The sequence below is a fragment of the Vibrio ulleungensis genome (assembly GCF_016900875.1).
GTDB classification, from domain to species: Bacteria; Pseudomonadota; Gammaproteobacteria; order Enterobacterales; family Vibrionaceae; genus Vibrio; species Vibrio ulleungensis.
Genome location: NZ_JAFEUM010000005.1, coordinates 226,245 through 283,915 on the forward strand (window position 1 = coordinate 226,245; position 57,671 = coordinate 283,915).

43 protein-coding genes and 1 pseudogene (2 of these 44 cut by a window edge) are annotated in these 57,671 nt (G+C 47.1%); 30 read left to right on the plus strand and 14 right to left on the minus strand.

What is annotated here, in order from left to right; all coding sequences use genetic code 11:
• The 24 genes and pseudogenes from rsmH to JQC93_RS13920 form a co-directional block, all read left to right on the plus strand.
• Positions 1-530: the 3' portion of a 16S rRNA (cytosine(1402)-N(4))-methyltransferase RsmH gene (gene rsmH / locus JQC93_RS13805; protein WP_205159005.1), read on the plus strand. It extends 421 nt beyond the left edge of the window; only the last 530 of its 951 coding nucleotides appear in the window; its start codon lies off the left edge, out of view; it ends in the stop codon at positions 528-530.
• Positions 531-554: 24 nt separating this feature from the next.
• Positions 555-875 (plus strand): cell division protein FtsL, encoded by a 321-nt coding sequence (gene ftsL, locus JQC93_RS13810; protein WP_205159006.1) that lies wholly within the window; start codon positions 555-557, stop codon positions 873-875.
• Positions 875-2,728 (plus strand): penicillin-binding transpeptidase domain-containing protein, encoded by a 1,854-nt coding sequence (locus JQC93_RS13815; RefSeq protein ID WP_205159007.1) that lies wholly within the window; start codon positions 875-877, stop codon positions 2,726-2,728. The genes ftsL and JQC93_RS13815 overlap by 1 nt, the downstream gene beginning before the upstream one ends.
• A gap of 23 nt (positions 2,729-2,751) precedes the next feature.
• On the plus strand, positions 2,752-4,272 hold the full coding sequence (gene murE / locus JQC93_RS13820) for a UDP-N-acetylmuramoyl-L-alanyl-D-glutamate--2,6-diaminopimelate ligase (RefSeq protein WP_205159008.1): 1,521 nt from the start codon (positions 2,752-2,754) through the stop codon (positions 4,270-4,272).
• Positions 4,269-5,624, plus strand: a complete 1,356-nt coding sequence (locus tag JQC93_RS13825; RefSeq protein WP_205159009.1) for a UDP-N-acetylmuramoyl-tripeptide--D-alanyl-D-alanine ligase — start codon at positions 4,269-4,271, stop codon at positions 5,622-5,624. Before murE ends, JQC93_RS13825 begins: the two co-directional genes overlap by 4 nt.
• Positions 5,621-6,703 carry a phospho-N-acetylmuramoyl-pentapeptide-transferase gene (gene mraY, locus JQC93_RS13830; RefSeq protein WP_205159010.1) on the plus strand — a complete coding sequence of 361 codons (1,083 nt, stop codon included), beginning with the start codon at positions 5,621-5,623 and terminating at the stop codon, positions 6,701-6,703. The genes JQC93_RS13825 and mraY overlap by 4 nt, the downstream gene beginning before the upstream one ends.
• 1 nt (position 6,704) lies before the next feature.
• A complete protein-coding gene (murD, locus tag JQC93_RS13835) occupies positions 6,705-8,060 on the plus strand; it encodes a UDP-N-acetylmuramoyl-L-alanine--D-glutamate ligase (RefSeq protein ID WP_205159011.1) in 1,356 nt (451 codons plus the stop codon).
• A gap of 74 nt (positions 8,061-8,134) precedes the next feature.
• Complete coding sequence (ftsW, locus tag JQC93_RS13840) at positions 8,135-9,358, plus strand: cell division protein FtsW (protein ID WP_328836361.1); 1,224 nt, start codon at positions 8,135-8,137, stop codon at positions 9,356-9,358.
• A complete protein-coding gene (murG, locus tag JQC93_RS13845; protein WP_205159012.1) occupies positions 9,351-10,424 on the plus strand; it encodes an undecaprenyldiphospho-muramoylpentapeptide beta-N-acetylglucosaminyltransferase in 1,074 nt (357 codons plus the stop codon). The genes ftsW and murG overlap by 8 nt, the downstream gene beginning before the upstream one ends.
• 8 nt (positions 10,425-10,432) lie before the next feature.
• A complete protein-coding gene (murC, locus tag JQC93_RS13850) occupies positions 10,433-11,911 on the plus strand; it encodes a UDP-N-acetylmuramate--L-alanine ligase (protein ID WP_205159013.1) in 1,479 nt (492 codons plus the stop codon).
• Positions 11,912-12,064: 153 nt separating this feature from the next.
• Complete coding sequence (locus JQC93_RS13855; protein WP_408068611.1) at positions 12,065-12,841, plus strand: cell division protein FtsQ/DivIB; 777 nt, start codon at positions 12,065-12,067, stop codon at positions 12,839-12,841.
• Positions 12,834-14,096 carry a cell division protein FtsA gene (gene ftsA / locus JQC93_RS13860; RefSeq protein ID WP_084889169.1) on the plus strand — a complete coding sequence of 421 codons (1,263 nt, stop codon included), beginning with the start codon at positions 12,834-12,836 and terminating at the stop codon, positions 14,094-14,096. Before JQC93_RS13855 ends, ftsA begins: the two co-directional genes overlap by 8 nt.
• Positions 14,097-14,125: 29 nt before the next feature.
• A pseudogene (gene ftsZ / locus JQC93_RS13865) lies at positions 14,126-15,131 on the plus strand (cell division protein FtsZ); the annotation flags it as partial.
• 324 nt (positions 15,132-15,455) lie between these two features.
• Entirely contained in the window at positions 15,456-16,373 is a 918-nt protein-coding gene (gene lpxC / locus JQC93_RS13870; RefSeq protein WP_205159015.1) for a UDP-3-O-acyl-N-acetylglucosamine deacetylase, read from the plus strand.
• Between the two features lie 295 nt (positions 16,374-16,668).
• Positions 16,669-19,404 (plus strand): preprotein translocase subunit SecA, encoded by a 2,736-nt coding sequence (gene secA, locus JQC93_RS13875; protein WP_205159016.1) that lies wholly within the window; start codon positions 16,669-16,671, stop codon positions 19,402-19,404.
• A 104-nt stretch (positions 19,405-19,508) separates the two neighbouring features.
• Positions 19,509-19,910, plus strand: coding sequence for an 8-oxo-dGTP diphosphatase MutT (mutT, locus tag JQC93_RS13880; protein WP_205159017.1), 402 nt, complete (start codon positions 19,509-19,511; stop codon positions 19,908-19,910).
• 163 nt (positions 19,911-20,073) lie between these two features.
• Entirely contained in the window at positions 20,074-20,883 is an 810-nt protein-coding gene (gene dapB, locus JQC93_RS13885; protein ID WP_205159018.1) for a 4-hydroxy-tetrahydrodipicolinate reductase, read from the plus strand.
• Positions 20,884-21,371: 488 nt separating this feature from the next.
• Positions 21,372-22,511 (plus strand): glutamine-hydrolyzing carbamoyl-phosphate synthase small subunit, encoded by a 1,140-nt coding sequence (gene carA / locus JQC93_RS13890; RefSeq protein ID WP_205159019.1) that lies wholly within the window; start codon positions 21,372-21,374, stop codon positions 22,509-22,511.
• Positions 22,512-22,527: 16 nt separating this feature from the next.
• On the plus strand, positions 22,528-25,758 hold the full coding sequence (gene carB, locus JQC93_RS13895; RefSeq protein WP_205159020.1) for a carbamoyl-phosphate synthase large subunit: 3,231 nt from the start codon (positions 22,528-22,530) through the stop codon (positions 25,756-25,758).
• 454 nt (positions 25,759-26,212) lie between these two features.
• Positions 26,213-28,768 carry a nitrite reductase large subunit NirB gene (gene nirB / locus JQC93_RS13900; RefSeq protein ID WP_205159021.1) on the plus strand — a complete coding sequence of 852 codons (2,556 nt, stop codon included), beginning with the start codon at positions 26,213-26,215 and terminating at the stop codon, positions 28,766-28,768.
• Positions 28,769-28,783: 15 nt separating this feature from the next.
• Positions 28,784-29,104 (plus strand): nitrite reductase small subunit NirD, encoded by a 321-nt coding sequence (gene nirD / locus JQC93_RS13905; RefSeq protein ID WP_205159022.1) that lies wholly within the window; start codon positions 28,784-28,786, stop codon positions 29,102-29,104.
• Between the two features lie 121 nt (positions 29,105-29,225).
• Complete coding sequence (locus JQC93_RS13910; protein ID WP_205159023.1) at positions 29,226-30,074, plus strand: formate/nitrite transporter family protein; 849 nt, start codon at positions 29,226-29,228, stop codon at positions 30,072-30,074.
• A gap of 114 nt (positions 30,075-30,188) precedes the next feature.
• Complete coding sequence (gene cobA, locus JQC93_RS13915; RefSeq protein ID WP_205159024.1) at positions 30,189-30,944, plus strand: uroporphyrinogen-III C-methyltransferase; 756 nt, start codon at positions 30,189-30,191, stop codon at positions 30,942-30,944.
• Between the two features lie 31 nt (positions 30,945-30,975).
• Positions 30,976-31,530: an NUDIX domain-containing protein gene (locus JQC93_RS13920; protein ID WP_205159025.1), complete on the plus strand. Its 555-nt coding sequence runs from the start codon at positions 30,976-30,978 to the stop codon at positions 31,528-31,530.
• Between the two features lie 93 nt (positions 31,531-31,623).
• Here JQC93_RS13920 and JQC93_RS13925 read toward each other — a convergent pair whose 3' ends face one another.
• Both JQC93_RS13925 and JQC93_RS13930 read right to left on the minus strand, forming a co-directional pair.
• Entirely contained in the window at positions 31,624-32,277 is a 654-nt protein-coding gene (locus tag JQC93_RS13925) for a type 1 glutamine amidotransferase (RefSeq protein ID WP_205159026.1), read from the minus strand.
• A complete protein-coding gene (locus tag JQC93_RS13930; protein WP_205159027.1) occupies positions 32,277-32,591 on the minus strand; it encodes a cupin domain-containing protein in 315 nt (104 codons plus the stop codon). Before JQC93_RS13930 ends, JQC93_RS13925 begins: the two co-directional genes overlap by 1 nt.
• Positions 32,592-32,970: 379 nt before the next feature.
• On the opposite strand from JQC93_RS13930, the gene JQC93_RS13935 reads away from it, so the two are divergent.
• Complete coding sequence (locus tag JQC93_RS13935; protein WP_205159028.1) at positions 32,971-33,171, plus strand: hypothetical protein; 201 nt, start codon at positions 32,971-32,973, stop codon at positions 33,169-33,171.
• A gap of 146 nt (positions 33,172-33,317) precedes the next feature.
• Here the strand turns inward: JQC93_RS13935 and JQC93_RS13940 are convergent, their stop codons facing one another.
• From JQC93_RS13940 to JQC93_RS13950, 3 genes are all read right to left on the minus strand, one after another.
• Positions 33,318-33,725 (minus strand): hypothetical protein, encoded by a 408-nt coding sequence (locus tag JQC93_RS13940; RefSeq protein WP_205159029.1) that lies wholly within the window; start codon positions 33,723-33,725, stop codon positions 33,318-33,320.
• A gap of 164 nt (positions 33,726-33,889) precedes the next feature.
• A complete protein-coding gene (locus tag JQC93_RS13945; protein WP_205159030.1) occupies positions 33,890-34,453 on the minus strand; it encodes a flavodoxin family protein in 564 nt (187 codons plus the stop codon).
• 3 nt (positions 34,454-34,456) lie between these two features.
• A complete protein-coding gene (locus JQC93_RS13950; protein ID WP_205159031.1) occupies positions 34,457-34,873 on the minus strand; it encodes a VOC family protein in 417 nt (138 codons plus the stop codon).
• A 240-nt stretch (positions 34,874-35,113) separates the two neighbouring features.
• Between JQC93_RS13950 and JQC93_RS13955 the strand changes: the two genes are divergently transcribed.
• Both JQC93_RS13955 and JQC93_RS13960 read left to right on the plus strand, forming a co-directional pair.
• On the plus strand, positions 35,114-35,974 hold the full coding sequence (locus tag JQC93_RS13955; protein ID WP_205159032.1) for a hypothetical protein: 861 nt from the start codon (positions 35,114-35,116) through the stop codon (positions 35,972-35,974).
• Positions 35,975-35,985: 11 nt separating this feature from the next.
• Positions 35,986-36,888, plus strand: a complete 903-nt coding sequence (locus JQC93_RS13960) for a DUF5692 family protein (protein WP_205159033.1) — start codon at positions 35,986-35,988, stop codon at positions 36,886-36,888.
• Between the two features lie 37 nt (positions 36,889-36,925).
• Here the strand turns inward: JQC93_RS13960 and JQC93_RS13965 are convergent, their stop codons facing one another.
• From JQC93_RS13965 to gltB (JQC93_RS14005), 9 genes are all read right to left on the minus strand, one after another.
• The gene (locus JQC93_RS13965) at positions 36,926-37,546 is read right to left on the minus strand and encodes a trimeric intracellular cation channel family protein (protein WP_205159034.1); all 621 of its coding nucleotides are present in this window, start codon (positions 37,544-37,546) and stop codon (positions 36,926-36,928) included.
• Between the two features lie 47 nt (positions 37,547-37,593).
• Positions 37,594-38,565: a cobalamin biosynthesis family protein gene (locus JQC93_RS13970; RefSeq protein WP_205159035.1), complete on the minus strand. Its 972-nt coding sequence runs from the start codon at positions 38,563-38,565 to the stop codon at positions 37,594-37,596.
• Positions 38,566-38,568: 3 nt separating this feature from the next.
• The gene (gene mtnN, locus JQC93_RS13975) at positions 38,569-39,258 is read right to left on the minus strand and encodes a 5'-methylthioadenosine/S-adenosylhomocysteine nucleosidase (protein WP_205159036.1); all 690 of its coding nucleotides are present in this window, start codon (positions 39,256-39,258) and stop codon (positions 38,569-38,571) included.
• A 223-nt stretch (positions 39,259-39,481) separates the two neighbouring features.
• Positions 39,482-39,907, minus strand: a complete 426-nt coding sequence (locus tag JQC93_RS13980; RefSeq protein ID WP_236009566.1) for a DUF1499 domain-containing protein — start codon at positions 39,905-39,907, stop codon at positions 39,482-39,484.
• A 68-nt stretch (positions 39,908-39,975) separates the two neighbouring features.
• Complete coding sequence (gene arsB, locus JQC93_RS13985) at positions 39,976-41,010, minus strand: ACR3 family arsenite efflux transporter (protein WP_205159037.1); 1,035 nt, start codon at positions 41,008-41,010, stop codon at positions 39,976-39,978.
• A gap of 182 nt (positions 41,011-41,192) precedes the next feature.
• On the minus strand, positions 41,193-42,605 hold the full coding sequence (locus tag JQC93_RS13990) for an FAD-dependent oxidoreductase (protein WP_205159038.1): 1,413 nt from the start codon (positions 42,603-42,605) through the stop codon (positions 41,193-41,195).
• A gap of 18 nt (positions 42,606-42,623) precedes the next feature.
• Complete coding sequence (gene gltB, locus JQC93_RS13995) at positions 42,624-47,087, minus strand: glutamate synthase large subunit (protein WP_205159039.1); 4,464 nt, start codon at positions 47,085-47,087, stop codon at positions 42,624-42,626.
• Between the two features lie 311 nt (positions 47,088-47,398).
• The gene (locus JQC93_RS14000) at positions 47,399-48,871 is read right to left on the minus strand and encodes a glutamate synthase subunit beta (protein ID WP_205159040.1); all 1,473 of its coding nucleotides are present in this window, start codon (positions 48,869-48,871) and stop codon (positions 47,399-47,401) included.
• Positions 48,871-53,421, minus strand: a complete 4,551-nt coding sequence (gltB, locus tag JQC93_RS14005) for a glutamate synthase large subunit (protein WP_408068609.1) — start codon at positions 53,419-53,421, stop codon at positions 48,871-48,873. Before gltB (JQC93_RS14005) ends, JQC93_RS14000 begins: the two co-directional genes overlap by 1 nt.
• 539 nt (positions 53,422-53,960) lie before the next feature.
• Between gltB (JQC93_RS14005) and JQC93_RS14010 the strand changes: the two genes are divergently transcribed.
• From JQC93_RS14010 to JQC93_RS14020, 3 genes are all read left to right on the plus strand, one after another.
• On the plus strand, positions 53,961-54,905 hold the full coding sequence (locus tag JQC93_RS14010; protein ID WP_205159041.1) for a TIGR01212 family radical SAM protein: 945 nt from the start codon (positions 53,961-53,963) through the stop codon (positions 54,903-54,905).
• A 166-nt stretch (positions 54,906-55,071) separates the two neighbouring features.
• Positions 55,072-57,405, plus strand: a complete 2,334-nt coding sequence (gene arcB, locus JQC93_RS14015) for an aerobic respiration two-component sensor histidine kinase ArcB (RefSeq protein WP_205159042.1) — start codon at positions 55,072-55,074, stop codon at positions 57,403-57,405.
• Between the two features lie 35 nt (positions 57,406-57,440).
• On the plus strand, positions 57,441-57,671 hold the 5' portion of the coding sequence (locus JQC93_RS14020; RefSeq protein WP_205159043.1) for a hypothetical protein. 246 nt of this gene lie beyond the right edge of the window; only the first 231 of its 477 coding nucleotides appear in the window; the start codon lies at positions 57,441-57,443; its stop codon lies beyond the right edge, outside the window.

The window sequence follows — 57,671 nt, forward strand, 5'->3', positions numbered from 1 at the left end:
AACAAGCGGATTTAGATGATATTACTTGGGTCATTCGTGAGTTTGGTGAAGACAAGCATGCTCGCCGAATTGCCAAAGCCATTGTTGCTCATCGCGACGATGAAGAACTGCCACCACTAGAGCGCACGTCGCAATTGGCCAAATTGATTGAGCAAGCTGCTCCTAAAAGCTTTAAAGAGAAAAAGCACCCAGCGACTCGTGCGTTTCAAGCTTTTCGTATCTACATAAACAGCGAACTCGAAGAAATCGACGTGGCGTTAAAAGGCGCACTGTCTGTATTGGCCCCTGAAGGCAGACTTTCGGTGATCAGTTTTCACTCTTTAGAAGATCGTATGGTTAAACGCTTTATGCGAAAAGAAAGCCGCGGTCCTCAAGTGCCACACGGCATTCCAATGACTGAAACTCAAATTGCTGCGCTAGGTAGCGCTGCGCTCGATACCATTGGTAAAGCGACTAAACCATCCGCAGAAGAAGTTGATGCAAACCCGCGCTCTCGTAGCTCGGTACTTCGCATCGCTCAGAAGCGATAATATCCATTAGCAAAAGAACTCAGTATGTCTCAGCAAGGAACGCCTAACTTACTGTCTATAATCTTCCGCGACCTAATCAGTGTGGGTCGTTGGAATCTATTGGCCCTAATACTAATCCTTGTTTCCGCTATGAGCGTTGTGTGGATAACGCACCACACTCGTCAAGCCATCACGCAAAAAGATATGGCACTTGAGCAACGTTTAAAGTTGGATGAGCAATGGCGTAACCTGATCTTGGAAGAAAGTGCGTTAGCAGAACACAGCCGAGTGACAAAACTGGCGGTTTCAGAGCTTGAAATGAAGCGACCTGACTCAAATAAGGAAGTAATAGTTAGATTCCCATGATGACACCAGTGACCCGTCGACGTAACGCCCCTCGCAGACCAAGCAAAGGTGCAAACGGACCCTCTAAAAAAGCACCCGCGAAAAGCGATACGAGCAAAGTTGTCACCAACAAAAAAGCTCGTGCGACTGGCGCGTCTGCCAACAAGAGAAATAAAGCCAAACCGGAAGCCGAACAAAGTGTTAGTTCACAACCTGTATTGATTCGCTGGCGATACCTGTTTGTATTGTTTGCTATGGGACTGGTCTTAGCAACACTTATTGCCCGAGTCGCTTACATCCAAGTGATTGAACCGGATCGATTGATTAAAGAAGGCAACATGCGTTCGGTGCGGGTAAAAACACTTCCTACAGCACGAGGCATTATTTCGGACAGAAATGGTGAGCAGTTGGCGGTTAGCGTACCGGTACAGGCTGTGTGGGCAAACCCGTCTGACGTGTTTAAGTTTGGTGGTCTCAATGAGTTAGATCGTTGGTATGCGTTAGCTGACGTATTAGGACTAGAGCGTCAAAGTATGCTCAAACGAATCGAAGAACAAAGTACCCGCAAGTTCATTTATCTACAGCGTCAAGTTAGTCCAGCGATGGCTAACTATGTCAAAGAACTCAAGCTAAAAGGCATTGGCCTTGCGAATGAGTCTCGTCGCTATTATCCAACAGGTGAAGTGAGTGCTCATGTCATTGGTGTCACCGGTATCGATGGCCATGGTTTGGAAGGCGTAGAACGCAGTTACGATAACTGGCTTTCAGGACAGGCAGGGTCAAAAACCATACGTAAAGACCGTTATGGCCGTGTTGTTGAAAACATCTCACTAACAGAGAGCGAGTTGGGTAAGCCTTTAGAGCTGACGATAGATCAACGCTTACAAGCTATCTCATATCGAGCAATTAAGCAGGCGGTTGCGGACCATCGTGCTACGTCAGGTTCGGTCGTGCTTCTTGATGTTAAAACCGGTGAAGTGTTGGCAATGGTGAACGCACCTTCCTATAACCCCAACAATAAACAGCAGCTGCAAAGTTTTAGAATGAGAAATCGCAACATTACCGATGCGATGGAACCTGGCTCGACTGTGAAGCCATTTGTCGTGCTAGCAGCTTTGGAAAACGGTGTTGCTGACGAAGATACCATTATCGATACAGGTAATGGTTTGATGCAAATTGGCGGAAGCCGAGTACGAGACTCCTCAAAGATTGGTAAAGCAAACTTACAAACCATATTGCAGAAGTCGAGTAACATTGGTGTTGCTAAATTAGCGTTAGACATGCCGCTAGAAGCACTACTAGGGCAGTACAGTTCCATAGGGTTTGGCAGCACGTCAGGACTCAACTTAATTGGTGAGACGACGGGGTTGTTTCCAAATCGCCGGCGCTGGTCGAACTTTGAAATCGCAACACTCTCCTTTGGCTATGGTCTGTCGGTAACGCCGCTTCAACTTGCTCATGCCTATGCGACCTTGGGCAGTTATGGGGAATTCTTCCCACTGACCATCATTAAAGATCAAAACAACATAGAACCTAAACAAGTTGCTGACCGTGACAATGCCAAACTGGTGCTAGAAATGCTGGAATCGGTGACGCAAAAAGGTGGTACTGCAACTCGCGCCGCTGTACCGGGTTATCGAATTGCAGCAAAAACAGGCACTTCGAGAAAGGCCCATGCGGGTGGCTACAGCGACGAATATGTTGCGATTACAGCAGGTGTTGCACCTATTAGTAACCCAAGGCTTGCGTTGGTGGTTGTGGTTAATGAGCCCCAAGGTGACCTATATTACGGTGGCTCCGTAGCTGCCCCAGTTTTTGCCGAAGTTATGCAAGGGGCATTGCAGATCTTAAACATCGCCCCTGACGGCAAGTAAGACACACACTACAGTATTTAACTATGACAAAAAATGCATTCACAACCAGTAACCCAAATGAGCACGAATCGATGAGATTGGCAGATTTGTTAGAGCCGTGGGCACTGAACTTGACTGACGATATCAGTCAACTCTCGTTACGTCACCTTACTCTCGACAGTCGAGACGTTGGGGCGCAAAGTGGATTCATTGCCGTGCCTGGTCACACTGTTGATGGTCGACACTTTATTGATAAAGCCATTCTCAATGGGGCTAAAGTAGTGCTTTCTCAGTGTGATCCTGAGCGACATGGAACGGTGAGCCGCAAAGATGGCGCTGTCATCATTGAAATCTGTGATTTGCAAGATAGAGTCTCTGAACTCGCGCTGCGTTTCTACCCAGTAAATAACACCCAAGTGATAGCTGTGACTGGCACAAATGGTAAAACCACCATCACGCAACTGATCGCTCAATGGTTAGAGCTGATTGGTCATCGCGCAGCCGTTATGGGAACAACCGGAAATGGGTTTCTTGACGCCTTGACAGAGGCAAAAAACACCACCGGTAGCCCAATAGAAATCGCACAGACTCTCCATTCACTCGAATTAGCCGGCGCTGAGTACACCGCGTTAGAAACCTCTTCCCATGGCTTAGTCCAACACCGGGTAAAAGCTGTGCCTTTTAAATTGGGGATGTTTACCAACCTAAGTCGTGATCACCTCGATTATCACCACACCATGGCGGAATACGAAGCCGCCAAGCGTTCGTTGTTTACCGAGCACCATTGTGAGCATGCGGTGATTAACGTCGATGATCCGGTTGGGGCAAGATGGGTTGATGAGTTAGACAATGCTTATGCAGTATCAGTGCAGCCTTTGCCTAAGAATACTCGCGGTTTATGGGCAACTCAGATCGAATTTACCGAACAGGGTATACAAATAACCATCGATGGGACTTGGGGCGAAGGGCAACTGACAGTGCCACTCATTGGTGAGTTTAATGCTTCCAATTTGCTGCTGGCTCTTACAGGGCTTTTAGCCCTAGGTTTCGATAAGCAGCGTTTGCTTTCTACCAGCAGCAATATCAAGCCAGTTATTGGTCGAATGGAGCTGTTTTCAGCGCCCAATAGGCCAAAAGTCGTGGTGGATTATGCACACACACCAGACGCACTGGAAAAAGCGTTGCAAGCGCTTCGCGTACATTGCTCTGGAAAGCTATGGGTCGTCGTCGGTTGCGGAGGCGATCGTGACAAAGGCAAACGTCCAATGATGGCTGCCAGTGCCGAACGACTCGCGGATCGAGTGATTTTTAGCGACGACAATCCGCGCAGTGAAGATCCAGCAACCATTGTTGCGGATATGCTGGAAGGGACAGAGCATCCACAACAAATACTGACCATCCATGATCGCGGCCAAGCGTTAGAAAGTGCGCTCGCCAATGCCAGCACTAACGACATTATTTTGTTGGCGGGGAAAGGTCACGAGGACTATCAAATTTATGCGGATCGGACGGTTGAAGCCTCTGATAGATATAACGCAGCAACACAGTTAGGAGTATCACTATGATCCCAATCTCTCTGGCTCAGTTGGCAAGTGTTACTCGAGGCCATTTAGTTGGTGATGACAAGGTAATATCTGCAGTATCAACCGATACGCGCAATATAGAGCCAGGTGCGCTGTTTGTTGCTATTAACGGTGTTCGGTTCGATGCGCACGAGTTTGTTGAGCAAGCCATGTCTAATGGCGCCTCTGCCTTGTTGGTTGAGAAATCCTTAGATATTGATGCGCCACAAGTCGTTGTGGCAGACACCACTAAGGCACTCGGTGATTTAGGGGCTTGGGTACTTGAGCAATCGGATGTTGAAACTATCGCTATTACCGGAAGTTGCGGAAAAACCACAGTGAAAGAAATGCTGGCGTCTATTTTACAGCTAAAAGGTAAAACGTTGGCGACAAAGGGCAACTTTAACAATGAATTTGGTGTCCCATTAACGCTATTACGCCTAGATAAAAGTGTCGATTACGCCGTCATTGAGCTGGGGGCTAACCATGTTGGCGAAATCGCTTATACCAGTGGTTTAGTGAAACCCGCAGCAGCGATGGTCAATAATGTCGCAGCCGCTCACTTGGAAGGGTTTGGCTCTATCGATGGTGTTAAGCAGGCAAAAGGTGAGATTTACCAAGGACTTGTTGCTGGTGGTTTCGCTTTAGTCAATATGGACAGTCAGGGCGGTCAACATTGGCAAGACGCTCTTAGCGATAAGCGAGTGCAGCAATTTTCTCAACAGAACTCTCTGGCAGAATACTACGCGTCACATATAGAAATGGACGATCAAGGGTACTCGCATTTTCATCTGCACACTCCATACGGCACATTGCCAGTCTCACTTAATGTCATTGGCGAACACAATGTGTCTAATGCCGTGGCCGCTGCCGCTTTGGCGCTTAACGTAGGCGTAGATTTGGCACAGGTGAAGCAAGGACTAGAGCAACTGTCAAAAGTGAAAGGTCGTGTTGCGGTCGAATCACTGACTGATTCGATTCGATTGATTGATGATAGTTACAATGCCAGCGTTCCTGCGGTGAAAGCCGCTATCGACTTGCTGGCTCGTTATCAGGGCCAACGTTGGCTGATATTGGGTTTTATGGCCGAACTTGGCGATGAAAGTCTTGCACTTCACCGACAAGTCGGAGAACATGCGTCTACTTTTGGGTTTGAGCACGTGCTCACCTTTGGTGACGATACTAAAGTGGTCAGCGAGTTGACTGGAGGGCACCATTTTAGTGACCATCAAGCCCTAATAGCGCACATTAAAGCGCATTTAACACCTGCAGAGACCAACACTTTGCTGATTAAAGGAGCACTCAGTTCCCAGATGGGAACCGTGGTATCTGCATTGAAGGAGATGTACCCATGATTCTTTGGCTTGCCGACTTGTTACAGCCATATTTTTCGTTCTTCCGCCTGTTCGAATATCTTTCTTTTCGCGCCATCGTTAGTGCGTTGACTGCGCTTGCGCTCTCTTTATGGATGGGGCCGCGTCTTATCGCTCGACTGCAAATGTTGCAGATTGGCCAAGTTGTTCGCAATGATGGCCCTGAGTCTCACTTTAGCAAACGCGGTACACCTACCATGGGGGGGGTGATGATCCTTGCGGCTATTTCGTTCACCGTCTTTATGTGGGCCGATCTCAGCAACCCTTATGTTTGGGCTGTTATGGCGGTTTTACTGGGTTATGGTGTGGTTGGGTTTGTCGACGATTATCGAAAAGTCGTTCGTAAGAACAGCGATGGCCTTATTGCGCGCTGGAAGTACTTCTGGCAGTCGGCGATAGCTCTAGTGGTTGCATTTGCGTTGTATGCTCATGGTAAAGACACCGCAGCAACTCAGCTAGTAGTGCCATTCTTTAAAGACATCATGCCTCAGTTAGGCATTTTGTATATTGTGCTTACTTACTTTGTGATTGTCGGAACCAGTAATGCCGTTAACTTAACCGATGGCCTTGATGGGTTAGCTATTATGCCAACTATTCTGGTTGCAGCTGGCTTTGCCGCGATCGCATGGGCAACCGGTAACGTAAACTTCGCTAGCTATTTGCACATCCCTTATATTCCTTACACCAGCGAACTGGTGATTGTATGTACCGCCATGGTTGGTGCTGGTTTAGGCTTTTTATGGTTTAACACTTACCCAGCACAAGTGTTTATGGGCGATGTTGGCTCATTGGCGCTAGGCGGTGCACTGGGAACCATTGCCGTATTGGTTCGTCAAGAGTTTGTATTGGTGATCATGGGTGGCGTGTTTGTTATGGAAACTTTGTCGGTAATACTTCAAGTGGGCTCCTACAAATTACGCGGTCAGCGAATATTTCGCATGGCGCCGATTCATCATCACTACGAATTAAAAGGTTGGCCAGAGCCGCGTGTTATCGTGCGTTTTTGGATCATTTCTATCGTATTAGTTTTGGTGGGATTGGCCACACTTAAGGTGCGTTAATATGCCATCAAACTCGCCTGGTTTTTCTACGGAACTGCAAGACTATGATCACATTGTAGTGGTTGGGTTGGGCATCACCGGATTATCGGTGGTGGAGCATCTTTGTACCTATGCCAAGCATGCCGACGTTAAGGTTATTGATACCCGTGAAATAGCGCCAGGTAGTGAACATCTTGACGACGATATAGAACTCTTCTGCGGTGGTTGGAACACCACCTGGTTGCAGCAAGCCGATCTTGTGATTTGCAGTCCAGGAATCGCTGTGGCGACCCCTGAAATCGCGACTGTTATAGAGCTAGGTACACCCGTTATCGGTGATATTGAGCTTTTTGCATGGCAGGTAACTAAACCTGTCATCGCTATAACAGGGTCTAATGGTAAAAGCACCGTAACAGATTTGACGGGAGAGCTTGCCAAAGCTGCCGGCATTAACGTTGGGGTGGGCGGCAATATTGGCACGCCAGCGTTGTCATTATTGCAGCAAAATTGTGATCTCTACGTTTTAGAGTTGTCGAGCTTTCAACTTGAAACCACCTATCACCTTGCGCCAAAAGTCGCGACCTTTTTGAACTTGTCTGAAGATCATATGGATCGCTATGAGGGTATGGAAGATTACCGACAAGCGAAGTTGCGAATATTCGAGCATGCCGAGCAAGCGCTGGTCAATGGTGACGAACCTGAGACTGCGCCAGTCCCTTCACACTCCTTAAAGCTGCATCGTTTTTCGCCTATACACACTTTGGGTGATACTGATTACGATATTAAAGTGGTTGATGGCGAAGCCCGTTTTAGGTTGCAACGAAAAACCAGTTTTCTTACGCGACAACTTTCGATTGTTGGCCGACATAATCAATCGAATGCGCTGGTGGCGCTGGCTCTTTTGGATCTGGCGGGTATCGATACGACTCAGTGCGAAGGTGCATTGCAGTCCTATACTGGATTAAGCCATCGTTGCCAAGTCGTCGAGCACCAAAAAGGGGTGCGCTGGGTGAATGATTCAAAAGCAACAAATGTTGCGAGTACACAAGCGGCATTGTCTGGCTTAGAGGTTGAAGGTAGGTTGTATCTCCTTGTGGGTGGGGACGGTAAAGGGGCTGATTTCACACCACTTAAAGAGCACCTAGCGCAACTAGCGGTGACACTCTGTTGCTTTGGTCGAGATGGGGATGCATTCATGGAACTGTCTAATGACTGTGTGCGTTTTCAGACGATGGAACAGGCTATTGAGACAATTTCAACCAAATTGACATCAGGCGATATGGTGATGCTCTCTCCCGCCTGTGCGAGTTTTGATCAATACCCCAATTTTATGCGTCGTGGTGATGCCTTTATCGCCTTGGCCAAACAATACGCTTAAGCTAAAGCATTAAGTAGCCGCTTAAAGACTAGGTTACTCATTGACTCGATTTACCTGCAAGGGATGCATACGTGATTTCAAAATTGTCACAACTTGGCGCTTCACTGAATCAACCAAAACAGCCGTTGCCTGAGACGCTGTATGATCGTCAGCTGATCTGGATTGCATTGGCGTTGATGGCGTTTGGCTTGATCATGGTAACTTCTGCATCCATCCCTGTCAGTTCTCGGCTGACTGATCAACCGTTTCACTTCATGATACGTCATGGCATTTTTTTGGTGTTTTCCGTTGTTATATTGGCGACAGTGATCCAAGTGCCTACCCAAGTATGGTTTAAGTACAGTGCCCATTTGCTTGGAATCACGTTTGTATTGCTGGTGGTGGTCCTCTTTGGTGGGAAGTCCGTCAATGGTGCGTCTCGATGGATACCGTTGGGCTTTTTTAACTTTCAGCCAGCAGAACTGGCTAAGCTATCGCTATTCACCTTTATGTCTAGCTATATGGTGCGTAAGCAAGATGAGGTGAGAGAGAGTTTTTTTGGTGGATTCTTTAAACCCTTTATTGTGTTTAGCGCATTAGCGGTTTTGCTACTGCGACAACCAGACTTAGGTACCGTCATTGTAATGCTCGTGACCTTGTTTGGTATGTTGTTTATCGGCGGAGCAAAACTGTGGCAGTTTTTGGCGTTGATGGTCGCTGGCATTTTCGCAGTTGTATTATTGATCATATTTGAGCCGTATCGGATGCGCCGCGTCACGTCATTTTTAGACCCTTGGGAAGACCCGTTTGGCAGCGGCTATCAGTTGACCCAGTCGTTAATGGCGTTTGGCCGTGGCGAGTGGTTTGGTCGCGGTTTAGGTAACTCGATACAAAAGTTAGAATATTTGCCGGAAGCCCATACCGATTTTGTATTTGCTGTGGTCGGTGAAGAGTTAGGGTTCGTGGGCGTGATGCTGATTTTATTGGTGATTTTTGCACTGGTGATCAAAGCGATCACCATAGGCAAAAAAGCCTTTGATGCCAGGCAGGATTTCGGTGGGTATCTCGCCTTTGCAATTGGTATTTGGTTTGCGTTTCAGACGCTCGTCAATGTAGGTGCCGCCGCGGGAATGGTGCCAACGAAAGGGCTTACTTTACCCCTTATCAGTTATGGTGGCTCGAGTTTAAGTATTATGGCGGTAGCGGTAGGTTTACTGCTGCGCATCGATTTTGAAACAAGATTGGCGGTTGGTAAAGAAGGCTCAGCAGAAGAGCAGACTCAATCCGATCCCGAGCAGTTAGAAGAGCAACATGGCTAGAAAATTATTAGTAATGGCAGGTGGCACTGGCGGTCACGTGTTTCCAGGATTGGCCGTTGCCAAAGTCCTCCAGCAACAAGGCTGGGAGATCCGTTGGTTGGGCACAGAAGACCGCATGGAAGCTGAGTTGGTACCAAAACATGGTATCGATATTGATTTTATTAAAGTCAAAGGCTTGCGCGGACAGAGTTTGGCGAAGTTGGTTAAAGCCCCGTTTCAAATTGTCAGCGCGATTGCACAAGCGCGTAAACACATAAAACGCTTTCAACCCGACGTAGTGCTCGGCATGGGCGGATATGTGAGTGGCCCAGGTGGCATTGCTGCACGCGTGTGTGGAATCCCTCTGGTGTTGCATGAGCAAAACGCGGTTGCAGGACTCACCAATGAGTGGCTGGCGAAAGTTGCTAGCAAAGTCTTCCAGGCTTTCCCTGGTGCGTTTCCCCGCGCCGAGGTCGTTGGTAACCCTGTACGCGAGGACGTATTGGCAATAGAACCACCACAACAGAGATTGGCCGGTCGAAGTGGGCCGATACGTGTGTTGGTCATGGGTGGAAGCCAAGGCGCAAGAATATTGAATCACACTTTACCTGAAGTGTTTGGTCAACTGTTAAAAGACAACCAAGCCAGCGTCGAAGTGCGACATCAGTGTGGCAAAGGCAACACCAAAGAAGTGAGCGGATTGTACCAACAGGCTCAGTTTGAGCAGGTGGACGTGTCTGATTTTATTGATGATGTTGCTAAGGCGTACAGCTGGGCGGATTTGGTGGTATGTCGAGCAGGCGCACTCACCGTATCTGAAGTTTGTACAGCGGGGGTCGCCGCGATTTTTATCCCGTTTCAGCATAAAGACAGACAACAAGCGTTAAACGCAGATTATTTGGTGGATGCCAATGCAGCACTAATGATAGAACAGCCTCAATTAAGTGTTGAGTCGCTAAAGGATGCGATACAATCTCTAGATAGAGATGCCTTGAATGCAATGGCCATCGCCTCGCGTAAACGAGCGAAAACCGATGCTGCACAGACCGTTGCCAACGCCATTATCGAATTACAACAAAAATCTTGAGAACAACTATGCCGATTAACCACAAGCAAGACTTAGCGCAAATTCGCGCAATGATCCCAGAAATGCGCCGTGTAAAGACCATCCACTTCATTGGAATTGGTGGCGCAGGCATGAGCGGCATCGCTGAAGTATTACTAAATGAAGGCTATACCATTACCGGCTCTGATATTGCCAGCAATCCAACAACCCAACGATTAGAGTCAAAAGGGGCGACGGTATTTATTGGGCATCAAGCCAGCAATATAGAATCAGCGTCTGTTGTGGTGGTATCTACAGCGATTGACCCAAGTAACCCAGAAGTTATGGAAGCGAAGTCGCGTCGTATACCCGTCGTACGTCGCGCTGAGATGCTGGCTGAATTGATGCGTTATCGCCACGGCATCGCAGTTGCAGGTACTCACGGTAAAACCACGACCACAGCTTTGGTGACTCAAATTTATTTTGAAGCGGGCCTCGATCCAACATTTGTAAATGGTGGCTTGGTTAAGAGTGTTGGTACTAATGCACGATTAGGCTCTAGTCGTATTTTGATTGCCGAAGCAGATGAAAGTGATGCGTCGTTTTTGCATTTGCAACCGATGGTTTCCATCGTCACCAACATCGAAGCTGACCACATGGACACTTACGGTGGTGACTTTGAAGTGCTTAAGCAAACCTTTAGAGACTTCTTACATCAGCTGCCTTTCTACGGCCAAGCGATTATGTGCATTGATGATCCCGTGGTTCAAGAAATCATTCCATCAATCAGTCGACAAGTAATTACCTATGGCTTTTCCGAAGAAGCCGATGTGCACATTAAAGAGTATCGACAGGTTGGTCAGCAAGGGCACTTTGTAGTTTCTCGCAAAGATCGCTCAGATCTGTCGATTACACTCAATATCCCTGGCCGTCATAACGCCCTAAATGCCGCTGCTGCCATTGCCGTGGCGACGGAAGATGATGTTGCGGATGAAGCCATCGCAAAAGCACTTCTTTCGACGGAAGGAACAGGCCGCCGATTTGATCATCTAGGTGAGTTTGATACTGGAAATGGCGTGGCAATGCTGGTCGATGATTATGGGCATCATCCAAGTGAAGTCGATGTGACGATTGCTGCGGCTCGTTCTGGTTGGCAAGACAAGCGCCTGGTGATGATTTTCCAACCGCATCGTTATAGTCGAACCCGCGATCTGTATGACGATTTTGCCAATGTTCTTGATAAAGTGGATGTCCTGCTGATGCTGGATGTTTATGCTGCTGGTGAGTCTCCAATTGCGGGAGCTGACGGCCGTTCATTGTGCCGCACAATCCGCTCACGTGGAAAAATCGATCCGATATTCGTCGCCAATAAAAATGAGCTTCCTTCAGTTTTGGCTAACGTACTGCAAGATGGAGATTTAGTTCTGACACAAGGTGCGGGCGATGTGGGTAAAGTGGCAAAAGAGTTAGCCTCTTTAGAGCTAAACATTGGAAAAATGCAGAAAACTTCTTCAAACGAAGGTAAATAGCACTGCTTTGTTCTCAAATACGGTTTTCAGCGCTGGATTCGAGCAAAGAAAACCGTATAATTTGGACGGCGTTTTGTAAACTCAATGCGCTTCTGCAAAGCAAAAGGGAATAGAGACTTGCAGATAACGGTAGAACAATTGGACGCTACGGACATAGACGACAGCAACTACGAACAACAGCAGGCCTTGCCAAGAATTAAACATTCGCTGTTTGACGGGTTGTTTTTATTGATCGTGGTAGTTCTGATTGGTGGATTGCTATACAAAACAATCACTTGGATGAGTGATGAGCGTAGCATGCCGTTGTCGAACTTTATATTGCAAGGAGACTTGGCTTATATTACCGAGCAAGATGTTCATCATCAGCTTGTACAAATAGCGCCAATGGGCACCTTCATGACCCAAGATGTGAATCAGTTGCAACGAGCCGTTGAGTCGCTGGAGTGGGTGAATAGAGCGTCGATTCGTAAACAGTGGCCTGATACCATAAAAATTTACGCGGTAGAGCACAGAGCTGCGGCAATTTGGAATGGTATTTCCATGTTGAATCAAGCCGGTGTGGTTTTTCATGCTGACGCAAGTCGATTGGATACCCCCAATATTGCAAAACTCTATGGTCCAGACGAGAAAAATCTTCTTGTTCTTGAGACATATAGAGAGTTACAGCCCAAGTTTGAAGAACTTGGTATGCGAATTGATTCATTAGTGCTTAATGATCGTTTAGCATGGCAGATAATTTTGGAAAATGGCATTCGGTTAGAACTTGGAACCGAGGCATTAGAAGAGCGATTACAGCGGTTTATCTCCCTTTACAAAAAAATGGGTGAAAAGACCGAACAGATCAGTTACATCGATTTAAGATATGATACCGGCGCTGCAGTAGGTTGGATGCCAGAGCAAGACGCCATCGAAGAGAGTGACAATGACTAAACATACGGATGATGACCTAGTAGTCGGTCTTGATATCGGTACCTCGAGTGTGACGGCCATTGTCGGTGAAATGCTTCCCGATGGACAAATCAATGTGATTGGTGTGGGCACAAGCCCAGCTCGAGGAATGGATAAAGGTGGTGTAAACGATCTTGAAGCGGTCACCAAATCGGTGCAACGCGCGATAGACGAAGCGGCATTAATGGCCGATTGCACCATTAGTAAAGTGTTTTTGTCGATCTCAGGACAGCACATTACTAGCCGTATCGAAAAAGGTATGGGGACCATTTCTGACGAAGAAGTGGCACAAGAAGACATTGAACGTGTTATACACACGGCTAAGTCGATAAAAATTGGTGATGAGGAGCGCATATTGCATGTGATCCCACAAGAGTTCACTATCGACTATCAGGCGGGCATTAAAAATCCAGTCGGACTCTCCGGAGTGAGAATGGAAGTGAGCGTTCATATGATTTCGTGTCATAGCGATATGGCCCGAAATATAGAAAAAGCCGTTCATCGGTGCAACCTGGAGGTTGGGCAAGTTGTCTACTCGGGATTAGCAGCCAGTGAGGCGGTCATTACAGACGACGAGAAAGAGCTCGGTGTGTGTGTGGTGGATGTGGGTGCAGGTACAATGGATGTTTCCATTTGGACGGGTGGCGCACTGAGACACACAGAGGTATTAGCCTATGCAGGCAATGCTGTAACCAGTGATATCGCGTTTGCGTTTGGCACACCATTGAGTGATGCTGAACAAATTAAAGTGAAATTTGGCTGTGCATTGAGTGAGTTGGTCAGTAAAGACGACACAGTGAATGTACCTAGCGTGGGTGGCCGTCCTTCAAGAAGTTTGCAACGCCAAACTTTGTCGGAAGTGATAGAACCTCGCTATACAGAATTATTGGGTTTGATTAACCAAACTATTGAATCTGAGCAAGAAAAAATGCGTCAAGCGGGAGTCAAACACCAATTGGCAGCAGGCATTGTCTTAACCGGAGGTGCCGCTCAAATTCAAGGCTTGGTCGAGTGCGCAGAGCGCGTATTTGGTAATCAGGTCCGAGTCGGTCGTCCAATTGAAGTAAAGGGTTTGACCGACTACGTAAAAGCGCCGTATATGTCTACGGCCATCGGATTATTGCACTATGCTAGAGATAATCAGTTTGTTGAAGAAAGCGACTATACAGAGCCTAAATCTTCTTCATTGTCGGATATGTTCGGCAAAGTGCGAAAATGGATACAAAAAGAGTTTTAACCTGAACAACAGGGATACGGAGAAAACAGATGTTTGAACCGATGATGGAAATGTCAGACGATGCAGTAATTAAAGTCGTTGGTGTAGGTGGCGGCGGCGGTAACGCCGTAGAACACATGGTGCGCGAGTCCATCGAAGGCGTGGAGTTCATTACCATAAACACCGATGCACAAGCTTTGCGCAAATCCAGCGTTAACGAAGTGATCCAGATTGGTAGTGATATCACTAAAGGTCTTGGCGCGGGCGCAAACCCACAAGTAGGCCGTGATTCTGCTCTCGAAGATCGTGAAAAGATTAAAGATATGCTTGATGGCGCCGATATGGTATTTGTTGCCGCAGGTATGGGTGGTGGTACCGGAACTGGTGCAGCCCCTGTGATTGCTGAAATTGCAAAAGAGCTCGATGTGTTGACGGTAGCCGTTGTCACCAAGCCTTTTGGATTTGAAGGCAAAAAACGCATGGCGTTTGCTGAGCAAGGCATTACAGAGCTGTCAAAACATGTGGACTCGTTAATTACGATTCCTAACGAAAAGCTACTAAAAGTGTATGGCCGAAATGTCACGCTATTAGAAGCATTCGGATATGCCAACGATGTATTGAAAGACGCTGTTCAAGGTATTGCTGAGCTGATCACCCGCCCAGGTATGATCAACGTCGACTTCGCGGATGTTCGCACCGTGATGTCGGAGATGGGTCAAGCAATGATGGGTAGTGGTGTTGCTAAAGGTGAAGAACGTGCAGAAGAAGCCGCAGAAGCTGCTATTTCTCACTCTCTACTGGAAGATATCGATTTGGCAGGAGCGCGTGGCGTTCTAGTCAACATTACTGCTGGTATGGACATGCGTCTAGACGAGTTTGAAGTGGTCGGTAACACCGTAAAAGCCTTTGCATCAGATAATGCTACAGTCGTGATTGGTACGTCACTAGACCCTGACATGACTGACGAGTTCCGAGTCACAGTTGTTGCAACGGGTATCGGTAACGAGAAGAAACCTGAAATCTCGCTGGTACACGGTGTGAAGCAAAAAGCGGTAGCTCCACAATCTGTTGAGCAAGAGCCTGTGAAGGCTGAGCCTGTTGTAAAACGCGCTCAACCAGTACAACCTAAAGCGCCAGAAGCGGAAGCTAAAGTTGCACCATCACAAGCGCCAGCCTCAAAAGCAGCGTCTACTGGTGGACAGAGCACAGCGCCACAAACTGAGCGTGATGAGTCTGCGTACTTGGATATTCCGGCGTTTTTACGTCGTCAGGCAGACTAGACTGAATTTGCACAAACTTTGACATCTGTCAAAAAAGTGATAGGATGTGCGGCCAATTAGCAAGTTCGACGGATATTCATCGTCGGATGGAGGTAAATAGATGATTAAGCAACGTACAATTAAAGAGATTGTGAAAACAATCGGAGTGGGTCTTCACTCCGGTCGTAAAGTCACGCTTACTTTGCGTCCAGCTGCCGCGAATACCGGTATCATCTATCGCCGCACGGATCTTAATCCACCCGTGGATTTTCCTTCAGACGCAAACTCAGTTCGTGACACTATGCTGTGTACCGCATTGGTCAATGACGAAGGCGTTCGTATTTCGACGGTAGAGCACCTAAACGCAGCGTTAGCTGGTATGGGTATCGATAATATCGTTATTGAAGTCGACGCACCTGAAATTCCTATTATGGATGGTAGTGCGAGTCCTTTCGTTTATCTGTTGCAATCGGCAGGTGTTGAAACACTCAACGCACCAAAGCGTTTTATTCGTATCAAAAAGCCCGTTCGTATAGAAGACGGCGATAAGTGGGCAGAGCTTGTCCCTTACGACGGCTTCCGTATGGATTTCGAGATTGAATTCGATCACCCAGCGATTGATATGGACGAGCAGCACATGTTGTTCGACTTCTCTTCAGCTGGGTTTGTGAAAGAAATCTCTCGCGCTCGTACCTTTGGGTTTATGCGCGACATCGAATACTTGCAGTCTCAAAACCTATGTCTAGGCGGAAGTTTTGACTGTGCAATCGTACTCGACGAATACCGAATTCTTAATGAAGAAGGTTTGCGTTTTGATAACGAGTTTGTCACTCACAAAGTACTCGATGCTATTGGTGATTTGTACATGTGTGGACACCCTATCGTCGGTGAGCTTCGTGCATTCAAATCTGGCCACGGTTTAAACAACCAACTTTTACGAGCAGTTCTTGCTGATCAAGAAGCTTGGGAGTGGGTGAGTTACGAAGAAGAAGTCGGCTCTCCGGTCGCCTTTGCAGAACCCAATATGGTTCTAGCGTAAGCCAAACAGCCAATGAGTATTAAGAACCGAGTTAGAAATAACTCGGTTTTTTTCTGTTTGAGAGTTGAGATATTGCTCGCAAATTCAGCATATGCACATCAAAACAAAATCTTCATCAAACAAACCGCAATCAAGTTGGTTTGGCCGCGGGTTTTTCCCTACACTGTTTGCCATAATTGAATTTCGATGAAAGCTTGAAATTACTAGAGTTAAACTCCATATATCAAGCAGAGCATTTTTAGGATACAGCCCAGTACAGGGATAGACCTCTAGGTCACTGGATAGAGAATAGATAATGATAACTAAGATACTGACCAAAGTCGTAGGCAGTCGCAACGATCGCACCATCAAGCGTTTAGGTAAAATCGTCAAACAGATCAACGCTTACGAACCCGATTTTGAACAACTCAGCGATGAGCATTTACAAGCTAAAACCGTTGAATTCCGCGAGCGCCTAGAAAAAGGCGAAACTCTGGATAAGCTACTTCCAGAAGCATTTGCAACTGTCCGTGAAGCGTCTAAGCGTGTCTACGGAATGCGTCACTTCGACGTGCAGATGATAGGCGGTATGGTCCTCAACAGCGGCCAAATTGCAGAAATGCGTACCGGTGAAGGTAAAACCCTTACCGCAACGCTTTCAGCCTACCTTAACGCCCTCCCAGGTAAAGGCGTGCACATTGTTACGGTCAACGATTACCTTGCAAAGCGTGATGCCGAAACCAACCGAGAGTTATTTGAGTTCTTAGGTATGACGGTAGGTGTGAACGTACCTAATATGCCGCCACCAGAGAAAAAAGAAGCCTACAAGGCGGATATCCTGTACGGAACCAATAACGAGTTTGGTTTCGATTATTTGCGTGACAACATGGCATTTCGCGCAGAAGATCGCGTTCAACGTGAGCGGTTCTTTGCGGTAGTCGATGAGGTGGATTCCATCTTAATCGATGAAGCGCGTACACCACTTATTATCTCTGGTCCTGCAGAAGACAGTTCAGAGATGTACCAAAAAATCGATAAGCTTATCCCTTCACTTGAACGTCAAGAAGAAGAGGATACAGAAGAGTATCGTGGCGATGGACACTACACGCTTGACGAGAAGAGCAAGCAAGTTCATATGACCGAAACTGGTCAAGAATTTGTGGAAGAGTTGTTGGTTAAAAATGGCTTGATGGAAGAGCGTGACACACTTTACTCACCAGCCAACATTATGCTACTTCACCACGTGAATGCCGCATTACGTGCGCACGTTCTATTTGAACGTAATGTAGACTACATCATCTCTGATGAAGGTGAAGTGGTCATCGTTGATGAGCACACTGGCCGTACAATGCCAGGACGTCGTTGGTCTGAAGGTTTGCACCAAGCGGTAGAAGCTAAAGAAGGTGTTAAGATCCAGAACGAAAACCAAACTCTGGCATCAATTACCTTCCAGAACTACTTCCGTCTCTACGAGAAACTGTCAGGCATGACGGGTACCGCCGACACAGAAGCGTTCGAATTCCAATCGATCTATGGTCTAGAAACCGTTGTTATCCCAACCAACAAACCTATGGTTCGTAATGATATGCCAGACATGGTATATCGCACAGAAGTTGAAAAATTCAACGCCATTATTGAAGACATCAAAGGCCGTGTTGAAAAAGGCCAGCCTAGTCTAGTTGGTACAGTATCGATTGAGAAATCTGAATTGCTATCAAACGCTTTGAAAAAAGCGAAAATCAAGCACAACGTACTTAATGCTAAATTCCACGAGATGGAAGCAGAAATCGTTGCGCAAGCTGGTACACCAGGTGCCGTGACTATTGCAACTAACATGGCCGGTCGTGGTACCGATATCGTGCTTGGTGGCAGTTGGCAGGCGCAAATTGCTAAGTTGGACAATCCAACTCAAGAGCAAATCGACAAAATCAAAACAGACTGGCAAGTGGTGCACGATGAAGTGTTAGCTTCAGGTGGCCTGCATATTATTGGTACTGAGCGTCATGAATCTCGTCGTATCGATAACCAGCTGCGTGGTCGTTCTGGTCGTCAGGGTGACGCTGGTTCATCTCGCTTCTATCTTTCAATGGAAGATTCATTGCTGCGCATCTTTACCTCTGATCGTATGGCAGGTCTTATCCAAAGTGGTATGGACGAAGGTGAAGCGATCGAAAGTAAGATGTTGTCTCGCTCTATCGAAAAAGCTCAACGTAAAGTAGAAGGCCGCAACTTCGACATTCGTAAGCAGCTTCTAGAATACGATGACGTTGCTAACGACCAACGTAAAGTGGTTTACGAGTTGCGTGACGAGCTGATGCAAGTTGATGACATTAGCGACATGATTGAAAGCAACCGTGTTGAAGTGCTTAACAGCACTATTGATCAGTACATAGCGCCTCAATCACTTGAAGATATGTGGGATATCGAAGGATTGACCGCTCGCCTTAAAGCTGACTTTGATTTGGATTTTGCAATTCAGTCATGGCTTGACGAAGACGACAAGCTGTACGAAGAAGCGCTGCGTGAGCGAATCCTCGAAGAGACGGTGACAATCTACAAGCAGAAAGAAGAAGCAGTGGGCGAACAAATCCTTCGCAACTTCGAAAAATCTGTCATGTTGCAAACGCTCGATACTTTGTGGAAAGAGCACCTTGCAGCGATGGATCATTTGCGTCAAGGTATCCACCTACGCGGTTACGCACAGAAGAACCCTAAACAAGAGTACAAACGTGAGTCGTTCGAACTGTTCGAAAACTTGCTCGATACCCTGAAGTTCGACGTAATCTCTGTGCTTAGTAAAGTTCGTGTACAAGCTCAAGATGAAGTTGAAAAGATGGAAGCTCAGCGCAGAGCGCAAGCAGAAGCCGCGGCTCGTTTAGCTCAAACTCAGCACCAGCAAGCAGAAAATCAACTCGCTGATGATGAACAACAGCCGCAACAAGACGCGGCCGCGCAACCTATGGTCCGCGATGGTCGTAAAGTAGGCCGTAATGAACCTTGCCCGTGTGGCAGTGGTAAAAAGTACAAGCAGTGCCACGGTAAAGTTGAGTAACACTCTCTAAGCGTTACCATAAGGCTGGTCACTATTAAGTGACCGGCCTTTTTATTAGCTAGACAATAACAGACCAGCCCCACCGTTTAATCAAAGGAATGACTATGAAGCGAATCCATATTGTCGCCGCCATCATCTTTAACCCTCAAAAAACTGAAGTATTTATTACCCAGCGCCCAAAGGATAAACATAAAGGGGGTTATTGGGAGTTTCCTGGCGGAAAAGTCGAGGAGTCTGAAAGTGTCGAGCAAGCTATTGCCCGTGAATTGAATGAAGAGATTGGCATTGAAGTGACCGAACAAAGTCTGTTTGAGCATTTGCACCACGACTATCCCGATAAAGCACTTACGTTCGACTTTATTACTGTGACTCAATTTCAAGGAACTCCTTTTGGAAGGGAAGGACAACTTGCCCGTTGGGTCTCTATCGAGCAGTTAGCGCAATACGAATTTCCAGAAGCCAATGTGCCTATTTTGCATAAAGTTATCCAGCAATACGGTAAATAGAACTTGGTTGAAAACATGGACGCCTTTTTAGTCCAAGATTTGAACACTTACTTTGCCCAACGACGAATTGAATCGATATTCCAACAGAGTCGTTATAGCTGATTGACCTAAGCGCATCTTTATTGATAGTTTAAACACACAACATATTTAGGGAGTAGACATAATGATCAGAATCGCGATTGCCGGTGCAGCAGGACGTATGGGACGTAACTTAGCAAAGGCGACGTTCATGCACCCGCACGCTGAGATCTCGGTAGGCACAGAGCGACCAGGCTCAAGCTTGGTTGGGGCCGACATTGGTGAGCTAATTGGTGAAGGTAAATTCGATATTGCTCTCATCGACGATCTAGGCTCAGCGATCAATGATTTTGATGTCATTATCGATTTTACTGCCCCAGCTAGCACGCTAGCGAACCTTGAACTGTGTAAGCAGCATGACAAGCGGATCATCATCGGCACGACGGGCTTTAGCGATCAGGAGCGTGCACAAATTGATGAGTACGCCAAATCGATTCCAGTGGTCATGGCCCCAAACTATAGCGTGGGTGTAAACCTAGTGTTTAAGCTTTTGGAGAAAGCGGCTAAGGTCATGGGCGATTACACCGATATCGAGATTGTTGAAGCGCATCATCGTCACAAAGTGGATGCTCCATCGGGAACAGCAATCGGTATGGGTGAAGCTATTGCTGGAGCTATGGGAAATAAGCTCTCTGATGTGGCGGTTTACGCGCGCGAAGGCATTACTGGTGAGCGCACTAAAGATGAAATTGGCTTTGCGACCATTCGCGCAGGTGACATTGTCGGTGAGCACACCGCCATGTTTGCCGATATTGGTGAGCGTGTAGAAATCACCCATAAGGCGACTGATCGCATGACATTTGCTAATGGTGCGGTAAAAGCAGCGGTATGGTTATCAAATAAGCCTGCTGGCTTTTACACGATGACAGAAGTATTGTCGTTAGACGAACTATAAATAAAATATAACTATTCATACATGAAGCCAGGCATTGCCTGGCTTTTTTTGTGAGCATTGCAAAATTAAAGTATCGATAATTAATGAAAAAGAGATACTTAATGTGATCTTTTGGTGGGTTAATCTTTAAGTTGTCATTTTTGGCTGTAAAAGTGGCTATTAAATTTCAAGATAACCGTTTGCTTTTTTGGTTTACTAAAAAATGGTGCGATTATTCATCACTAATAGCAGTTAAATTATAAGTAATGCATTACATGGATGAAAATCGCCCACTAAAAGTATTGTTTTGGTGGCTTGGCATAGCTTTCTAGATGACATTGCTAAAAGATTAAATAAAATGGGGCGCGATTGTTGACAGAGAGCTAGGTCACATTTAGAATGCGCCCAATTTGTCGAATTTCCCTAAATGGCATTTTTTAGGCATACTGGGACGGCATTTTTGCAAATTTATTTATTAATTTAGCATTTTTATTCTTTTGGAGGTTGTCTTGAATAAGCCAGCACTACTAGTCCTAGAAGATGGGACTGTGTTTAAGGGCGTATCAATTGGAGCAGACGGGTCTGCAGTTGGTGAAGTCGTTTTCAATACATCGATGACGGGTTACCAAGAAATATTGACCGACCCATCCTATTCTCAACAGATCGTTACTCTTACTTACCCTCACATAGGCAATACCGGAACCAATTCCGAAGACGAAGAATCTACTTCAATCCATGCACAAGGCCTTGTGATCCGCGACCTCCCTCTTATCGCATCTAATTTCCGAAACGAACAAACCCTCTCTGATTACCTTAAATCACAAAACATTGTTGGCATAGCCGACATTGATACGCGTAAATTGACGCGTATCTTGCGTGAAAAGGGTGCTCAAAATGGCTGTATCGTTGCGGGTAATAATATTGATGAAGCCGCTGCATTAGCAGATGCCAAAGCGTTCCCAGGCCTAAAAGGCATGGATTTGGCAAAAGAAGTCACCACTAAAGAAGCCTACCCTTGGAAACAAGGCTCGTGGACTCTTACTGGCGGATTGCCAGAAGCGAAAGCAGACTCTGAACTGCCATTCCACGTAGTCGCATACGATTTTGGTGCTAAACGCAACATTCTACGTATGTTGGTTGACCGCGGCTGTCGTTTAACTGTGGTACCAGCGCAAACCTCAGCAGAAGACGTTTTGGCCCTCAACCCTGACGGTGTGTTCTTATCAAATGGCCCTGGTGACCCAGAGCCTTGTACTTACGCGATTGAAGCGACCAAAGTATTCCTAGATAAAGGATTACCCATTTTTGGTATCTGCTTGGGCCACCAAATATTGGCACTAGCCTCTGGTGCACAAACAGTGAAAATGAAGTTTGGTCATCACGGTGCGAACCACCCGGTTAAAGACCTCGATCGCAACGTCGTTATGATCACTTCTCAAAACCACGGTTTTGCGGCTGACGAAGCCACGCTACCTGAGACGCTTCGTGCAACGCACGTTTCTCTGTTTGACGGTTCACTGCAAGGCATTCATCGTACTGATAAGCCAGCGTTTAGCTTCCAGGGACACCCTGAAGCAAGCCCTGGTCCTCACGATGCAGCGCCGCTGTTTGACCATTTCATTGAATTAATTAAACAACATAAAGCGTAAGTTGGAGTAGAAGAAAATGCCAAAACGTACTGATATTCAAAGTATTCTTATTTTGGGTGCGGGACCGATTGTAATTGGTCAGGCGTGTGAGTTCGACTACTCAGGCGCACAAGCATGTAAAGCCCTTCGTGAAGAAGGCTACCGAGTTATCCTAGTTAACTCGAACCCAGCCACTATTATGACTGACCCTGAAATGGCCGATGCCACTTACATCGAGCCTATTCACTGGGAAGTGGTACGCAACATTATCGAGAAAGAGCGCCCAGACGCGGTTCTACCAACTATGGGTGGCCAAACCGCACTAAACTGTGCGCTAGACTTAGAGCGTGAAGGTGTACTTGCCGAGTTTGGTGTAGAGATGATTGGTGCAACGGCCGATGCCATCGATAAAGCGGAAGATCGTTCACGCTTTGATAAAGCAATGAAGTCTATCGGCCTTGAGTGTCCTCGCGCAGATACAGCAAAAACCATGGAAGAAGCTTATGGCGTTCTGGATATGGTGGGTTTCCCTTGTATCATCCGTCCATCGTTCACCATGGGTGGTACCGGTGGTGGTATCGCGTACAACAAAGAAGAATTTGAAGAGATTTGTCGTCGTGGTTTGGATCTTTCTCCAACCAATGAGCTTCTTATCGACGAATCACTGATTGGTTGGAAAGAGTACGAGATGGAAGTGGTTCGCGACAAAGCGGATAACTGCATCATCGTTTGTGCCATCGAAAACTTTGACCCAATGGGTATCCACACCGGAGACTCAATCACTGTAGCGCCTGCTCAGACGCTAACCGATAAAGAGTACCAGCTGATGCGTAATGCTTCTCTTGCGGTACTGCGTGAAATCGGTGTTGAAACTGGCGGCTCTAACGTTCAGTTTGGTATTAACCCGAAAGATGGCCGTATGGTTATCATCGAGATGAACCCACGCGTATCTCGTTCGTCGGCACTGGCGTCTAAAGCAACGGGCTTCCCAATTGCTAAGATTGCAGCCAAACTGGCTGTAGGCTTTACTCTAGATGAGCTGCAAAACGACATCACTGGCGGAGCAACGCCGGCCTCGTTTGAGCCAACTATCGATTACGTTGTGACTAAGATCCCTCGTTTTAACTTCGAGAAATTTGCCGGTGCTAATGACCGTCTAACCACGCAGATGAAGTCTGTAGGTGAAGTGATGGCGATTGGTCGTAACCAGCAAGAGTCGCTTCAAAAAGCGCTACGTGGTCTAGAAGTCGGTGTGAATGGTTTTGACCCTATGGTTGACCTAGACGCTCCTGACTCACTGACTAAAATCCGTCACGAACTGAAAGAAGCCGGTGCTGAGCGTATCTGGTACATCGCTGACGCATTCCGTGCGGGCATGTCAGTAGACGGTGTATTTAACCTAACGTCTATCGACCGTTGGTTCTTGGTACAAATTGAAGAGCTGATCAAACTTGAAGAGCAAGTAAAAGCCGGCGGTTTTGCAGGTCTTAACCAAGACACCTTGCGCGTATTGAAGCGCAAAGGCTTCTCTGATGCGCGTCTGTCTGACTTGCTTGGCGTTTCTGAAAGTGAAATCCGTCGCCTACGTGACCAATACGATATTCACCCAGTGTATAAGCGTGTTGATACATGTGCTGCCGAGTTCTCGTCAGATACTGCCTACATGTACTCGTCATACGACGATGAGTGTGAAGCTCAACCGACAGACAACGACAAGATCATGGTATTGGGCGGTGGTCCAAACCGTATCGGTCAAGGCATCGAGTTTGACTACTGTTGTGTACACGCTTCATTAGCACTTCGTGAAGATGGTTATGAAACCATCATGGTTAACTGTAACCCAGAAACTGTGTCTACCGATTACGACACCTCAGATCGTCTCTACTTCGAACCTGTTACTCTGGAAGATGTCCTCTCTATCGTACGTGTTGAGAAGCCAAAAGGCGTTATCGTTCAATACGGTGGCCAAACACCGCTGAAACTTGCACGCGCTCTAGAAGCGGCAGGTGTACCTATTATTGGTACCAGCCCTGATGCGATTGACCGTGCCGAAGACCGTGAGCGTTTCCAAGTGGCGGTTGACCGTCTTGGTCTACTGCAACCTCAAAACGCAACAGTCACCACAATGGACCAAGCTATCGATAAGTCGAAAGAGATTGGTTTTCCATTGGTGGTTCGCCCATCTTACGTATTGGGCGGCCGCGCGATGGAAATCGTGTACGACGAGCAAGACTTGCGTCGTTACTTTAACGAAGCCGTCAGCGTATCGAACGAATCTCCAGTACTGCTTGACCGTTTCCTAGACGATGCAACAGAAGTCGACATCGACGCTATCTGCGACGGTGAGCGCGTTGTGATTGGTGGCATCATGGAGCACATCGAACAAGCGGGTGTTCACTCTGGTGACTCAGCCTGTTCACTTCCAGCTTATACGCTAAGCCAAGAGATCCAAGATGTGATGCGCGAGCAAGTTGAAAAGCTGGCGTTTGAGCTGGGTGTTCGCGGTTTGATGAATACGCAGTTTGCGGTTAAAGGTAACGATGTTTACCTGATTGAAGTCAACCCACGTGCAGCGCGTACCGTACCCTTCGTGTCGAAAGCAACCGGTGCACCACTTGCGAAAATTGCAGCACGTGTAATGGCTGGACAGTCTCTTGAGTCGCAAGGCTTTACTAAAGAGATCATCCCACCGTACTACTCTGTAAAAGAAGTGGTATTGCCGTTTAATAAGTTCCCTGGTGTTGACCCACTGTTAGGCCCAGAAATGCGCTCAACCGGTGAGGTAATGGGTGTTGGCGCAACCTTTGCTGAAGCCTACTCTAAAGCGGAACTTGGCTGTGGCCATGTGTACCCTGAAGCCGGACGTGCTTTACTGTCTGTACGTAAGGGTGACAAAGAGCGTGTTGTTGACCTAGCGTCTAAACTAATCAAGTTGGGCTACCAACTCGATGCGACTCATGGAACTGCGGTTATTCTTGGCGAAGCGGGCATCAACCCTCGCTTGGTGAACAAAGTCCATGAAGGTCGCCCTCACATTCTTGACCGTATCAAGAACAATGAGTACACCTATATTGTGAACACTACCGCTGGTCGTCAATCGATTGAAGATTCTAAAGTTCTTCGTCGTGGCGCTCTCGCTGAAAAGGTGAACTACACCACCACACTAAATGCAGCCTTTGCGACTTGCTTGGCGCACGAAGCGGATGCGAAAACATCGGTGACGTCAGTTCAAGAGCTGCACCAAAAGGTGAAGCAGAGCCTTAGCTAAGCTATTTTAATTATAACAACTAGGGAGCGTATAGCGCTCCTATAGACAACCTCTTTGCCCGCTCTTCATGAGCGGGCTTTTTTATTCCCTAAATCTAATTCCATGCATTCGTTTGTCGTATACAAGCGCCTCTAGTATCCCTTAGTGATGGAAAGTTGGTGTTTTTAGCGTAACTTTTTAGCCCAAAAACCGAGTATTACCCCTGTAAACTGTAAGCTTTAATTACAGCGCAATTAAGGTTTCCTTAGTGAGTAAAGATGTGATCAATCGCTAATTACTATGCTCGTAAGTGCATGTTTATTTGTATGATTATTTAATTTTTTGGGTGAAATAATCACCGAAAACACTACCCCTTTAGAGGTGTTTGAGGGGTAAAAATGATGTAGATCAGGTTAAAAAGTAGGCCGACGAATAAGATTCGCCGTAGATTCTATTAACAATTTTGAGAGCGCCCATGAGCAAGTTAAATCTCGTCATTATAGGCAATGGTATGGTTGGCCATCGCTATATTGAAGATCTCGTCGATAAAGGTGATTTGGCCAGCATGAACATCACTGTGTTCTGTGAAGAGCCACGTGTTGCTTACGACCGCGTGCACCTATCTTCATACTTCTCTCACCATACGGCCGATGAGTTGTCGTTAGTGAAAGAAGGCTTCTATGAGAAACATGGCATCAACATGTTGATTGGTGAACGAGCAATCAACGTTAATCGTGAAAAGCAGACGGTTTACTCAAGCTCAGGGCGTGAAATTCAATATGACAAACTGATCATGGCAACGGGCTCTTTCCCGTTTGTACCGCCAATTAAAGGACGTGAAAGCCAAGATTGTTTTGTATACCGCACTATCGAAGATCTGAAAGCGATTGAAGCATGCTCTAGAAAGAGTAAAGTCGGCGTGGTTGTTGGTGGTGGGTTGCTTGGCCTTGAAGCCGCTGGTGCACTGAAAGCACTGGGTGTAGAAACACACGTTGTTGAGTTTGCGCCAAAACTGATGGCAGAGCAACTTGACCAAGCGGGTGGTGAGCAACTGCGTAATAAAATTGAAAGCATGGGCGTTCAGGTTCACACCAGCAAAAATACTCTGGAAATCGCTGCAGAAGGTAAGAACGCTCGCAACGTGATGCGCTTTGCTGATGGCACAGAGCTTGAGACCGACTTCATCGTCTTTTCTGCCGGTATTCGTCCTCAAGATAAACTCGCTCGTCAAATGGAGCTAGAGATTGCCCCACGCGGTGGTATTGCGATTAATGACCACTGCCAAACGTCTGATCAAAACATTTACGCCATTGGTGAGTGTGCGTCATGGAATGAGAACTTCTATGGTCTTGTGGCACCTGGCTATAAAATGGCGACCGTTGCGGTGGACCATGTCGTCGGCAACGAAAGCAAGTTTGAAGGTGCTGACATGTCAGCCAAACTTAAACTGCTGGGCGTTAAAGTGGGCTCAATTGGTGATGCTAATGGCCGTACACCAGGAGCGATCAGCTATGTATACCAAAACCAAGAGCAAGAGGTGTACAAACGCCTTATCGTCTCTGCAGACAACAAGAAATTGTTGGGTGCGGTTATGGTTGGGGATACCTCTGATTACGGTGACTTGCTGCAACTGATGCTCAACGAAATCGACCTTCCTGAGCACCCAGACACGCTTATCTTGCCAGCTCACGCAGGGGCAGAGAAGCCAACGCTTGGAGCGGATTCACTGCCAGAGACTGCGGTAATCTGTTCATGCTTTGACGTAACCAAAGGCAAGATCGCTCAAGCGGTTGCCGATGGCCATCATACTATCGCAGACATCAAAGCAGAAACGGGCGCTGGAACGGGCTGTGGCGGTTGTATTCCACTAGTGACCTCAGTGCTTAATGCAGAGCTTGCCAAAGCCGGTGTGGAAGTTAAGAACGACGTCTGTGCGCATTTCCCATATTCTCGTCAAGAGCTGTTCCACCTGATCCGTATTGAAGAGATCAAATCGTTCGATGAGCTGTTAGAAAAATACGGTAAAGGCTACGGCTGTGAAGTGTGTAAACCGTTAGTGGGGTCAATTCTGGCGTCATGCTGGGGTGATCACATCCTAAAACCTGAGCTGGTTAAACTGCACGACACCAACGATAACTTCCTTGGCAATATCCAAAAGGATGGCACTTACTCGGTGATCCCTCGTATGGCGGGTGGTGAAGTGACACCTCAAGCATTAAAAGTGCTGGCTGAAGTCGCTGCCGAATATAATCTGTATACCAAAGTGACTGGCGCACAGCGTATCGGCCTGTTTGGTGCGCAAAAAGATGATCTACCTGCGATTTGGAAAAAACTGATCGAAGCGGGCTACGAGACGGGCCAAGCCTATGCCAAAGCGCTTCGTATGGCGAAAACCTGTGTCGGCTCTACTTGGTGTCGTTACGGGGTTCAAGACTCTGTAGGCCTGGGTGTGATGATCGAAAATCGCTACAAAGGCATACGCACCCCGCACAAGATGAAGTTTGGTGTATCTGGATGTACTCGTGAGTGTGCTGAAGCTCAAGGCAAAGATTTGGGTATCATCGCAACAGACGCGGGCTGGAATATGTATGTGTGTGGTAATGGTGGCATGAAACCTCGTCACGCCGACCTGCTTGCCAGCGATCTTGATGAGCAAACGCTACTTAAGTACATCGATCGATTCATGATGTTCTATATCCGTACGGCGGCACCGCTGCAACGTACCTCTGTGTGGATGGAAAACCTTGAAGGTGGCGTTGATTACCTTCGTCAGGTGATTGTTGAAGATAAGCTTGGCATCAATGATCAACTTGAACAAGACGTCGCGAAGTTGGTGGAAGAGTTCCGCTGTGAGTGGACCGATACGGTGAACAGCACTGAACAACAGAAGCGTTTCTCGCACTTTATCAACTCTGATAAACGTGACGACAATGTAGTGTTTGTGTCAGAGCGTGCTCAGCATCGCCCAGCAACATTTACCGAAAAATATCCAGAATTGAAGGGCGATATCCTTCATGTAACCGCAGAGTAATTGGGAGCAATCATCATGGCATTTACAACCATCTGTAACATTGACGACATTATCCCAGGCACTGGCGTTTGCGCGTTGTTGGGTGACGAGCAGGTCGCCATATTTAGACCCACTGCCGCAAGCGAAGTGTTTGCAATTAGCAACATGGACCCGTTCTACCAATCTAACGTGTTATCACGCGGCTTGATTGTAGAGCACAGCGATGAGCTGTGGGTGGCAAGCCCACTTAAAAAGCAGCGCTTTAACCTAAAGAGTGGTGTGTGTATGGAAGATGAGCAATTTAACATCAAAGCCTACAAAGCCCGCGTCACCAAAGGACAGGTCGAAATCGCCTAAGAGTAAATAGCAATAAGCTCACAATCGGCTTCTCACTCTGTCATCGTTTTTAGGATTGTTGATGAGGTGAGAAGTGCTGAGCTTATGACTATTTAATCTTAAACTTTTAAAGGAATTAACTATGTCTGCACTTAAACCGGCTGAATTCGTTCAAACCATGATCGATATCGGCGAAGCAAAAACCAAAACCGCCGCTCGCGATCTTGTTTTACGTGGCACTATGGCCGGCATCATTTTGTCGCTAGCAGTAGTGGTAGCGCTGACAACGATCACCCAAACAGGTATCGGTATTGTTGGCGCACTGGTGTTCCCTGTTGGCTTTTGTATTCTTAGCTTAATGGGCTACGACTTGGTCACTGGCGTGTTTGGCTTAGCGCCTCTTGCTAAATTAGACAACCGCCCAGGCATCACTTGGAATCGTGTTTTCCGCTGCTGGGGCTGGGTTTTCCTAGGAAACTTCATTGGTTCTTTGATTGTGGCTTATCTCGTCGCGCTCTCGCTTACGATGAACTTTGCGGTAGAACCTAATGCTGTTGGCCAAAAAATTATTGCGGTTGCCACGGCGCGTACTGTTGGTTTTGAAAATCTAGGCGCTGACGGTTGGATCACCTGTTTTGTGCGCGGCATCCTGTGTAACCTGATGGTGTGCCTAGGTGTAGTAGGTAACATGACCGCACGTACTGTGGCTGGCAAAATTGCTGCAATGTGGCTGCCTATTTTCATCTTCTTCGCATTGGTCTTTGAGCACACCGTAGTAAACATGTTCCTATTCCCGCTAGGTATGTTGCTAGGTGCAGAGTTTGGTATCGCAACGTACGTTAACTTCAACTTGATCCCAACGATATTGGGTAATGTTGTGGGTGGCTTACTGTTTACCTGTATTCCACTTTACTTGACGCACGCTAAAACAGCACCAGCACTCGACAGCGAAGAGCAAGCTCCTACAGCCGCGCCACAAACTGCGCGTTAATCGAGTTGAATAACATATAAGAAAAAACCACTAGTGACGGTCACTGTGATTGTTTAGACTGGTTATAAGCCCTTGCTTCGGTGGGGGCTTTGTTGTTTTAAAGGAAACTGTATTATGAGTGATTCGCAAATAACTGACCCAAAAACAGGGATTGTATCGTTAATTGGCGCAGGTCCTGGTGATCCTGACCTGTTGACGGTAAAAGGGTATCGACTGCTGCAACAAGCGGATGTGGTGGTGTACGATAGATTGGTGTCAGAAGCGATTCTAGCGCTTGCCAGCGAAGATGCCGAAATGGTGTATGTGGGTAAGCAGCTCGATTTTCATTATGTTCCTCAACCAAAAATCAACCAGATCTTGGTCGACAAGGCTAAAGAAGGCAAGCACGTTGTCAGATTGAAGGGCGGTGACTCATTCATTTTTGGCCGTGGTGGCGAAGAAGCTCAAGCACTCGTTGAGCAAGGCGTCGGCTTCGAAGTCGTTCCAGGAATTACTGCTGCTGCAGGCGCTACAGCCTACGCAGGGATCCCCCTTACGCATCGAGACTATTCGCAAAGCGTTCAGTTTATAACGGGGCATCTTAAGTCGGATGGTAAGGATGTCGCTTGGGATACGTTAACCGCCCCCAATACGACGCTTGTGTTCTACATGGGACTAAAGCAATCTGGAAACATCTCTAAAAACTTAATCGGCTCGGGTATGAGCGCAGATACTCCTGTCGCCATTATTGAAAATGGCACTACGGAGAAGCAGCGAGTGCTCATTGGTGATATTGATGGCCTTGCCGAGCTTGCCAGTCAAGCGCAAAGTCCTGCCCTTATTGTGGTAGGTCATGTAGTGACTTTGCACGACGAGTTAAAGTGGATGTAATGTTTTCATAAACAACACGCAAGGGTGCACTATGGATAATAAGTCGGATAGGTCGATAAAACAACTAGCGTCGCAAGTCGTGTACCAGAATCGATGGATGTCGGTGCGTGAAGATCGCATAGAGCGCGCAAGTGGATCGCAAGGCATTTATGGCGTAGTCGACAAGCCCGACTGTGTGGCGATCCTGGCCATTGATAATGGTCGAATTCATTTGGTGAATCAGTATCGTTATGCCGTACAGGGGCGCTTTTGGGAGTTGCCGCAAGGCGCATGGGAGTCCAATCCAGACGCTGATCCACTTGAGTTGGCTAAAGGTGAACTCAAGGAAGAGACCGGACTCGTCGCCAGTAAGATGACCTACTTGGGTTGTCAGTTTATTGCCTACGGTTTTTTAAACCAGACCTGCCATATCTATCTTGCGTCAGATCTTACTCAGTCAGAGCGACAACTTGATAGCGAAGAAGAAGATTTGATCGCAAAAGATTTCGCGATAGAAGAGTTTGAAGAAATGATTATTGATGGCTCGATTCAAGATTGTGTGACCACAGCCGCTTATGGGTTGGCGAAGCTAAAAAACGCCGTCTAGTCCAAACTTCTCTTTTGCTCTCGGTGTCGTTGATTCGATAGCGAAAACGTCCATGATAAACGTATTCGCCATGTCGCGGTTGCGCGGCATTCATTAGGCTTGTTGCCACCATAGATCGAGTAGCGCAATCAATCCGGTTTCCAGTCGTTTAAGGGAGTCTTCAGAGCAAGATATGCTCTGCTCTGGCCAGAGGTTGCGCTCGGCAAATCTTTTAAGAAGATCTTGCTGCCATTCTGGATGGAACTGCAATCCAACATGTTTCCCAAACTCAAAACCTTGTTGTCCGCACTGCGCTGTTTTCCCAAGGCTTATCGCTTGGGGTGGGATGTCAAATTGATAGCTGTGCCAAAGGAATATGCTGTCTACACAACTCAGAGCCGACAGTTTAGAATCGGGTGGGACAGGGTGGTGATGCAGCGTTTTCCAGCCCAGTTCTTGGCGAGGCATTCGGGTTACTTTTGCCCCCAGAGCATCTGCCAGCAGTTGCGCACCCAAGCAAATCCCAAGCACTGCGATGTCCTTTTCTATACAGGTTTTGAGAAATGTTTGTTCGGCAAGTAACTCACTGTCACCAACATTTTGCTCTCCGCCAAGCACAATCAGTTTGTCCGTTTTGTTTAGGCTCGGTAGTGCCTCATGGCCTTGGGCGCTGAGAATCTTTACTGCGATGTTGTGACTACTAGCCCACTGGGTAATGCGACCGGGGTCTTCATCAACATTATGTTGAATTATATAGAGTGTCGACATTAATTACTCTCTTCTAGATTGATGAAATGAATCGACAGTAAGCAATCAGAGTGAGGCAAGAATCGGTGTGGGATCGATGCGTCAACCGTTAGCATCTCGCCTTGTTTGGCCGTATAAACATCGTCACCGAGTTGCAAGTGACAGTGACCTTCGAGCACCAAAATGAATTCATTAGCGCTTTGGTGCAATTCGTCGGGGTACGAGTGTCCGTCTCCCAAGCGAAGCAACAAATGGGTATGGGCATCAGATTGCGAAATAAGATAGTCCGTATCAATAGGTTGCTTACGAGCAAGTTCGTTTAAGTTATGTAGCATTGCAGAGTCCTTTTAATCAAAAATGTGTAGAAAGTATTTTGACTATTTTGGCGGACAAGCTTCGGGGAGCGCAGAAAATATCAGTAGCATATAGCTCGCTGCGGGAGTGCGTTTGTTCGTGAATGGGCCGTTTGTAGGCATTGTTTGGGTCTTCCTTGATGCTGTAAGCGAACCTTAACCTGTCATTCATTGTGTGGCAACAACTGAGTAACAATAATGTTCCGGCGATGAGATGGCTACATAAACCAATTCACACCTAAATGAAATTTAATTACTTAAATGAATCTTTTGTTAACTTATAAATTAGATGTTGCTCACACTTTTTAGCTGATGTATTATGTGTACATAAAATTTTGAAACTAAATTACAGGTATTGAGTATGTTGAACGTAATAAAAGAACTATTTATCCCGAAAAAAGATTATGCTGGTCGTGACATTGATGTTGTTATCGAAAGGTTAGCACTGCAAACTAACAGTACTCGTTATGATTGGTCTTACATCAAAGAAGAATCAGTCTACGAAAATACAACTACTGGTTCTCGTGTATACCCACATGAGTTGAGCAAGCACGCTGCTTAATTGCTGTGTACTTTGCCGCAAGGTAACCCCGTAACGCTATTTTGTGACTACCGCTGAGCCATACTCAAACTGCCTCACACAAAATAGCGTCTCGGTGAGCAAACACCGATTGCCCACCGCTCCCTACAAAAAAGAACGAGTAAGCCTTAATCTACGGTTTGGTTTATCTCTCTAGCCATTTTTTTAAACCGTTCTAGGTCGTCAACGTCTCGACCCGAATCGACGGTTACCCACTGAAGTCCTGTCTCATCAATGTGCATAAATTCCACCCGAAGTTCATAGCGATGGCACGCCGACAGAGTTGCAATTGCCCCGGCCGTAAAACCTACAACAGGTAACCACTGTGCAAATGGCAGTGATGCGGGCACAAAAAGAAACAGAATGCTCGAGATCAGTAGCCCACTCAAAATTATTTTGAGCAAGTGGTTACGCCAATTCAGTTCTTTTACTTGTGCGCGAAATATTTTGTTTAAATCATACTGATCCTGGCGAACTCGCAGATGAGTATCGGTGATTGAGTACTGGTTTATGGCAGATGCAATGGTGTTAGACATTGATTGTCTCCTTACTCGCTATTGCTGGTTGTAAAAACGGTAGATAAGAAGATCACAACCGCAAAGCATATGCGCAAGTAGAATATCATTTTGTGTCAGGCGGTACGTCTTACTGGTGAGAAATAGACAAAATTTATTACCGTCTTAATCTCTGCAGTGTTGATTTATTGCTTACCGAGTAATTTTACTATTCTCTGTCCAAGGTACTCGGCAGTTGCGAGATCAATCGGATGTATTTGATCGCTGTCTTCGTTATGGTGCGAAGCGACTAACCCAATACTGCATCCCAAACGATTTAGATTTTTCTTATCGGTGTGTTTGCAGGTGTCTAAACCACTCCAAAGCATACCGTGCTGGCATGAGAGAGCGAAAAAGTTGAGCAGAGTTTGCTGCTGTTCACCGTTCAGACTTCCTCCACAGGTAAAGCCAGCAGCGAGCTTTCCATTCCAAGATTGCTTCACATAACTGTCGCTAGTCGCGTCCATAAATGCCTTAAAAGGTGCCGCGGCACTTCCCATATAAGTTGGGGCACCAAACACAATAGCGTCACTTTTATCGAGCAGTGGCCATATGTCGTTATCTCTGAACCGCCCTTCAACTATGAGGCTTGGATCAATACGGTATAAGTGACACACAGCCTGTGAATCGGACACCCCTTTTGAAAGAGCCTGCGCCAAAGAATGTGTAGAGCCGTTTTTAGAGTAATAAATGATAGTGACCGTTTTCATGATTTAGCTCTCGTAGTCATTTCGTTTAAGGTTGTCGCGAGATAAGTATTCTACAAATTCCCACTCCAAACCATCGTGGTCAAAAAAGTACACTCGACGTCGAAATGGGTGTAACTCGTTGATCTCCCCCAATCGATAGCCAGCGCCTTGCATCCTAACCATAAGTGCATGAATGTCGTCGACTACAAAGGCGATATGGTTGACGCCAATTTGACGATATGGAGAGCGTTCGACAGGAGTATCTAGCGTTTGTTCTTGAAGCGCTATGTAACTCAGCTGTGTCCCAATATGGCACCAGCGATAGTCCGACTTGCCTTGATGGCGGACTTCAAAGTCTGGTAATGCTGTTTGCAAAAATGCCACCGCCTCCTCAATGTCTCTAACCGTGACATTGGCGTGCTCTACAAAGGGTTGACTCATTGACGCCTCCTAATTAAGTAATGTTTTATGTTTATTAACTATAGAGTAGAACGTTTATTTTGTAAGTAAAGTAATTTGTTTATATATTGAGTTGTTTGGAGTGTTCAGTGGTTACGATCACAAAATAACAACTTCAATTACGCTTTGGTTACAAATCGACCTTGGATATGATTTGGCGCAATATCCAATAATCAAAAATATGGAGTAATTGCTCTAATTTCTGATTGAGGAGGATCTACAATGGATATTCCAGTGTGGCAATACGCTCTTTCTATGAGTGTTTATATTCTGTTTCTACTGTTGCTAGTGGAGTTTATGCGCCGCTCGCCAAGGATCACGGCGGTATTTTGGCTTCTTTCGTTGCTTACCGCCCCGCTTTGGGCTGAAAATGTAGAAGGATGGTTCCGTTGGGCTAAAACTGTCAGCGTTTTGATCCCTACAGCGATTGTGGTTGGTGGCGCGAGGATTGCGTACCTGTATTACGACAACCCAAATCGAGTGCTGCAGTTCTTCCGAGGGGATTGGGTACTAAAAGTGCTGTATGCGGTGCTGTTCTTAAATATTGCTGAAGCCACACTGAAAGACTTTGCTACCGCAAACTACTTTAATGCCCTTGCGGGTGTGATCTTGTGTGCGACAATTCCTTTTCCTCGCTACAAAAATGGACTGCGCCAGTATTGGGTCATAGGTAAAGATAAGCCCAACGACTTACTGTTTTATTCGACCGCGTCTTGGAACTTTTTGTACACTACGTGGAATCTAGCGTTCGTGTACGGCGAGTCCCCCATGTTCTTTGCTAGCTCGTTCTGTATTTTGATGGCTGCCGAACTGTATCCACTCATTAAAGGACGACCAGAGCTGTATATCATCGCTCGCGTCTATACCTTGGCTTTTCATATTTTAGCGCGTGCCTGTGCGGACATTTTTACCCCAGTCATGAACTCTGAATCGTGGCACAACGACACAGTATTGTGGTATTGGGGGGCGATTAACCTTGCTCTGCATATCCCTTATTTCTGCTGGTACTTCTATAGAAAATCTCAAAGCGAGACACACGAACCGCCGACAGATAAAGCCCATCCAGCACCGCTGGCTCAATAGGGAGGTCGCTAATGTTTTTCTTTGAATCGTTTACTACACCTGCGGTGATCATGTTTGTGGTGGTGTTGCTCGGCCTCATTGGTGTGAATGAATTGTCTCGCCGAAACCTTAAGTGGTCGATGTTTTTGTTTGTCGGTCTGCCGATAATGTTAACCCCTTACTGGATGTACATGGATAACGAAGTCTCCAACTGGTTCGTTTGGGTCAAAGTGTACTCTGCGCTAATGGGGGCGGTGGGGTTTATGGTGATACGCTTTAGTAATTTTGCCAATAAGCACCGCTGGTACCTTCTATTTCCACCGCTCATTTTAAGTATCAATATACTCGAAGCGGTGATCCGAGAAATTCAGGTCGCGGATATTCAAGGTGTCAGTGAGGGGCTGTTGCTATTGGGCGGAGACTGGAACTACTTTAATGCCGCAGCTGGGATCTTAAATATTGTGACCATATGTGGTTGGGCGGGAATCTATGCAGTAACGCGCGGTAAAAATAGAGATATGGTGTGGCCAGATATGCTGTGGTTTTGGATCATCGCCTATGACATTTGGAACTTCGCATACATTTACAACTGCTTAACCGCCAATGTGCTTTATACGGGCGTCGCACTATTACTTTCTTGTACCATTCCTGCATTGTGGTGGGCAAAAGGGGCTTGGTTACAACATCGTGCACACACGCTGGCGTTGTGGGCGATGTTTATGATGACGTTCCCGTATATGTTTACCGACAGTATCTATACGGTGAAAGTGAGCTATAACCCAGATGCCATGTGGTTGATTTCAATGCTCAGTTTTGTGGCTAACGTTGCATTGGTGGTGTATCAGGGCTATCGCATAGTTCAGATGAAACTGAACCCAATTAAGGATGAATTGTATACGGACCTTGCTAAATATCAGGAGGTCGCCAAAGCTTAACCTCCCAATGGCTCCAGTTATTTTTGAATGACTGGGGCTATTTGTTGAGCGCAAATGTAGGCAGTGACAAATGCCATCGAATGGCTGTGAGCCTAATGGTTAAAGTAACCACGACTCCCGCTAGCATTGCATGGGAGTGAGCGAGCCCCCACTGTACAAGTAGAACGTGCGCGCTACCACCTGCGATACATGCGGTGGCATAAACCTCACTACGCAGCACCATAGGGATTTCTCTAGCTAGGACATCTCGAATAATGCCACCGCCACACCCCGTTAGCACGCCCATCATTACTGCGACTAAGTACGAGTCCTGAAAGGCAAGCGCTTTTTCCACACCAATACCTACAAATGCCGCCAAACCAATCGCGTCACATACTGGCATAACGTACCAAGGGAGACGCTTGGGGTGACGAACCAGCATCATGGTTGCCAAACTGGTAATGATGATGATCCACATGTAAGCAGTATCAGTTACCCAAAAAACCGGTGTAGCACCTAAAATCAGATCCCTTATCGTGCCACCACCAATAGCGGTCACCGTCGCCAATACCATGACGCCAAAAGGGTCCATACGAAGTCGGCCAGCCAAAAGCACACCAGAGATGGCAAAAATGGCGGTTCCAAAAAGATCGATTAGGTAAAGGAGTGAAAGGTTCATGGCATTAATGGGTCGTTAGGGTGGGGCAATTCTATGGGAAACTCAGCTTAGATACCACCGTTAGCCAAAGCTAATGTAATGAGCAGCAATACAATAAATAGGTACTGGCTGTTGCGAAGCTTTGTTGCCACTTGAGATAGATGAATAGCTGAAGGAGCAATCTTACCGCCTAGCTTGGCGCGCTCAAGTTTTTGACCTTGATAGAGCGCAGGTCCCCCTAAACTTAATTGGTATTGGTTTCCTAGAGACGCAAGCGCTGTACCCGATGACTTGTTTCGCCAAGTTTTAGCTTGGTTAACTATGGTTGAAAGGCATGACAACGATTGCTGATTTAGGAGGAGTAACAGAGAAAACAGCGTACTTGGGAGCCACTCGAGCAGAGCATAAATAGTGCGAGCCAATTGACCAAAGGTTTTATATTGTCGGTAATGAACTGGCCAAGCGCGAGCGACCTCGCCACACAGGCGAAACAGCGCCGCACCAATAGGACCTGCTACGGCAAACCAAAACAAAACACCAGTAACATTTCTTAAGTGCCCAAGCGTTAGGGTTTCAACGCAGGCTTTTCCTAACCCTAACAATGACAATGTCGCACAGTCTCTGTTAAGAAAGTGGCTCAGTGACATTCTGAGTGAGGCTTTATCTTCTTGAGCCAATGCTTGACCACTTTGGCGAGCAAACACTTCTTGCTCTCTCCAGCCCAGCGAGAAAAACAGCAGCGTAAACTGAAAAACCAAAGGTTCCCAGACTAGATTGGATACGGCAATTAGCAGCGCCGCCGCGGGTAGCATCAACATTAACCAAGAAAGTGACCCTGCAAATCGTTGATAATTTGGGTCATTGCCTTGATTCACTTTATTAGCTAACAGGCCTGCGAACTTACGCCACAACGTTATAGGGTGTAATTCGCGGGGGATAGGGATCAGCAGATGAGCGAGCAAAGCAGCGCACAACACCAACACACTGCCATCGGCGTAGATGGTGTCTAATGAAATACCGCTATGCCACGCTTCATTCATTGATTAAACCAGAGATAGAATTTTGGTCACCATCTCAGATGAGCTTTGTGCCGCGAGAGGCAAAAATTCGTCAAATGACATTGGGGATTCTTTGTCAGCAACGTCCGAAATAGCGCGTACCACAACAAATGGCACACCAAACTGCTCACAGGTTTGAGCAATTGCTGAGGCTTCCATTTCAACGGCAACGACTGACGGGAAGTATTTCAGAATGTATTGCTGTCTCTCGGGTGTGCACACGAACGTATCACCAGTACAAATAAGGCCATGCACAGCATGTTTATCTGTCATCGTGAGGGCTTTTTCGACTAACTCACAAAGTTTAGCATCAGCGACAAACGCCGCAGGTTGGCCAGCCATTTGTCCCATTTCATAGCCAAAGGCTGTGACATCCGCGTCGTGATGACGAACTTCTGTTGAGATCACCACATCGCCTAAGTTTAGAGAAGGGTCAAAACCACCCGCCGATCCAGTGTTAATGATCGCATCAGGCGCATACTTTTCGATAAGCAACGTAGTACCAATAGCAGCGGCAACTTTACCGATTCCAGATTGAAGGAGAACCACTTCTTTTCCATCGATAGTGCCAGTGTAAAACACTGATTTACCAATGGTTTCAGTTGTGCAGTTGTTAATTTGAGCTTTTAGGATCGCGACTTCTTGTTCCATCGCGCCAATGATACCGATTTTCATAGTGAACCTGTTCAATTGAATCTGGAAATATTAGGCGCGATTGTAGCACTAAATGTTGAGTTAGGCAGCATGGGCTCATTTGAGTCATTGTTTAGGATGCTCGCATGATAGAAGCTGTTTTTCGCATAGTTAGGCATGACGAGCGCGCGCAGAAACTGCTTGTCACAGGATCAAAAATGCCTCCATGTTGGAGGCATTTTTAACAGTTAACAATCTTGGTACGCTACTCTAGGAGACCAGCTTTAGTCAGGCCTTCACGTAAGGCTTCAGCGCGCTTACGATTGACACCAAAGTCGGAGTGGCCAGTGCGAGATTCAGATCGAACGGTCAACATATCACCATTAAGACTGAGCTCTAGGTCATCAACAAAACGAAATACACTGCTGGTGCACTCTATGCGTAAATACTGCTCGCTTTTTTCTGCCGTTTTCGCATTTTTTAGGCCTAGTGCAATCAGTTCAACTTGATCGAGGGTGACGTCTGGCTTGAGTTTAAAGGGAGCCAAATTAAATTTTTCGCGCTGGTCTTGTGTCGAGACACAATTGGGCTTATCACCACAAGGGTTAGCAGTACGGTCTTCCATTTCTGTTACTCCATTGCTACAGGCGACAATGCCTAAGCTGAACAATCCAACTATCCATGTTCTCATTTTATTTCAATCCTTTACAGTACATAAGCCTAAAATTGAGCTTCAACTCTAATAGGGTACCCTATTTTTTACGCATTGGCGTCAGAATCGTCAAACCAGTGGCGTGTTTTGTTGGCAAAGGCCACTAGAGATAGCATCACTGGAACTTCGACTAGCACACCAACAACGGTCGCAAGTGCCGCTCCAGAGTGCAGGCCAAACAAAGAGATAGCGACCGCTACTGCGAGTTCAAAAAAGTTCGACGTACCGATCATGCAGGCAGGTGCTGCGATATTGTGCGGTAGCTTCACTCGTTTCGCCATCCAGTAGGCTAGGGCGAATATACCGTAGGTCTGGATCATCAATGGAATGGCAATCATCACAATGGCTTGAGGCTTTGCAATAATGGTTTCGGCTTGCAGGCCAAACAACACTACCACTGTGGTCAATAATCCGATGATCGACCAAGGTTTTAGCTTTGCTAAAAATTGGTCTAACGCTTTAGAGTCGTGTTTTTTTAGTAGGTGTCGACGGGTGAGTGCGCCCGCGATCAGTGGAATCAGTACGTACAATACCACCGATAGAACTAAGGTTCCCCATGGCACGGTGACGTCGGTAATGCCTAATAGGAAGCCCGCAATAGGTGCAAATGCAATGATCATAATCAGATCGTTTACCGAGACTTGAACCAAGGTGTAGTTGGCGTCACCTTTAGTGAGCTGGCTCCAAACAAACACCATAGCGGTACAGGGCGCAACACCAAGCAATATCATGCCAGCGATATACTCTGAGGCGGTTTGCGGGTCGACCCAACTTGCGAAAAAGACTTTAAAAAACAGCCAACCCAAAAATGCCATGGTAAATGGCTTGATCAACCAATTGATCACAAGCGTGAGCACCAGTCCCTTCGGTTTTTTACCTACGTCTTTTAGGGAGGAGAAATCAATCTGGATCATCATTGGGTAAATCATCAACCAGATGAGCGCCGCTATCACAAAATTGACATGTTGATACTCTAAACTAGCAATTCCAATGAATAGCTCCGGTGACAGGCTTCCCAGCAGTAGCCCTAGGCCAATGGCCAATCCAACCCATACCGTTAAGTAGCGTTCAAACAACCCCATCTCAAAACCTTATTTGAATATATGCATTTCCATATATGTTATGCCAATTCAGCGCAACGTCAAGCCAAAAAACAAAAAGGCAAGAAGATAAAACCTTCTTGCCTTTCAAGCTAAGCTTTCTAAGACCACCTTGCTTCTCAAAGCGCAGCGTCCAGGCAACTCAATGCAAAGCGCCCTAGATCTTAAACCTCTAAGTAATCCAAAATACCTTCTGCGGCCTTACGACCTTCATCAATCGCTGTAACGACTAGGTCCGAGCCTCTTACCGCATCACCACCCGCGAAAATCTTAGGGTTGGTGGTTTGATACAAGAACTCGCCATCTTTCGGTGCTTTTATTCGACCCCACTGGTCTAAATCGACGTTGTAAGGCGTTAACCACTCCATAGCATGGGGTTGGAAACCAAATGCCATAATCACAGCGTCGGCGGAAAGAACGTGCTCACTACCTTCTACTGGTTCCGGGCGACGACGACCAGCGTCATCGGGTTCACCCAGTGCGGTTTTAACGACTTTCACACCAGTGACGTGACCATTTTGATCAACCTCTATGCCTAACGGCTGAAGGTTAAATTGGAAGTCGACGCCTTCTTCACGGGCATTTTTTACTTCGCGACGTGAACCCGGCATGTTTTGTTCATCACGACGATAAGCACAAATGACATGCTTAGCACCTTGGCGAATTGAGGTACGTACACAGTCCATTGCGGTATCACCACCACCAAGCACCACGACCTTTTTGTTGGCCATGTCTATGTAGTGCTCATCGGTCGGCAAATCCATGACCTTATAGGTATTGGAAATAAGGAATGGTAAGGCATCGTACACGCCTGGTGCTTCTTCGTTATCCAGTCCTGCGCGCATGTTCTTATAGGTGCCGACGCCTAAAAAGACCGAATCGAAATCATCAATCAGGCTTTGCATTGTGACATCTTTGCCAACTTCAGTGTTTAATCGAAACTCTACACCCATGTCAGTAAAAATCTTGCGTCGGTTTTCCATCACCCCTTTTTCCAGTTTAAAGGAAGGGATCCCAAAGGTGAGCAAACCGCCAATCTCTGGGTAACGGTCAAAGACGACAGGCTTAACACCGTTGCGCACTAAAATATCTGCAGCGGCGAGCCCAGCAGGTCCTGCGCCGATGATGGCGACTTTTTTGTCGGTCCATTCAACGTTGGACATATCTGGCTTCCAGCCCATTTCGAAGGCCTTATCAGTAATGTACTTTTCCACATTACCAATGGTCACCGCACCAAAATCGTCATTGAGCGTACAGGCACCTTCACACAGTCTGTCTTGCGGACACACCCGTCCACAGACTTCTGGAAGACTGTTGGTTTGGTGTGATAGTTCGGCGGCCTCAATGATACGTCCTTCGTTGGCCAGCTTTAGCCACTGAGGGATGTAGTTATGAACAGGGCACTTCCATTCACAATAAGGATTACCACAATCTAAGCAGCGGTCGGCTTGCGCCGTTGCTTGCTGCTTGGTAAAGGGTTCATAAATTTCGACAAATTCAATCTTACGGATCTTGATCGGCTTTTTGGCCGGATCCACACGACTGACATCAATAAATTGGTATACGTTCTGGCTCATAAAACTGGCTCCTTCCAATTACTGTGCTTGAACGCGCAATTCTGCGGCGCTGCGGCTTTGATGCCCAAGAAGGGTACGTAAGTCTGCCGCTTTCGGTTTCACGAGATGGAACTTTGGAATCCATTCATCAAAGTTCGCCAAAATAGTCTCGGCGTGGCTTGATTGAGTCAGTTCGAGATGCTGCGCGATGAGCCCTCTAAGATGCTCTTGATGAATAGCCAACTCGTTAAGCGGTAATGATTCGACAGATTCGCCATTAACACGCCCAGAGAAATCACCATTCTCGTCTAATACGTAAGCAAACCCACCAGTCATACCCGCGCCAAAGTTCACCCCTGTGGCACCCAAAATCGCGACAATACCCCCTGTCATATATTCACATGCGTTGTCACCAGCGCCTTCTACTACCGCAATGGTGCCCGAGTTTCGAACGCCAAAGCGCTCACCCGCGCGGCCCGCAGCAAATAGCTTTCCACCTGTTGCACCGTACAAACAAGTGTTACCAATGATAGTGGCTTCATTACAGGCAAAGGTTGTACCCGTATGAGGCTTGATGACAATCTTGCCACCCGCCATGCCTTTACCAACGTAGTCGTTAGCGTCACCGGTTAGCAACAGCTCTAGACCACCGGCGTTCCAAACGCCAAACGACTGTCCTGCTGTGCCATTTAGGTGTACTTTAATCGGTGAGCCTGATACGCCTGCATTGCCATAGCGCTGAGCAATTTCACCCGATAAACGAGCACCCACCGAACGGTCGGTATTGATCACATCATAGAATAGATTTAGAGATTCTTTGGCCTCTACGGCGGCAAGGGCATCGGAAACCATTTTCTGGTTTAATTCTGCGTTATCAAACGGTTGGTTAGGTTCGGTCCAAAATAGTGGGAAGTCTCCCGGTGAAACCGGCGCTTCCAGTATGTTAGACAGATCCAGCTTAGATTGTTTAGCGGTTTTACCTTCAACGGCTTCTAGCAGGTCTGTACGACCAATAAGATCGGTGAGCTTTTCAACGCCCAACTCGGCAAGCAGCTCTCTAACCTCGTCGGCAAGGCCAGTGAAGTAGTTGATCACCATTTCTGGTAACCCTTTAAAGTACTCATCACGTAAGGTCTGGTCTTGGGTTGCAACACCGGTTGCACAGTTATTTAGGTGACAGATGCGAAGGAACTTACACCCCATCGCGACCATGGGCGCGGTACCAAACCCGAAGCTTTCAGCGCCCAAAATGGCCCCTTTTACCACATCCAGACCAGTTTTAAGACCGCCATCGACTTGCAGTCGGATCTTATGTCGTAAGCCATTCGCTACAAGCGCTTGCTGAGTTTCCGCAAGACCGAGCTCCCATGGGCTACCCGCATATTTCACCGAGGTGAGTGGGCTTGCAGCCGTTCCGCCGTCGTAGCCAGAAATGGTGATTAAATCGGCATAGGCTTTGGCAACACCGGTTGCGATAGTGCCAACTCCAGGTTCTGAAACCAATTTAACCGATACCAAGGCTTTTGGGTTCACCTGCTTTAAGTCGAATATAAGCTGCGCCAAATCCTCAATCGAGTAAATATCGTGATGTGGGGGTGGGGATATTAGCGTAACCCCTTGCACTGAGTAGCGCAGCTTGGCTATTTCTGCCGTAACCTTATGGCCAGGAAGCTGACCACCCTCACCAGGTTTAGCCCCTTGTGCGACTTTGATTTGCAGTACATCGGCATTGGTCAAATAGTGCGGAGTCACACCAAATCGTCCGGATGCCACTTGCTTGATGCGAGAGTTTCGCTCGGTGCCAAAACGGCTTGGATCTTCGCCACCCTCACCAGAGTTGGAGTAACCGCCAAGTCGGTTCATTGCGGTGGCTAGTGCTTGGTGCGCCTCTGGACTCAATGCACCTATCGACATTGCGGCCGAGTCAAAGCGCTTAAACAACTCGGTATTAGGCTCAATTTGATCCAGCGCTAACGGCGAGTCGCTTTTCTTGAGTTGCATAAGATCGCGAAGCATCGCCGCAGGTCGCGCATTCACATGCTTTGCGTACGTTTTATAGTCGTTAGCTTCACCAGTTTTAACCGCAGTTTGCAATGTGGACACCACATCTGGGTTATAGGCATGATACTCACCACCATGAACGTATTTGAGTAACCCACCATGATCGATAGATTTACGTTTTGCCCAGGCTTTTCGAGATAGGTTAAACAAATCTTGCTGGAAGTCTGCAAAATCGGCGCCTTGAATGCGCGTTGTGACGCCTTTAAAACAAAGATCAACGACCGACTCGCTTAAGCCCACAGCCTCAAACAGTTGCGAGCAGCGGTATGACGCAATTGTCGAAATGCCCATTTTGGACATGATCTTGTATAGCCCTTTGTTGATGCCGTTTTGGTAATTTTGCATCACCTGACGGTAGCTTTTATCAATCGCGCCATCGTCAATCACTTTACCCAGAGTCTCGTAGGCCAAATAAGGATAGATAGCCGTTGCACCAAAGCCGAGTAACACCGCAAATTGGTGAGGGTCTCGTACCGAGCCCGTTTCGGCGATGATGTTGGCATCACAGCGAAGGTTTTCATCAATCAGTCGAGTTTGCACCGCGCCTACAGCCATGGCCGCAGGGACAGGAAGGTGGCCTTTCTGCAGTTCGCGATCCGATAATACCAGCAGTACGCTACCTTGCTTCACGGCCGCAGTGGCTTTATCACAAATTTGGTGGATTGCCTGCTCTAAGTCTAGGTTTTGCGGATCATAGTTAATGTCGATGATGCTAGGTTGATAGTACTCCCTATCCAGCGTTAACAACTGCTGCATGTCGGAGTATAGGAGCACCGGAGAGTCGAAGGTGACTCGATGCGCGTGACCATCGGTTTCGTTAAACACATTCATCTCTTGGCCGATACTGGTCGCCAATGACATTACGTGTTTTTCTCGCAATGGATCGATCGGCGGGTTCGTTACCTGAGCGAATTTCTGTCTAAAGTAATCAGTAACCAAACGTTCCTTAGAAGAGAGCACCGCCATTGGGGTATCGTCCCCCATAGAGCCCGTTGCTTCTTGTCCCATATCCCCAAGCACTCGCAGAACCTGATCCACTTCTTCGTTAGACACTGCAAATTGCTTTTGGAAGGTTTTAAGTTGGTTCTCATCAAACACTCGCTCACCGACTTTATCATCAGCAAGCTCAGAGAAGGGGGTTAAGCGTTTGACGTGCTCGTCCATCCACGCTTTGTAGGGGTGGCGAGATTTTAAGTCAGCATCAATATCGTCTGAGTGCCACAGCTTACCTTCGAGTGTATCGACAACCAAAAGCTCACCTGGGCCAACGCGGCCTTTTTCGGACACTTCATCGGGGGTGTAGTCCCAGATGCCTACTTCAGAGGCTAGGGTAATAAAACCATCTTTAGTAATAACGTAGCGAGCAGGGCGTAAACCATTTCTATCTAAGTTACATGCCGCGTAGCGACCGTCAGACAAGACAATCCCAGCAGGGCCATCCCAAGGTTCCATGTGCTTAGAGTTAAAGTCATAAAAGGCTTTTAGTTCGTCGTCCATATCTGGGTGATTTTGCCATGCTGGCGGAACAAGCATGCGCATCGCTCGAAACAGATCCATACCACCGGCAAAAAACAGATCGAGCATGTTATCTAGGCTTGAAGAGTCTGAGCCTGATTCATTAACGAAAGGCGCAGCAGTCTGTAGATCAGGAATTAAAGGGGTTTTGAATTTGTATGCTCGCGCTCGCGCCCACTGACGATTTCCTTCAATGGTATTGATCTCGCCATTGTGCGCCATGTACCTAAAGGGTTGAGCCAGTGGCCATTTTGGTGAGGTATTGGTTGAGAATCGTTGGTGGAACAGACAAATGGAGGATTCCATTCTGAGATCGGCCAAATCCAAATAAAAACGAGGCAAATCAGCGGGCATGCACAGCCCTTTATAGACAATCACATTGGTTGAAAGGCTACAAACGTAAAACTCTTTGTCGTCGACCAAGGCTTTTTCTATGCGTCGTCTTGCCACATAGAGGCGTCGTTCAATATCGCGCTCACTCCAACCCGCAGGGGCAGTGATAAATACTTGCTCAATATTTGGCAATGTCGTGAGTGCGATAGGCCCCAATACTTCAGCATTGGTCGGCACTTCACGCCATCCTGCAACGGTAAAGGTTTCGTTTGCCAATTCTCGATTCACAACGTCTCGAGAGTGGTGCGCTTTGGCTGTGTCCGTGCTGGTAAATATCATGCCTACGGCATATTGCTTACCAAGCTTTATACCACCTTCTTCGGCGACTAAGCGTAGGTAGCTGTCTGGTTTTTGCAGTAATAAACCACAGCCATCACCGGTTTTACCATCGGCATTAATGCCGCCACGGTGGGTCATGCGATCGAGGGCTGAAATCGCTGTTCTGACTAACTTGTGGCTTGGCTGCCCTTGCATATGGGCGATGAGGCCAAATCCACAGTTGTCTTTCTCGAGCGTGGGATCGTAAAGAGCCATTGCTTTACTCCTTTTGCAACTTGTCTTTGCTCTGTCTTCCTGACAGATACTCTTTGAATTTTGACGAACTAAATTCTAATTTTTATCATCCTGATATGAATATTTATTTAACATTTTGCTTAAGTTTTATTATCAGGGATTTGACAAAGTATAAGGAAATGACGCAAAGGTCAAGATACCCGTTGAGCGTATTAAACGGTCGTTTTAAGAGCCAATTGATGATTAGCAGCAAACGGTTTATGAAGAGGGTATAAAAAAGGCCAGCACTTTCGTGCTGGCCAACAATAAAGTTTGGAAGGAAACTTTATCGATTAGCTCGCGGATAGCATCAACGAGTCCGCTTTCGCTTCTAGCTTGGTGTTCCCCATGAGGTAGGCATCGACGGCGCGAGCACACTCACGGCCTTCGTTGATACAACGAACCACCAATGATTGACCTGTACGCATATCACCTGCGGCGAATACGCCTTCTTGGTTAGTTGCAAAGTCCGTCGTCGCTACGTTTCCGCGATCATCCAGAGCGATGTCTAGTTGCGCAAGTACACCGGTTGGTTCTGGGTGTAAGAAGCCCATCGCTAGGAACGCCATGTCACAAGGGAGTACGCGTTCACTGCCAGCCACTTCGACAAAGTTAGGGCGCTGGCCTTCTTCGGCTTCTTCCCAAGTGATGTCAGCAATGCGAAGGCCTGTTACTTCACCTTTGTCGTTACCGATAAACTCTTTAGTCAGAATATTCCAATGACGGTCCACACCTTCCTCGTGAGAGGTTGAGGTACGAAGAATCATTGGGTATTGCGGCCATGGCATGTTAGCAGGACGCTTTTCTGGAGGCATTGGCATGATTTCTACTTGAGTGATGCTTGCTGCGCCATGACGGTTAGAGGTACCTACACAGTCAGAGCCTGTATCACCACCACCGATCACTACAACGTGCTTGCCTTTGGCGTGGATCTCTTCTGTTTTAAGATCCATGTCGTTGGCGCGGCGATTGTTTTGACCCAAAAATTGCATCGCAAAGTAGACGCCTTTGTTGTCACGGCCTGGAATTGGCAGGTCGCGAGGCACGGTAGAGCCACCCGTCAGCAACACCACATCAAACTCCTGACGAAGCTGCGCAGCGTTTACATCAACACCGATGTGCTGATTGACTTTAAACTCTACGCCCGCTTCGGCCATTAGATTGATCTTACGATCAATCACTTCCATGCTGAGTTTGAAATCAGGAATACCAAATCGCAATAGACCGCCAACTTTTTCATCGCGTTCAAATACAGTCACGCTGTGGCCAGCGCTATTGAGCTGCTCTGCCGCAGACAAACCAGCAGGTCCCGAACCGATGATCGCGACGGTTTTACCCGTACGTGAACGAGGCGTTTTTGGTTTTGCATAGCCTTCACGGTATGCAGTTTCAACAATCGTCTTTTCAATATTACAGATTGTGATTGGATCTTGGTTAATCCCTAACACACATGAGCTTTCACAAGGTGCTGGGCAAACGCGACCCGTAAACTCTGGGAAGTTATTGGTCGAGCTTAGAATGTTCCAAGCTTCTTCCCAGCTGTCACGGTAAACTGCGTCATTAAACTCAGGAATGATGTTACCAATCGGGCAGCCGTTATGACAAAACGGCACACCACAATCCATACAGCGAGAAGCTTGAGTATTGATTTTCTCGCCAAATTCTTCGTTTAACACAAACTCTTTGTTGTGCTTGATGCGCTCAGCCGGATCTACCTTCTGTGGCAGTTCACGACCATGCTCTAAAAATCCAGTAGGCTTACCCATTACACTGCCTCCGCTTCAGTTTGTTCCGCTTGTTCTTTACGTTTTTGTAGCACTGCTTTGTAGTCGCGTGGCATAACTTTTACCATCGACGCTAGGCTTTGCTCAAAGTTGTCTAAGAACGATTTCGCGACGTCACTTCCTGTGAACTCCACGTGTTTTGTGAGCATATCGAGAAGCAGGTCTTTGTCTTCTTGCTCGATAGGATCTAGGTCGACCAGTTCTGGGTTAAGTTTGGATTCAAAGTCACCAGACTTGTCCCACACATAGGCGACACCGCCACTCATACCAGCCGCGAAGTTGCGCCCAGTAGAGCCAAGGATGATTGCTGCACCACCGGTCATGTACTCACAGCCGTGATCACCAACACCTTCTACCACCACTTTGGCACCAGAGTTACGCACACAGAAGCGCTCACCAGCCATACCGCGAATGAAAGACTCACCCGAGGTTGCGCCGTAGAAGCAGACGTTACCTACTACAATGTTGTCTTCAGGAACGATGGTCGACTGACTGTCTGGGTAGAGCACCAATGTACCGCCTGAAAGGCCTTTACCCCAGTAGTCGTTGGCATCACCTTCGACTTCAAACTTGACGCCTTTGGCCAAGAACGCACCAAAAGATTGACCTGCAGAACCCGTAAACTTCACCTGCATTGGTTGAGGTAAGCCTTGGTCTTTATAGACCTTAGAAATCTCATTCGACAACATGGTACCCGCAGAGCGGTCAGTGTTGATGATTGGGAATTTGGCTGTAACCGCTTCACCTTTCTCAAGGGCAGGAATTGCCGCTTGGATCAGCTTGCGATCCAAAACCTCTTCCAGGTTATGATTTTGTTCAGTTTGGTTGTACACGCCGTCTTCATCACGTGCCTGCTCAATGTGCAGTACAGGTGTGAGATCGAGGTTTTTGTATTTCCAGTGACCAATATCGCTGCGCACTTTCAGTTTGTGTGACTGACCAACCATCTCGTCGATGGTGCGGTAGCCAAGCTCTGCCATGATTTCACGCAGACCTTCAGCCATGTACTGGAAGAACGTTACTACATCTTCTACGCGGCCATCAAAGCGCTCACGCAATGTTTTGTTTTGTGTCGCGATGCCCACAGGACAGGTGTTTTTATGACACTTACGCATCATGATACAGCCTTCAACAACCAGTGCTGCTGTTGCCACACCCCATTCTTCTGCACCAAGCAGAGTCGCAACGGCTAAGTCACGAGGGGTTTTCATTTGGCCGTCAGACTGAACCACAATACGGTTACGCAGACCATTTTTCAGTAGAGTTTGGTGCGTTTCAGCAAGACCAAGTTCCCATGGTAGACCCGTGTGTCGAATAGACGACATAGGAGATGCACCGGTACCACCGTCAAATCCGGCAATTAGCACCACATCAGCTTTTGCTTTTGCAACGCCCGATGCGATGGTGCCGACACCAGCTTCAGAGACGAGTTTTACGTTAACACGTCCTGAGCGGTTCGCGTTTTTCAAGTCGTAGATCAGCTGAGCCAAATCTTCGATAGAGTAAATATCGTGATGCGGTGGTGGCGAAATCAAGCCAACCCCTGGGGTCGAGTGACGCGTTGCACCGATCCAGTCATCCACTTTGTCACCCGGTAGCTGCCCACCTTCACCTGGCTTAGCACCTTGCGCCATTTTAATCTGAATTTCGTCAGAGTTGGTTAGGTAGTAAGAGGTTACACCAAATCGGCCAGATGCGACCTGTTTGATAGCAGAGCGTTCCCAGTCACCGTTTTCTTTGCGTTCGAAACGTGCTGGATCTTCACCACCTTCACCGGAGTTGGATTTCGCGCCGATGCGGTTCATCGCAACGGCAAGCGTCGAGTGCGCTTCGTACGAGATTGAACCAAACGACATTGCACCCGTTGCAAAGCGCTTCAAAATGCTTTCGATTGGCTCCACTTCTTCAAGTGGGATAGAGCCCGCAGGGTTCTTCACAAAGTCCAATTGGCTTCGCAATGTTGCAGCGTTATCGCCTTGCGCGTCGACTGCATGTGCGTATTGCTTGAACTGAGAGTAATTCTTTTCGCGTGTTGATTGCTGCAACAGAGAAATCGTTTCTGGATTGAACAGGTGTTTCTCACCACGTTGTTTCCATTGATATACGCCGCCAACATCCAATACATTGACTGGGATTTCGCGTGTTGGGTAACCCACACGGTGACGCACTAATACTTCTTTAGCGATGTCATCGATGGTCAAACCCTGAATACGAGAAACCGTACCGGTAAAGTATTTATCAACAACTGGCTTGCTGATACCCAGTGCTTCAAAAATTTGTGCACCGTGGTATGACTGCAAGGTTGAAATACCCATCTTAGAGAAAATCTTAAGCAGACCGCCGTTAACCGCTTTACGGTAGTTGTCGAACAACACACGAGGATCGGCTTCTGGGTCAAGTTTCTTCTTAGTTTGCAGATCGATAATGGTTTCGATCACAAGATAAGGGTTAACTGCGTTAGCACCGTAACCGATTAAGGTTGCGAAATGGTGGGTTTCACGCGCGTCACCTGTCTCTACAACGATGTCACACTTGGCACGTAAACCTTTACGGATGAGGTGGTGGTGCACTGCGCCTACGGCAAGCATTGCTGGAATAGCCGCGTGGTTAGAGTTTACCGCTCGGTCAGTCAGCAAGATAATTGAGTAGCCATCGACCACTGCATCTTCAGCGTATTGGCAAATACGTTTTAGAGCGCGCTCTAGACGGCCAGTGTCTTCATTGGCCTGGAAAACAATGTCTAAGGTTTTTGCCTGCAAGTGCTCGTTATCGATCGCACGCAGTTTTTCAAGCTCTGAGTTAGCCAGTACTGGCGACTCTAGCTCTACTTTTTGACAATGCTCTGGGGTTTCAGTGAGCAGGTTTTGGTCCTTACCTAGATAGGTATTTAGGGACATAACCATACGTTCACGAATCGGATCGATCGGTGGGTTAGTAACCTGAGCAAACAACTGTTTAAAGTAGTTAGAGAGATGCTGTGATTGGTGCGACAAAATAGCCAATGGCCAATCCGCGCCCATCGCTGATAGCGGCTCTTTGGCGTCGTTCGCCATTGGAACCAAAATCTCATTGATCTCTTCAGAGCTCACACCGAAGGCTTGCTGACGATGCAGCAGACGCTCAGGCGTTGGTTGGCTAAATTGGTTGCTGGCACTTGGCAGTTTATTAATGTTAAGCAGGTTCTCTTTTACCCACTTTTCATACGGCTGAGAATTGGCGATGCCGTCTTTCACTTCTTCATCAGAAATGATGCGGCCTTGCTCAAGGTCAGCAACAAAGATGCGTCCAGGCTGCAAGCGACCACGGAATTCAACATTCTCTGGCTTAATATCAACAACACCTGACTCAGACGCCATGACTAGGTAATCATCTTTGGTCACGGTGTAGCGTGACGGACGTAGGCCGTTACGGTCTAGTGTTGCACCCACTTGAACGCCATCGGTAAAGCAGACAGAGGCTGGGCCATCCCATGGTTCCATAACGTTAGCGTGGTACTGATAGAACGCACGGCGCGTTGGGTCCATGTTTTTGTTTTCTTGCCACGCTTCCGGAATCATCATCATCAGGGCATGGGGTAGGCTACGACCCGATAGGACGAGTAGCTCAAGGGCCATGTCAAAGTTTGAAGAATCTGAGCTGCCTTCCTGGCAAATCGGCAAAAGCATGTCGATTTCGGCTTGAGTAAACAGATCCGACTCAATGATCGCTTCACGCGCTTTCATCCAGTTTAGATTGCCACGTACGGTGTTGATTTCGCCGTTGTGGGCAATGTAACGGAAAGGCTGTGCTAAGCGCCAGCGCGGGAATGTGTTGGTGGAGAAGCGAGAGTGCACAAGAGCAAGCGCGGTCACCATGGTAGGATTTTGTAAATCCAAGAAATACTGTGGCACTTGCTCTGTGGTGAGCTGGCCTTTATACACCAATGTCTTGTATGACATTGAGTTAATGTAAAAATCGTCGCCGATGTTGGAGATGCTTTCTAAACAGACGCGTACTGTGTAGTTACGCAATACATACAGCTTACGCTCTAGCTCTTCTGGAGAAACGCCAGGACCGCCGCTGATGAAAACATGCTCAAATTGAGGTTCAGTGCTCAGTGGATCAGCACCAATCATCGAGTTATCGGTAGGTAATACGCGATAGCCAATGACGTCTAACTCAAGGCGCTGTGCGTTACGCTCCAAAATGTCGCGACACTGTGCGCGTTTATATTCGTCTTTCGGGAATAGAACAACGCCTACACCGTATTTGTCGAATGATGGCAGCTTGATGCCAAGTTTTACGGTCTCTTCAAGCAAAAACTCATGAGGCTTTTGCAGCAAGATACCAGCACCGTCACCAGAACAAGGATCACATCCTTGACCGCCACGGTGTTCCATACGCGCAAGCATATCGAGTGCTTGAGTTACGACCGCATGCGATTTGCGGTTTTTGAGGTGGGCAACAAAGCCGATACCACAAGCATCATGCTCAAGCTCTGGGGTGTAAAGACCCTGAGCCGCTTGCTTGTGTTCTACCAGTTCATTAGACATAGAACCATCCTTCCAATTTGAGGGCAATCGTTTGCATTGAGTGTGAACGGAGCAAACGGAGCCAATCCTTATAATCGTATATTCAATCAGCTCTTTGGCTGATGTGAGTCCTTTCTGTCACTCACTGAAAATATCGTGAGAAAAACATTCCCTTGGTTTGGCACACGAGGAAATCACAAAAGTTAGTGAATCCTATTGGTGGGAGTGTGCTTTCGCCGAAGTATATCCTCTAAGCGAACCCGAATATGGTGTCCTTTTAGACGATATGTGAAACTATCCTACATTTTTGTTTCCGTGAATTCCATTCAAAATTGCACTTTTATTGCACATGGAAATGAACAACTATGCGTAAAAATGTGAATCAAACGTTAATGAAACGCACTTTTACTACATAATGGTGCATATCGATGATTTGATGACACAAAATAGTGCAGGCCACATAGGCTTAATTTTGCTAGAATTAGCCGAAAATAAATTGCAGGGATGTAATTAAGTTTCACTAATTAGAATTGTCACTCTAATCTAACTTAGGTCGTACCATGCAGCTCCATCAATTAGTCAATACCATAGGCCAGGATCTCCAGCGTCGCTATGGTCAAAAAGTTCATAAGTTGTCACTCCACGGTGGCTTTAGTTGCCCTAATCGAGACGGCACGATAGGACGTGGTGGGTGCACTTTTTGTAATGTTGCCTCTTTTGCTGATGAAGCCACTCAAATCAAATCCATTCACGATCAACTGCACGATCGGGCCGGAGAAGTTAAACGTGCCAAAAAGTACTTGGCGTACTTTCAAGCCTACACCAATACTTACGCTGAAGTGCAAGTGCTTAAAAACATGTATGAAGAGGCCTTAAAGGCTGCGGATATGGTGGGCTTATGCGTCGGTACTAGACCCGATTGTGTGCCAGACGCGGTATTAGAGTTGTTATCTGGTTATGTTGAGCAAGGCTACGAAATTTGGCTTGAGTTGGGTTTGCAAACCGCCAACAATGACACTTTAAAGCGTATTAACCGTGGGCACGACTTTGAATGCTATGCAGAGATAACGCGCCGCGCGCGCGCTTTGGGGATAAAAGTGTGTACCCATTTAATCCTCGGGCTGCCTAAAGAGACACGCGCTGACTATCACGATACGTTAGACAAAGTGCTTGAAGTGGGCACTGATGGCATGAAAATCCACAGCTTGCATATTGTCGACGGCAGTACCATGGGTAAAGCGTGGAAAGCAGGAAAGCTGGATGTGATTAGCATGCAGGAGTATGTGGAAGCGTGCAGTGAGCTTATTCGAAAAACGCCGCCTGACGTTGTATTTCATCGCGTTGTATCTTCAGCTAAAAAACCAGTACTTTTGGCCCCTGATTGGTGTGAGAACCGTTGGTTAGCTATGACAGATATTGGACGAAACCTAGATCAATATGGCGCTCAAGGCAGCGACATCGGCGCTCCATTTATCTACGAACAGCCTATATTAGCCAACGCATAATATATTAAGTTGGCTTGCAAAGAACTCTGACCGCCAATATTTGACCGCCGTTTGGTGGTCAATGGCACAATACCTCTTTAAATTGCTTTTAATTTAGCGATCTAAACACCGCATTTATTTTCCAGTTTAGGTACACTGATCCAGTTCGATTTCAATGGATTGCTCGATGAAACCTATAAAAAATCTCGCTCAATATTATGTCGACCTGTTGGTCAAACTAGGCATTATCAAATTTTCTATTCTTCTGGCTCTAGCCCTTGTCGCACTCGCGGTGGTGATTCAAGTTGGGATAACCATCGTTCTCAACAGCAGTGTATCTAACGTCGATATTATTCGCTCAGTGTTCTTTGGACTGCTTGTAACACCTTGGGCGGTTTACTTTCTGACCGTGGTGGTTGATCAACTTGAAGAGTCACGTCAAAGGTTGACTAAATTGGTGGCGAAACTTAGCGACATGCGAGATAGAGATCGTGAGCTAAATGATCAACTGCATCAAAAAGTGGAAGAGCTGAATAAACAAATTACCGAACGCGAAAAATCGGAAGCGGCTCGCCTTGAGGTTATGGATGATCTAAAGCGGGAAGTGTTTGAGCGAGAAAAGACCCAAATTGAACTGGCGGAGCGTACCGCTCTTTTACGGTCCTTCATCGATGCTTCTCCTGACTTAACTTACTATCGCAACGCACAAGGTGTCTTTTCTGGTTGCAACAAAGCGATGGAGGAGCTGACGGGTCGTAAAGAGAAAGAGTTAGTCGGGCTTACTCCGTGGGACGTATACAGCAAAGAAGTTGCCCAACAAATTGTGGAGACGGACGACAAAGTCTTTAGCAACAATCAGGCGCTAACGTATGAGCAGTGGCTAGAGTACCCCGACGGACGTAAAGCGTACTTTGAACTGCGCAAAGTGCCATTTTACGACAAAACCGGTCAACACTTGGGGCTGGTCGGCTTTGGCCGCGATATTACCGAGCGTAAAGAGCACGAAGATACGCTCGAAAAAGCCAGTCGCGATAAAACCACTTTTATTTCAACTATTAGCCATGAACTGAAAACACCGTTGAATGGTATTGTTGGTCTAAGTCGAATGATGCTTGAAAGCAAACTGGATAAGCAGCAACGTCATTACATGCAGACCATCAATGTCAGCGCCATCACCTTGGGTAATATCTTTAACGATATTATTGATATGGATAAGTTTGATCGCAACAAACTCGAGTTACTTCCGAAGCCGCTCCAATTTAAAGAGTTCGTTGCAGAGATGGAGAGCATTGCTGGGTTGATGGGAGAGCAAAAAGGCTTACGGTTTGATCTCGAAAGGCTGACCGATCTGCCTGACGTCATCGAAGTCGATGCGACGCGCTTACGGCAGGTATTGTGGAATTTAATCAGCAATGCCATGAAATTTACCAAAGAAGGTGGCGTGGTAATGAGTGTCAGCGCCGACGTAAGTGGCCATTTGGCCTACATCCAGTTTGAAGTGGAAGATACCGGTATAGGGATCCCAGACGCGGAAGTCGACAAAATCTTCGCGATGTATTATCAGGTCAAATCTGGTAAAGACAATTTGCATGCCATGGGGACAGGAATAGGCTTATCGGTGTCGAGAGAGTTGGTCAACATGATGGGGGGTGACATCCAAGTCAGTAGTGAGCTCGGCTTTGGAAGTACATTTACCGTTTCAATTGCGGTTCCGGTTTCCAACGAAACCTCGCTAGAAGTGATCGACGAACAAGTTGATGCGCTCAATGTTTTCATGGTCGAAGATATCGAACTCAACGTGACGGTTGCTCGTTCACTGCTTGAAGGCTTAGGCCATCAAGTCACCGTGGCGATGACCGGTGAAGAGGCGTTGAGTAAGTTTGAAGAGGGGTCATTTGACCTAGTGTTACTCGATATTCAATTACCCGACATGAGTGGCTTTGATGTGGCTCAGCAGCTTCGCAAACGACACGCCCATTTACCCCCACTGGTTGCGCTAACCGCGAACGTGCTCAAGGACAAAAAAGAGTATTTCGACAATGGTATGGATGAAGCTCTTAGTAAGCCACTTTCTGCCAAAGCCTTGAAAAAGGTCCTTGCCAAAGTCGATAGTGGTGAAGTGGGAACGTTATTGTCTCAACCTAGTCTCGACGAAGAAGCTTCACACGATCACTTTGCGACGGTCGTGGATATTGAAATGCTCAGTTCGTACATCGAAATCGTAGGTAAAGCACAGGTGCTCGAAGGGGTGTCGGTGTTTGAAAAACTTATGCCCGATTATGCGTCGATTCTCCAAACTAATCTAATCGCTAAAGATAAAGATGCTATTGTTTCTGAAGCTCATAAAATCAAAGGGGCGGCAGGATCCGTTGGATTGAAGCGCATCCAGAGCGTTGCTCAAAAAGCGCAATCACCAGAGCTGCCCGCTTGGTGGGAGAATATCGATGAGTGGGTGGATGAGATTCGAAATAGTTACCAAAGTGACGTTGAGATCTTAAAACAGTGGATAGAACAAGCGTAAACTTGTGGGATCGCCTGATAAGAGGATTAAGAAAAATGAAAAAGATAAGTGTGTTAGCACTCAGTGGTGCTGCGCTGTTGTCGGGCTGCATGGCTCCACCACAAGAAGAAAAAATGTCTGAACCGGTGCTCCCAAGCTGGAATCAAAGTGCTGAACAGTTGGTTGAACAAGATGGGCAAAGTGCTATGGTCAAGCTTGAGTCGGCATTGTGGTTTGATTTGATGCCTCGAATCGGCGATGAAGAGTCCCCTAAATTAAAAGGGTCG

Bases quoted from the DNA above. Each gene is read 5' to 3' on its own strand.
- ftsL (WP_205159006.1), top strand. From the start codon at position 555: ATGTCTCAGCAAGGAACGCCTAACTTACTGTCTATAATCTTCCGCGAC.
- JQC93_RS13815 (WP_205159007.1), top strand. From the start codon at position 875: ATGACACCAGTGACCCGTCGACGTAACGCCCCTCGCAGACCAAGCAAA.
- murE (WP_205159008.1), top strand. From the start codon at position 2,752: ATGACAAAAAATGCATTCACAACCAGTAACCCAAATGAGCACGAATCG.
- JQC93_RS13825 (WP_205159009.1), top strand. From the start codon at position 4,269: ATGATCCCAATCTCTCTGGCTCAGTTGGCAAGTGTTACTCGAGGCCAT.
- mraY (WP_205159010.1), top strand. From the start codon at position 5,621: ATGATTCTTTGGCTTGCCGACTTGTTACAGCCATATTTTTCGTTCTTC.
- murD (WP_205159011.1), top strand. From the start codon at position 6,705: ATGCCATCAAACTCGCCTGGTTTTTCTACGGAACTGCAAGACTATGAT.
- murG (WP_205159012.1), top strand. From the start codon at position 9,351: ATGGCTAGAAAATTATTAGTAATGGCAGGTGGCACTGGCGGTCACGTG.
- murC (WP_205159013.1), top strand. From the start codon at position 10,433: ATGCCGATTAACCACAAGCAAGACTTAGCGCAAATTCGCGCAATGATC.
- ftsA (WP_084889169.1), top strand. From the start codon at position 12,834: ATGACTAAACATACGGATGATGACCTAGTAGTCGGTCTTGATATCGGT.
- lpxC (WP_205159015.1), top strand. From the start codon at position 15,456: ATGATTAAGCAACGTACAATTAAAGAGATTGTGAAAACAATCGGAGTG.
- secA (WP_205159016.1), top strand. From the start codon at position 16,669: ATGATAACTAAGATACTGACCAAAGTCGTAGGCAGTCGCAACGATCGC.
- mutT (WP_205159017.1), top strand. From the start codon at position 19,509: ATGAAGCGAATCCATATTGTCGCCGCCATCATCTTTAACCCTCAAAAA.
- dapB (WP_205159018.1), top strand. From the start codon at position 20,074: ATGATCAGAATCGCGATTGCCGGTGCAGCAGGACGTATGGGACGTAAC.
- carB (WP_205159020.1), top strand. From the start codon at position 22,528: ATGCCAAAACGTACTGATATTCAAAGTATTCTTATTTTGGGTGCGGGA.
- nirB (WP_205159021.1), top strand. From the start codon at position 26,213: ATGAGCAAGTTAAATCTCGTCATTATAGGCAATGGTATGGTTGGCCAT.
- nirD (WP_205159022.1), top strand. From the start codon at position 28,784: ATGGCATTTACAACCATCTGTAACATTGACGACATTATCCCAGGCACT.
- JQC93_RS13910 (WP_205159023.1), top strand. From the start codon at position 29,226: ATGTCTGCACTTAAACCGGCTGAATTCGTTCAAACCATGATCGATATC.
- cobA (WP_205159024.1), top strand. From the start codon at position 30,189: ATGAGTGATTCGCAAATAACTGACCCAAAAACAGGGATTGTATCGTTA.
- JQC93_RS13920 (WP_205159025.1), top strand. From the start codon at position 30,976: ATGGATAATAAGTCGGATAGGTCGATAAAACAACTAGCGTCGCAAGTC.
- JQC93_RS13925 (WP_205159026.1), bottom strand. From the start codon at position 32,277: ATGTCGACACTCTATATAATTCAACATAATGTTGATGAAGACCCCGGT.
- JQC93_RS13930 (WP_205159027.1), bottom strand. From the start codon at position 32,591: ATGCTACATAACTTAAACGAACTTGCTCGTAAGCAACCTATTGATACG.
- JQC93_RS13935 (WP_205159028.1), top strand. From the start codon at position 32,971: ATGTTGAACGTAATAAAAGAACTATTTATCCCGAAAAAAGATTATGCT.
- JQC93_RS13940 (WP_205159029.1), bottom strand. From the start codon at position 33,725: ATGTCTAACACCATTGCATCTGCCATAAACCAGTACTCAATCACCGAT.
- JQC93_RS13945 (WP_205159030.1), bottom strand. From the start codon at position 34,453: ATGAAAACGGTCACTATCATTTATTACTCTAAAAACGGCTCTACACAT.
- JQC93_RS13950 (WP_205159031.1), bottom strand. From the start codon at position 34,873: ATGAGTCAACCCTTTGTAGAGCACGCCAATGTCACGGTTAGAGACATT.
- JQC93_RS13955 (WP_205159032.1), top strand. From the start codon at position 35,114: ATGGATATTCCAGTGTGGCAATACGCTCTTTCTATGAGTGTTTATATT.
- JQC93_RS13960 (WP_205159033.1), top strand. From the start codon at position 35,986: ATGTTTTTCTTTGAATCGTTTACTACACCTGCGGTGATCATGTTTGTG.
- JQC93_RS13965 (WP_205159034.1), bottom strand. From the start codon at position 37,546: ATGAACCTTTCACTCCTTTACCTAATCGATCTTTTTGGAACCGCCATT.
- JQC93_RS13970 (WP_205159035.1), bottom strand. From the start codon at position 38,565: ATGAATGAAGCGTGGCATAGCGGTATTTCATTAGACACCATCTACGCC.
- mtnN (WP_205159036.1), bottom strand. From the start codon at position 39,258: ATGAAAATCGGTATCATTGGCGCGATGGAACAAGAAGTCGCGATCCTA.
- JQC93_RS13980 (WP_236009566.1), bottom strand. From the start codon at position 39,907: ATGAGAACATGGATAGTTGGATTGTTCAGCTTAGGCATTGTCGCCTGT.
- arsB (WP_205159037.1), bottom strand. From the start codon at position 41,010: ATGGGGTTGTTTGAACGCTACTTAACGGTATGGGTTGGATTGGCCATT.
- JQC93_RS13990 (WP_205159038.1), bottom strand. From the start codon at position 42,605: ATGAGCCAGAACGTATACCAATTTATTGATGTCAGTCGTGTGGATCCG.
- gltB (WP_205159039.1), bottom strand. From the start codon at position 47,087: ATGGCTCTTTACGATCCCACGCTCGAGAAAGACAACTGTGGATTTGGC.
- JQC93_RS14000 (WP_205159040.1), bottom strand. From the start codon at position 48,871: ATGGGTAAGCCTACTGGATTTTTAGAGCATGGTCGTGAACTGCCACAG.
- gltB (WP_408068609.1), bottom strand. From the start codon at position 53,421: ATGTCTAATGAACTGGTAGAACACAAGCAAGCGGCTCAGGGTCTTTAC.
- JQC93_RS14010 (WP_205159041.1), top strand. From the start codon at position 53,961: ATGCAGCTCCATCAATTAGTCAATACCATAGGCCAGGATCTCCAGCGT.
- arcB (WP_205159042.1), top strand. From the start codon at position 55,072: ATGAAACCTATAAAAAATCTCGCTCAATATTATGTCGACCTGTTGGTC.